Origin of the sequence: Dictyobacter alpinus, assembly GCF_003967575.1 — a bacterium.
Taxonomy (GTDB): Bacteria; Chloroflexota; Ktedonobacteria; order Ktedonobacterales; family Ktedonobacteraceae; genus Dictyobacter; species Dictyobacter alpinus.
In genome coordinates this window covers 519043-576713 of record NZ_BIFT01000001.1, presented here as the reverse complement: position 1 = coordinate 576713, position 57671 = coordinate 519043, and the positions used below count along the sequence as shown (strand labels likewise).

General features: G+C 48.0%; 51 protein-coding genes, 1 tRNA gene and 1 other RNA gene (2 of these 53 only partly in view). 33 read left to right on the top strand and 20 right to left on the bottom strand.

All coding sequences use genetic code 11. The features are described 5' to 3' along the window. Both EL633_RS02240 and EL633_RS02235 read left to right on the top strand, forming a co-directional pair. Positions 1-74, top strand: the 3' end of a protein-coding gene (locus tag EL633_RS02240) for a hydroxymethylglutaryl-CoA lyase (protein WP_126625637.1). Its footprint begins 856 nt before the window's first position; 74 of the gene's 930 nt are visible here — the last part of the coding sequence; its start codon lies off the left edge, out of view; its stop codon occupies positions 72-74. Continuing rightward, positions 71-907, top strand: a complete 837-nt coding sequence (locus EL633_RS02235; protein ID WP_126625636.1) for an AAC(3) family N-acetyltransferase — start codon at positions 71-73, stop codon at positions 905-907. Before EL633_RS02240 ends, EL633_RS02235 begins: the two co-directional genes overlap by 4 nt. Before the next feature lie 45 nt (positions 908-952). On the opposite strand, the gene EL633_RS02230 is transcribed toward EL633_RS02235, so the two are convergent. Both EL633_RS02230 and infC read right to left on the bottom strand, forming a co-directional pair. Further along, positions 953-2389, bottom strand: a complete 1437-nt coding sequence (locus tag EL633_RS02230; RefSeq protein WP_161981875.1) for a S41 family peptidase — start codon at positions 2387-2389, stop codon at positions 953-955. Between the two features lie 252 nt (positions 2390-2641). Continuing rightward, positions 2642-3301: a translation initiation factor IF-3 gene (infC, locus tag EL633_RS02225; RefSeq protein WP_246039196.1), complete on the bottom strand. Its 660-nt coding sequence runs from the start codon at positions 3299-3301 to the stop codon at positions 2642-2644. Between the two features lie 472 nt (positions 3302-3773). Between infC and EL633_RS02220 the strand changes: the two genes are divergently transcribed. After that, positions 3774-5375: a DUF255 domain-containing protein gene (locus EL633_RS02220; RefSeq protein WP_126625633.1), complete on the top strand. Its 1602-nt coding sequence runs from the start codon at positions 3774-3776 to the stop codon at positions 5373-5375. 58 nt (positions 5376-5433) lie between these two features. Here the strand turns inward: EL633_RS02220 and EL633_RS02215 are convergent, their stop codons facing one another. After that, entirely contained in the window at positions 5434-5874 is a 441-nt protein-coding gene (locus EL633_RS02215; protein ID WP_161981874.1) for an Hsp20/alpha crystallin family protein, read from the bottom strand. 488 nt (positions 5875-6362) lie between these two features. Here EL633_RS02215 and tyrS point away from each other — a divergent pair, with 488 nt between their 5' ends. From tyrS to recA, 7 genes are all read left to right on the top strand, one after another. After that, entirely contained in the window at positions 6363-7592 is a 1230-nt protein-coding gene (tyrS, locus tag EL633_RS02210) for a tyrosine--tRNA ligase (protein WP_371865552.1), read from the top strand. 37 nt (positions 7593-7629) lie between these two features. Continuing rightward, entirely contained in the window at positions 7630-8505 is an 876-nt protein-coding gene (mtnP, locus tag EL633_RS02205) for an S-methyl-5'-thioadenosine phosphorylase (protein WP_126625631.1), read from the top strand. Positions 8506-8607: 102 nt separating this feature from the next. After that, positions 8608-8707, top strand: an RNA gene (gene ffs / locus EL633_RS02200) — signal recognition particle sRNA small type. Between the two features lie 109 nt (positions 8708-8816). Then, a complete protein-coding gene (gene dnaX / locus EL633_RS02195; protein ID WP_126625630.1) occupies positions 8817-10964 on the top strand; it encodes a DNA polymerase III subunit gamma/tau in 2148 nt (715 codons plus the stop codon). 13 nt (positions 10965-10977) lie between these two features. Beyond that, positions 10978-11274, top strand: a complete 297-nt coding sequence (locus EL633_RS02190; protein WP_126625629.1) for a YbaB/EbfC family nucleoid-associated protein — start codon at positions 10978-10980, stop codon at positions 11272-11274. A 2-nt stretch (positions 11275-11276) separates the two neighbouring features. Continuing rightward, positions 11277-11888 (top strand): recombination mediator RecR, encoded by a 612-nt coding sequence (recR, locus tag EL633_RS02185; protein WP_126625628.1) that lies wholly within the window; start codon positions 11277-11279, stop codon positions 11886-11888. 511 nt (positions 11889-12399) lie between these two features. Continuing rightward, positions 12400-13470, top strand: a complete 1071-nt coding sequence (gene recA / locus EL633_RS02180) for a recombinase RecA (protein WP_126629312.1) — start codon at positions 12400-12402, stop codon at positions 13468-13470. 140 nt (positions 13471-13610) lie between these two features. Here the strand turns inward: recA and EL633_RS02175 are convergent, their stop codons facing one another. Then, the gene (locus tag EL633_RS02175; protein ID WP_126625627.1) at positions 13611-15029 is read right to left on the bottom strand and encodes a DUF4032 domain-containing protein; all 1419 of its coding nucleotides are present in this window, start codon (positions 15027-15029) and stop codon (positions 13611-13613) included. Positions 15030-15226: 197 nt separating this feature from the next. Between EL633_RS02175 and EL633_RS02170 the strand changes: the two genes are divergently transcribed. From EL633_RS02170 to EL633_RS02160, 3 genes are all read left to right on the top strand, one after another. Continuing rightward, the gene (locus EL633_RS02170; protein WP_126625626.1) at positions 15227-16003 is read left to right on the top strand and encodes an SDR family oxidoreductase; all 777 of its coding nucleotides are present in this window, start codon (positions 15227-15229) and stop codon (positions 16001-16003) included. 198 nt (positions 16004-16201) lie between these two features. Continuing rightward, positions 16202-17578, top strand: coding sequence for a cytochrome P450 (locus tag EL633_RS02165; RefSeq protein ID WP_126625625.1), 1377 nt, complete (start codon positions 16202-16204; stop codon positions 17576-17578). Between the two features lie 100 nt (positions 17579-17678). After that, positions 17679-18158, top strand: coding sequence for a GNAT family N-acetyltransferase (locus EL633_RS02160; protein WP_161981873.1), 480 nt, complete (start codon positions 17679-17681; stop codon positions 18156-18158). A 230-nt stretch (positions 18159-18388) separates the two neighbouring features. Here EL633_RS02160 and EL633_RS36440 read toward each other — a convergent pair whose 3' ends face one another. Beyond that, on the bottom strand, positions 18389-18562 hold the full coding sequence (locus EL633_RS36440) for a hypothetical protein (protein ID WP_161981872.1): 174 nt from the start codon (positions 18560-18562) through the stop codon (positions 18389-18391). Between the two features lie 301 nt (positions 18563-18863). Here EL633_RS36440 and EL633_RS02155 point away from each other — a divergent pair, with 301 nt between their 5' ends. Both EL633_RS02155 and EL633_RS02150 read left to right on the top strand, forming a co-directional pair. After that, positions 18864-19172, top strand: coding sequence for a hypothetical protein (locus EL633_RS02155; protein WP_126625623.1), 309 nt, complete (start codon positions 18864-18866; stop codon positions 19170-19172). Positions 19173-19704: 532 nt separating this feature from the next. Further along, positions 19705-19929: a hypothetical protein gene (locus tag EL633_RS02150; protein WP_126625622.1), complete on the top strand. Its 225-nt coding sequence runs from the start codon at positions 19705-19707 to the stop codon at positions 19927-19929. Positions 19930-20048: 119 nt separating this feature from the next. Here EL633_RS02150 and EL633_RS02145 read toward each other — a convergent pair whose 3' ends face one another. From EL633_RS02145 to EL633_RS02135, 3 genes are all read right to left on the bottom strand, one after another. Then, positions 20049-20894, bottom strand: a complete 846-nt coding sequence (locus tag EL633_RS02145; protein WP_126625621.1) for a 2-oxoacid:ferredoxin oxidoreductase subunit beta — start codon at positions 20892-20894, stop codon at positions 20049-20051. A 2-nt stretch (positions 20895-20896) separates the two neighbouring features. Beyond that, positions 20897-22678 (bottom strand): 2-oxoacid:acceptor oxidoreductase subunit alpha, encoded by a 1782-nt coding sequence (locus EL633_RS02140; protein ID WP_126625620.1) that lies wholly within the window; start codon positions 22676-22678, stop codon positions 20897-20899. 441 nt (positions 22679-23119) lie between these two features. Further along, on the bottom strand, positions 23120-24406 hold the full coding sequence (locus EL633_RS02135; RefSeq protein ID WP_126625619.1) for a phosphodiester glycosidase family protein: 1287 nt from the start codon (positions 24404-24406) through the stop codon (positions 23120-23122). A gap of 149 nt (positions 24407-24555) precedes the next feature. Here EL633_RS02135 and EL633_RS02130 point away from each other — a divergent pair. The 3 genes from EL633_RS02130 to EL633_RS02120 all read left to right on the top strand — a co-directional run bounded on the left by EL633_RS02130 (position 24556) and on the right by EL633_RS02120 (position 26611). Continuing rightward, positions 24556-24628, top strand: a tRNA-Ile gene (locus EL633_RS02130). Between the two features lie 625 nt (positions 24629-25253). Next, the gene (locus EL633_RS02125) at positions 25254-25931 is read left to right on the top strand and encodes a helix-turn-helix domain-containing protein (RefSeq protein ID WP_126625618.1); all 678 of its coding nucleotides are present in this window, start codon (positions 25254-25256) and stop codon (positions 25929-25931) included. A gap of 107 nt (positions 25932-26038) precedes the next feature. Then, positions 26039-26611, top strand: a complete 573-nt coding sequence (locus tag EL633_RS02120; RefSeq protein ID WP_126625617.1) for a dihydrofolate reductase family protein — start codon at positions 26039-26041, stop codon at positions 26609-26611. 213 nt (positions 26612-26824) lie between these two features. Here the strand turns inward: EL633_RS02120 and EL633_RS02115 are convergent, their stop codons facing one another. The 3 genes from EL633_RS02115 to EL633_RS02105 form a co-directional block, all read right to left on the bottom strand. Further along, a complete protein-coding gene (locus EL633_RS02115; RefSeq protein WP_126625616.1) occupies positions 26825-27064 on the bottom strand; it encodes a hypothetical protein in 240 nt (79 codons plus the stop codon). 61 nt (positions 27065-27125) lie between these two features. Beyond that, a complete protein-coding gene (locus tag EL633_RS02110; protein WP_126625615.1) occupies positions 27126-27881 on the bottom strand; it encodes an ABC transporter permease subunit in 756 nt (251 codons plus the stop codon). A 63-nt stretch (positions 27882-27944) separates the two neighbouring features. After that, complete coding sequence (locus EL633_RS02105) at positions 27945-28898, bottom strand: ABC transporter ATP-binding protein (protein WP_126625614.1); 954 nt, start codon at positions 28896-28898, stop codon at positions 27945-27947. Between the two features lie 250 nt (positions 28899-29148). Here EL633_RS02105 and EL633_RS02100 point away from each other — a divergent pair, with 250 nt between their 5' ends. Together EL633_RS02100 and EL633_RS02095 are read left to right on the top strand one after the other, a co-directional pair. Then, positions 29149-30606 (top strand): sensor histidine kinase, encoded by a 1458-nt coding sequence (locus EL633_RS02100; RefSeq protein WP_126625613.1) that lies wholly within the window; start codon positions 29149-29151, stop codon positions 30604-30606. After that, positions 30607-31278 carry a response regulator gene (locus EL633_RS02095; RefSeq protein ID WP_246039069.1) on the top strand — a complete coding sequence of 224 codons (672 nt, stop codon included), beginning with the start codon at positions 30607-30609 and terminating at the stop codon, positions 31276-31278. Between the two features lie 225 nt (positions 31279-31503). On the opposite strand, the gene EL633_RS02090 is transcribed toward EL633_RS02095, so the two are convergent. Continuing rightward, complete coding sequence (locus EL633_RS02090; RefSeq protein WP_126625612.1) at positions 31504-33102, bottom strand: FAD-dependent oxidoreductase; 1599 nt, start codon at positions 33100-33102, stop codon at positions 31504-31506. 134 nt (positions 33103-33236) lie between these two features. Between EL633_RS02090 and EL633_RS02085 the strand changes: the two genes are divergently transcribed. Further along, positions 33237-33878: a TetR family transcriptional regulator gene (locus EL633_RS02085; protein ID WP_126625611.1), complete on the top strand. Its 642-nt coding sequence runs from the start codon at positions 33237-33239 to the stop codon at positions 33876-33878. Positions 33879-33916: 38 nt separating this feature from the next. Beyond that, positions 33917-34285: an MFS transporter gene (locus tag EL633_RS02080; protein WP_126625610.1), complete on the top strand. Its 369-nt coding sequence runs from the start codon at positions 33917-33919 to the stop codon at positions 34283-34285. Positions 34286-34406: 121 nt separating this feature from the next. On the opposite strand, the gene EL633_RS02075 is transcribed toward EL633_RS02080, so the two are convergent. Next, complete coding sequence (locus EL633_RS02075; RefSeq protein ID WP_126625609.1) at positions 34407-34946, bottom strand: GNAT family N-acetyltransferase; 540 nt, start codon at positions 34944-34946, stop codon at positions 34407-34409. A gap of 172 nt (positions 34947-35118) precedes the next feature. Between EL633_RS02075 and EL633_RS02070 the strand changes: the two genes are divergently transcribed. From EL633_RS02070 to EL633_RS02045, 7 genes are all read left to right on the top strand, one after another. Further along, the gene (locus EL633_RS02070) at positions 35119-35709 is read left to right on the top strand and encodes a DUF4291 domain-containing protein (protein ID WP_126625608.1); all 591 of its coding nucleotides are present in this window, start codon (positions 35119-35121) and stop codon (positions 35707-35709) included. A gap of 53 nt (positions 35710-35762) precedes the next feature. Beyond that, positions 35763-36278, top strand: a complete 516-nt coding sequence (locus tag EL633_RS02065; protein WP_126625607.1) for a hypothetical protein — start codon at positions 35763-35765, stop codon at positions 36276-36278. A 38-nt stretch (positions 36279-36316) separates the two neighbouring features. Further along, on the top strand, positions 36317-36442 hold the full coding sequence (locus EL633_RS37755; protein ID WP_281275835.1) for a hypothetical protein: 126 nt from the start codon (positions 36317-36319) through the stop codon (positions 36440-36442). A gap of 96 nt (positions 36443-36538) precedes the next feature. Further along, positions 36539-37966, top strand: a complete 1428-nt coding sequence (locus tag EL633_RS02060) for a hypothetical protein (RefSeq protein ID WP_126625606.1) — start codon at positions 36539-36541, stop codon at positions 37964-37966. Positions 37967-38033: 67 nt separating this feature from the next. Beyond that, the gene (locus tag EL633_RS02055; RefSeq protein ID WP_126625605.1) at positions 38034-38831 is read left to right on the top strand and encodes a hypothetical protein; all 798 of its coding nucleotides are present in this window, start codon (positions 38034-38036) and stop codon (positions 38829-38831) included. A 1213-nt stretch (positions 38832-40044) separates the two neighbouring features. Further along, positions 40045-41028: a helix-turn-helix transcriptional regulator gene (locus tag EL633_RS02050; RefSeq protein WP_126625604.1), complete on the top strand. Its 984-nt coding sequence runs from the start codon at positions 40045-40047 to the stop codon at positions 41026-41028. Between the two features lie 302 nt (positions 41029-41330). Then, a complete protein-coding gene (locus tag EL633_RS02045) occupies positions 41331-43364 on the top strand; it encodes an ABC transporter ATP-binding protein/permease (RefSeq protein WP_126625603.1) in 2034 nt (677 codons plus the stop codon). Between the two features lie 149 nt (positions 43365-43513). Here the strand turns inward: EL633_RS02045 and EL633_RS02040 are convergent, their stop codons facing one another. Then, the gene (locus EL633_RS02040) at positions 43514-44650 is read right to left on the bottom strand and encodes an MFS transporter (RefSeq protein ID WP_161981871.1); all 1137 of its coding nucleotides are present in this window, start codon (positions 44648-44650) and stop codon (positions 43514-43516) included. A 246-nt stretch (positions 44651-44896) separates the two neighbouring features. On the opposite strand from EL633_RS02040, the gene EL633_RS02035 reads away from it, so the two are divergent. Then, positions 44897-45295: a hypothetical protein gene (locus EL633_RS02035; RefSeq protein ID WP_126625601.1), complete on the top strand. Its 399-nt coding sequence runs from the start codon at positions 44897-44899 to the stop codon at positions 45293-45295. 463 nt (positions 45296-45758) lie between these two features. Further along, complete coding sequence (locus EL633_RS02030) at positions 45759-47033, top strand: hypothetical protein (RefSeq protein WP_126625600.1); 1275 nt, start codon at positions 45759-45761, stop codon at positions 47031-47033. 76 nt (positions 47034-47109) lie between these two features. Here the strand turns inward: EL633_RS02030 and EL633_RS02025 are convergent, their stop codons facing one another. The 4 genes from EL633_RS02025 to EL633_RS02010 all read right to left on the bottom strand — a co-directional run bounded on the left by EL633_RS02025 (position 47110) and on the right by EL633_RS02010 (position 50893). Further along, positions 47110-47928: an SDR family NAD(P)-dependent oxidoreductase gene (locus tag EL633_RS02025; RefSeq protein WP_126625599.1), complete on the bottom strand. Its 819-nt coding sequence runs from the start codon at positions 47926-47928 to the stop codon at positions 47110-47112. A 218-nt stretch (positions 47929-48146) separates the two neighbouring features. Further along, positions 48147-49292, bottom strand: coding sequence for a V4R domain-containing protein (locus EL633_RS02020; protein ID WP_161981870.1), 1146 nt, complete (start codon positions 49290-49292; stop codon positions 48147-48149). A 228-nt stretch (positions 49293-49520) separates the two neighbouring features. Beyond that, complete coding sequence (locus tag EL633_RS02015) at positions 49521-50225, bottom strand: hypothetical protein (protein WP_126625597.1); 705 nt, start codon at positions 50223-50225, stop codon at positions 49521-49523. A 332-nt stretch (positions 50226-50557) separates the two neighbouring features. Beyond that, positions 50558-50893 (bottom strand): zinc-ribbon domain containing protein, encoded by a 336-nt coding sequence (locus EL633_RS02010; RefSeq protein WP_126625596.1) that lies wholly within the window; start codon positions 50891-50893, stop codon positions 50558-50560. Positions 50894-51368: 475 nt separating this feature from the next. On the opposite strand from EL633_RS02010, the gene EL633_RS02005 reads away from it, so the two are divergent. Continuing rightward, positions 51369-52322: a L,D-transpeptidase family protein gene (locus tag EL633_RS02005; RefSeq protein WP_126625595.1), complete on the top strand. Its 954-nt coding sequence runs from the start codon at positions 51369-51371 to the stop codon at positions 52320-52322. Positions 52323-52407: 85 nt separating this feature from the next. Here EL633_RS02005 and EL633_RS02000 read toward each other — a convergent pair whose 3' ends face one another. Next, positions 52408-53202: a class I SAM-dependent methyltransferase gene (locus tag EL633_RS02000; RefSeq protein WP_126625594.1), complete on the bottom strand. Its 795-nt coding sequence runs from the start codon at positions 53200-53202 to the stop codon at positions 52408-52410. Positions 53203-53473: 271 nt separating this feature from the next. Between EL633_RS02000 and EL633_RS01995 the strand changes: the two genes are divergently transcribed. Continuing rightward, positions 53474-55345, top strand: a complete 1872-nt coding sequence (locus EL633_RS01995) for an alpha-amylase family glycosyl hydrolase (RefSeq protein ID WP_126625593.1) — start codon at positions 53474-53476, stop codon at positions 55343-55345. Between the two features lie 80 nt (positions 55346-55425). On the opposite strand, the gene EL633_RS01990 is transcribed toward EL633_RS01995, so the two are convergent. After that, positions 55426-57671, bottom strand: partial view of a WD40 repeat domain-containing protein gene (locus EL633_RS01990; RefSeq protein ID WP_126625592.1) — the 3' portion only. It continues 1282 nt past the right edge of the window; 2246 of the gene's 3528 nt are visible here — the last part of the coding sequence; its start codon lies off the right edge, out of view; its stop codon occupies positions 55426-55428.

The following is a 57671-nucleotide window of genomic DNA, read 5'->3' as shown; positions in this document are numbered from 1 at the left end:
TTGCGCCATTTTTAGGACATGCTCCAGCCAGCAAATATTACCAGGCAGCTATGGCAGCCGCAGGAAATGTATGATGACTGTTACTATCAATGATATTCGGCAGGCGATTAAGCTGTTGGAATTATCTGGCATGCCTGTCTGCATTCACTCCTCATTACGCTCTTTTGGTCTGGTTGAACACGGCGCTGAAACGATTGTTGCGGGCTTCCTGGCTGAAGGCTGTACTGTTCTGGTACCTGCCTTCTCCGATGCTGCCTATGCCATTGCCCTACCAGATCTACCCCATATGCGTCCTGCTCGTAATGGCATACACTATGAGCGCCTGGCCGAGCGGTTCTATATGGGAGGAAATCAGGTTTACACTCCCAAATCGCGTGAAATCAATCTGACTATGGGATTGATCCCTAAATATATTGTTGAACATCCCCAAAGTGTGCGCGGGAATCATCCCCTGACTTCATTCGCGGCCCTCGGTCCCCTGGCCCAAACCTTAGTGGAAGGTCAGGAGGCGCAGGATGTTTATGCGCCCTTGCATACGCTCACATTGATGCATGGCTCGATTATCTTAATGGGAGTTGGATTAGAGCGTATGACGTTTCTGCACTATGCCGAACAGGTCGCGGGCCGCTCGCTGTTTGTGCGTTGTGCCAATGGACCTGATCATCGCCCGATGCTGGTCTCGCTGGGGGGGTGTTCTGAGGGCTTTGGTCACCTTGCCACGACCCTGGCACCTATGCGTCAAACGTTGATGGTAGGTCAGAGTTCCTGGCAAGCCTTTGCTGCTGGCGAAACCTTGCAGGCAGCATCCCAGGCTATAAAAGCACAACCATCCATCACACATTGTGCTGATCCAGATTGCGAGCGCTGCAATGATGCTATAAAGGGAGGACCGCTGCTCATCATGTGAGTAGCGGTCCTCCCTGGCCTCGCGTGATCTAATGTGGCCGACGCGCTATTTCTTACCCTGTAAAAACTCCAATGCGCGAATAAGTTGATTATCTTTACTCTGCATAATTTGCTGTGCACTAAAGTTGCCCTCATTGGCATCATTGGGTGTAACAATAACGCCATTCGCAGGCAATTTCACCTCAATATTAGGTGCAATACCGCCATCATGTTTGTCGCCCTGATTGCGGATGAAATGACCTTGCGGAGTTAACCATTCCTGTGTGCCGATCAGCAATTGTGAACCATCGGATAGATTAAACGGCTGTAGAACAGTGCCAGTACCATATGTGCGTTCACCAATGATAGTTGCACGGCCATTTTCTTTTAACGAACCAGCTACAATTTCTGCAGCACTGGCCGAATTACCATTGACTAGCACAACCATCTGTGAGGTTGTATCGATCGGATTGCCAGTCACATCTACCGGGGTGCGTTTGCCCGAACTATCCTGTTGTAGTAAGACATGTCCACTCTTGACGAACAGGCTGGTCATATTGACCGCCTCGTTAAGGAAGCCACCTGGATTATCGCGTAAATCTAGAATGATATGCGTCGCACCCATGCTTTTTGCCTTCGTAACATCATCCTTTACCTGTCCCGACACTCCATCGGCGAATTGGACCACCTGGATATGCGCGGTATGATTTTCCGCTATATAGTGCATCAGTACATTCGGAACCTTGATCTCTGAACGAGTCAACTTGAATGTGCGCGTTTGCGTCTCGCCAGCACGTTGGACAGTAATGTTGACGTCGGTGCCTTCTTTACCTTGTATCATTGCGCTTACACCGGTTGTATCTTTGCCAGCGGCACTTTTGCCATCAACCGCGACAATCACATCACCATGCTTAATGCCAGCTTTTTCTGCTGGCGAACCTGGGATAGGCGAAGTGATGACCAGCTTACCCGTATCTTTATCCTGCCGTAGATAAATACCTACGCCAGTAAACTTACCACTGAGCTGCTGATTTTCGGCCGAGGCAGTTTTAGGATCCATAAAGCGCGTATGCCCTTTATCCCCTAAGGTCGCAATCATGGCATTGATCGCCGCGTATGACATCTTCTGATAATCGATAGATTTGCGATCTACATAATTTTGATCAACTTTATTCCAGGCTTGTTGAAACAGCGCAGCGTATGCCTGAGAAGGATTATTTTGATTAAAGTACGTTTGACCAAAGTATTGATGGCCAAACCAGCCTCCGAGAAAGGCGATAACAACGAGCGCAATCAACGTTAACATGCGTCCAATGGTACGCTGTAAACGCTGGGGTGCCCCTAATGGAGGATAGGCTACAGGTCCCTGTGAATGGGATGGTGTTGTATCTTGCGCGGGAAGGAAAGGATAATGATCAAAATCAGCATGATGTGCTTGTGAGGACGAATCTTGATCATTTTTTTGTGGCTGTTCATACCAGCTAGGATCGTCGTATCTACTCACCAATGGCCTCCTAAGGCACCGTTGCATTGAGTGCGCTTCTGTTTTTTTTTATGTTCCCTATATACCTGGATATTTAATACTATCTTAGTGGTCGTTTATGTAAAAGTCAAATGCAGGTAGCCTGAAACAGGTAAAAAAAGACGGCATGGTCCATTTGAACCATACCATCTTTTTTTTATGCTTTTGGGGTATTTCACTGTTGGGTCAACGTACGAGCCTTGGGCATAAAAAGTCGTGTCATGAGGTGAATAACTACTGCTGCTGTGGCTCTTGTGTTTGTGCTGCTGGCTCTTGCGTCTGCGCTACTGGCTCTTGCGTCTGCGCGACCGTTGCGTTCGCTGTTTGAGGCTCATCAGCGGTGTCTGTGGCTTCCTCGGCTACCTGGGCACTTTTATTTTTGCCGACAGAGACGGTTTTCTTTTGTGGTTCCCAACCGGGAGCACGGGAGACGATCATCGACATCAAACGACCTTCCATAGCTGGAGAACGTTCAATGGTCGCAATGCCTTTCAACTCTTCCGCAATGCCATCGAGCAACTTACGCCCAATATCAGGATGGCGCATATCTGGTCCACGGAACTGTACACTGACCTTTACTTTATCGCCGTCAGCTAAAAACTCTTGAATCTTACGTGTCTTTACTTCTACGTCATGATCATCGGTACGTGGACGCATGCGAATCTCTTTGAGCGTGACAGTCTTCTGGTTTTTGCGGGCCTCATTTTCTTTTTTAGCCTGCTCATACTTGTACCGACCGTAATCCATCAGTTTACAGACTGGTGGCATGGCATGTGGTGATACCTCAACCAGGTCCAGATTCCTGTCGCGAGCGATGTCTAGTGCCCGCATAGGAGGCATTACCCCCATCATTTCGCCATTTTCATCGATCAAGCGTACTTCGCGTGTGCGAATGCGCTCGTTGATACGTGTCTCTCGTGAACGGTCGTTCCCCCGAAAATCCTTATTAATAGAGCTATTCTCCTCTTCTTGCTTGAATTACTAGTTTAGTAGTTGCCATCAACAATGATGTACGCGATCATGGTTTGATATAATGCGTTGGCTATTTTTGCACAGCACAAAATGTCTGCCAATCAACGGACTATACAAGTATACTACGTGTAAAGCCAGTTTGCAAGTGAGCAATAGGGAAAGAAAGTATGGGTTCGAGCATACTTAATCGGCACACGGGATCTAGTCCTGAAATGCTGTCATTGCAGGCTCCATCCTTCTGGTTTCGTGTGGTATTTCATGTTTTTATATAGTGGAAACGTAGATTTTATGGTATACTTGTAGTCGAGCATAATTTTGTTGGATAGATGGAAAAAGTTTTCTCCTGATAAAGACCCACGCTGCGAGACCGGCTTGACACGAAGGAGGTCCTTGTATGAGCGGCAATGCGATCGCCGACAGTTCGTGGTCATACGCTCCCATACCCCCGGTATTCCGTTTTTCTTCCCGTCCCAATCAAGCCCATAAAATTCAATGGCGCGCCTGGGGAAAGTCCGCGTTTGATGAAGCTATCCTCTTGGATAAGCCCATTTTCCTTCTCCTTTCTTCTCTATGGTGTCAGGAATGTCATCTGATGGATGAGACGACCCTGTCAGAACCCCGTGTAATTGACGTGCTTAATGCAGATTATGTTTCTATTCGTGTCGATAGTGATCTACGGCCAGATATCAATCAGCGCTATAATCAAAATGGTTGGCCCAGCGTGCTTCTACTCTCATCGGAAGGGGAGATACTCTGGGGCGGAATCTATGTACCTGTTACCAAACTTTTATATTACCTTGGCTATGTTAGGCGCTACTATGTTGCTCATCGCGAGGAAATCTCCTGGCAGGTACGATTACTACAGACTCAGCGTCAGACCCGTGCTTTAACCCGGCTTCTTCCTGGTACTAATTTCCATACACTATTGCCGGAAGAAGAACGAAATCTGTTGGATCTACCTGCTGCGGCCGCCAAAGTGCTGCGAGAACTTTATGATCCTGAGCAGGGTGGCTTTGCTATTCATTCTTACCTTAAATTTCCCCATCCAGATGCGTTGGAACTGCTTCTGTTGCTGAATGGATCTGATGATATCGAGCGCGTCCGTTATTCATTAACCCAGATGCGCGATGGAGGGCTCTGGGATACCGAAGAGGGAGGTTTTTTTCGCTACTCAACCGCCGGTGATTGGAGTATGCCTCAAACGGAGAAGATGCTGGATGAAAATGCTGCCATGCTGCGTCTGGTGCTGCTCACCGCCCAAACTACGGGAGATCAGCAGTGGACCGAGCTGGCCCAGCAACTAATCGCCTATATTGATACGAACCTCTGGCAGCCCGCTACAGGCGCATTTAGTGGCAGTCAATGTGCGGATGAAGAGTATTATGAGCCTGGCCTCTACTCGCGTGCCTCGCGAATTGCTCCTCAAGTTGATCAAACCATCTATGCTGGCTGGAATGCCCGCATGATCTCTGCCTATCTGTTAGCGGCCCAGGTACTGCATGAGCCTGCTCTACAGACGCGTGCATTGCAAGCACTCGACTATCTTTGCCTGCATATGATCCACCGCGATGGGAGTATCTTCCATTATGCACTGAGTGGAGAAGCCTTTCTACCGGGTCAGCTAGCCGATCAGGTCTGGACGATTCAGGCCTTACTTGACGCTTATGCGCTGGATCACACAAAATCGCATTTAGAGACAGCTATAGCCTTGATGCATTTTGCCTTCCAGGAGCTGCAGGATAGCCAGAATGCACTCTTTTATGACTATCCCGAGGATCCCCAGGCCATTGGACGCCAGGTGCTGCGTGAGCAACCCCTGTCCGAGAACGCTTTGATTGCCTGGTGTCTGTTACGCATGTCTGCTTATAGCCATAGGAAAAGTCTGCACGATACCGCCTTACGCGTTCTCTCGAGTTGTCAGGATAAATACTATCGTTCGGGCATTCAAGGCGCGCTCTACGCTTGTATTGTTGCTCGCGCCAACGAGTTACTATAAGTAGAAAAAAAACCGACCGGGAGAACTATGTGTCTCCCGGTCGGTAGTTGCTGCTGGTTTAGCGAGCATTGATTTTAATATTGCGTGCTTTTGCATGTTCAGCTTTTGGCAACTGGAGGGTCAGGATCCCATCAGCATAGTTAGCTTCGACGCGCTCGGCGTTGATTGGAGCTGGCAAGGTGATGGACTGCTGATAGCGACCAGACTGGAAACCATTCCAGTGGACGTTGGCACCTTCAGGAACCTGCACTTTTGTTTCCCATTTCAAGCTGATAACATCTTGCTGGACAGTGATATCAACGCTGTCTACATTGACACCAGGCATTGGCAATTGCAGCACAAAGCCTTCGGCTGTCTCATAGAGGTTAGCGGCTAATCCACGGTTGCTGACAGTGCTGGCAACCCGTGGCGAGATAAAGCTGTCCTCAAACAAACGATCCATGGCATCGCGCAATGAAACTGCTTCGTTGAATGGATTGTAACGTGTGATATTAGCCATTTTCATAACTCCTTTTTTTATCGATTAGTAAGTGCTATCAGGATTGAATAGTCTGGTTACAGGTCCGATTGGGACCCTGAATTATATAGAGACATGAGTGCTTTGAACGGAATGTTACCTCTGCATTTGTCCCACCCACTCTCGACTCTCATGTCTTTGTTCGTTCGCTCTGTCAATACTATACTCCACGTAGTGTTAGAGGAACGTAAGCATAGTGTAAGAAATGTGTTAGAAAACTTGATAGCAACACTATCAAGTTTCTTGCTAGAGACGCACTCTCGACGATATTCTCATATTCTGCTACAATGCGGCTAACAAACGCTTCCAAGGATAGAGACAAGGAGCTGAATGCTGAGGGTTGGTAATGGTGCCTTGTGGTTTACTCCTTATGCAGGATGATCCATTGCCAGATAGGCTACGGTAAATCGTGGGGAGCGATTTTGCTGTGGCTTTTTAAAGCTAAATAGCGGGAGGAAAGAAGATTGGTGTTGAAACAGTCTCCGACAAAAAAAGAGATCGACCATCTTTTGACGCGTGGTGTGTCGCTGGTCGAGAAAGAAGCGGATCTACGACGCTTATTGTTAGAAGGTAATAAGGGCGAGCCCTTGCGTGTCAAGCTGGGCGTGGATCCGACGCACTATGATTTGACCATAGGGCATGCGGTCGTGTTTCGCAAGTTACGGCAATTCCAGCGCCTGGGTCATAAGACGGTGGTTGTAATTGGTGACTGGACCGCACGCCTGGGAGATCCCAGTGGCCGCCTGGAGGCGCGTAAAGCGTTAACGGCTGAACAGGTCAACGAGAATGCGAAAACGTATCTGGATCAGTTTTTCCGCATTGTAGATAAAGATCAGACCGAGGTCCATCGCCAGACAGAGTGGTTTGATACCTTTAATCTTGGCGATGCCATCAAGTTGCTCGGTTTTAAAACGGTGGCTCAGATGCTTGAGCGCGATGATTTCTCCAAGCGCTATAAAAGTGGGATTGAGATTTCGCTCTCAGAGTTTATGTACCCCCTGCTTCAGGGCTATGATTCAGTCGCGTTACGCTCGGATGTTGAGATTGGTGGTACCGACCAGACCTTTAATTTGCTGGTTGGTCGTGACCTGCAGCCAATCTTTGGTCAGCCCGCCCAACAGATCCTGACGATGAATTTGATTGTCGGCCTGGATGGTGTGAAGAAGATGGGTAAGTCGCTGGATAATTATATTGCCATGACTGCTCCCGCCAGAGATATGTTTGGTAAATTGATGTCCTTACCCGATCCGACTATGCGCTCCTACTTTGAGGCATTGACTGAGGTTGATAACGAGGAATTGGATGAGTTTGATTGCAAGATGGCGGACGGCTCTTTAAATCCACGCGATGTAAAATTGCGCATGGCGCGTGAGATTGTGACAGAGTTCCATAATTCCGCCGAGGCGGAAGAGGCCCAGGAAGCTTTTATTCGTCAATTCTCTGAGCGTAAACTGCCTACAGATATTCCCGACTTTCAGCTTGGTTCTGCCAAAAATGTTGTAGAACTGATCATCGATGCTGGATTAGCTGCCAGTAATAATAAGGCACGCGAACTCATCAAGCAGGGTGGCGTTGCTTTCTTCCCGAAAGGCGCTTCCGGTGATTCCGAGCGTATCTCGGATCCTACCTATATGGTCGATGCCATTGATGGCGCGATCCTGAAAGTAGGGAAGCGCAACTACATTCGGATTAAAGCATAGTGATACCGTTCTGGCATAGGACAAGGAGGATTTCTTTATGCCACAGGCAAAAATCGGGGTGATTGGGGGTAGCGGTCTCTATCAGATGGAGAACATGACGGATGTGGAAGAGGTTCGGATCCACACGCCGTTTGGGGATCCAAGTGACGTGATTACAATTGGGAAAGTTTCAGGCGTTGAGATGGCGTTCCTGCCACGTCATGGCCGTGGACATCGTCTGAATCCTTCTGAAGTACCATCACGCGCTAATATCTGGGCCCTTAAAAGCCTGGGGGTTGAGTGGGTAATCTCAGTAAGTGCGGTGGGCAGCTTGCGCGAGCATATTGCCCCGCGTGATCTCGTCATTCCTGACCAGCTTTTTGATCGCACCAAAAGCCGCGTTAATAGTTTCTATGAAGGTGGTGTGGTCGTCCATTGCGGTTTTGCCGAGCCCTTTTGTCCCACACTGGGCTCGCTCCTGGTGGAGTCCGCGGGCGAACTGGGGGACGTCAAAGTGCATCAGGGTGGAACCTACGTTTGCATGGAAGGTCCTCTCTTCTCCACAAAAGCTGAATCCAATGTCTATCGCCAGCTGGGTATGGACATTATTGGTATGACCGCTCTGCCAGAGGCCAAACTGGCTCGTGAAGCTGAAATGTGCTATGCGGTCATCGCCTGCGCGACAGACTATGATTGCTGGTATGAAGAAGAAGAGCCTGTCTCTGTGGAGATGGTGGTAGGCAACTTGAGCGCCAACATCGGCAACGCCAAGCGTATCTTGCAGAAGATCGCGCAGAAGCTGCCAGCTGACCGTAGCGCCCAGACCTGTGCCTGCGATCACGCACTGGCCTCAGCCATCATGACCGACCCCGCCTTGATTCCAGCCGAGGCGAAAGAAAAATATAGCTTATTAATTGGCCGCTATATCTCTTGACAACTGTTCCAAATAGGTATAAAATGGGTTCATCCCACGAGGGAAAAGAAAAACCCTTCAAATGGGATGGACCGATTTTCTTCCGGTCCTGTCGGTTGGCGTGATCGGGTCCTACGCGGCAGAAGTTTATGAACTCCGCTAGGTCCGTGAGGAAGCAACGGTAAATGGACCTCTCTGGGTGACGTGGGGGTTCCTGATTGCGCTAACCGGCAGGACCGGGTGAAAATCGGTTTTCTATGTTAAGAACGTCTTCAACTCTTCCAATGCAGCGGGTGGGCTCGTCATGAGGACACATAGGCGGGAGTAATAATATGGCCTCTCAATCACTCTACCGTAAATGGCGCTCTCAGACCTTTGGTGATCTTGTTGGTCAAGAGCCTGTTATTCGTACCCTTAAGAATGCACTGAGCAGTGGTAATCTGGCTCATGCCTATCTCTTTACAGGCCCCAGAGGTACCGGTAAAACGAGTATGGCTCGTCTCCTCGCAAAGACCATCAACTGTCAGAATCCACAAAATGGAGAGCCTTGCAATCATTGTGAACAATGCCGAGAAATTACTATTGGCAGTTCATTTAATGTGCTTGAGATCGATGCAGCCTCTAATCGTGGTATTGATAGCATCCGTGAGTTACGCGAAAAAGTTATGATGCCACCAACCACGGGTAAATATAAGGTCTATATCCTCGACGAGGCGCATATGCTGACGACCGAAGCTTTTAACGCCTTGTTGAAAACTCTGGAAGAACCACCCCCACATGCTATTTTTGTGATGGCTACCACTGACGTGCATAAAATGTTGCCTACCGTGCTTTCACGCTGTCAGCGCTTCGATTTTAAGCGCTTCAACTTGCGCCAGCTGGTAGAACGCCTCAATTTTGTGGCGCAGCAGGAAAACGTTGAGTTACAAAATGGAGCCGCCGAACTGATTGCGCGCGCTGCCGCTGGTGGTATGCGTGATGCTTTAAGTTTGTTGGATCAAGCTATCGCTTATTGTGGGAATATCATTAGCCTTGAACAGATTCAGGCGATGTTAGGTGTGGCGGATCCGCGTGCCATTCAAAAATTTATCTCATACATCGCCGAACTGGATAGTGCTGCTGGCTTACATCTCATCAATGAACTTTCGGAAGCAGGTGCCGATCTACGCCAGATTAATACCCAGGTTGCTGAATTCTGGCGTGCTATGATGCTGTCCAGGGCAGGTGCGAATATTGCTGAAATTCTAGACAATACTGAAGATGAGCTGAAAGAGATTCAGCAGACGGCCAGACTTTTTCGCCTGGACGAATTGACCGAGTGTGCACGCATTTTTGCGCAGAATGACCTGATGCAAAAAGGGCAGGGGACACCACAGCTGGGTTTAGAACTGGCTTTTTTGGCATGCCTTGATTTACATTGGCGGGCCCAGGATGGTACCGGTAGCGCTGTCCCGGCTAATCCAGCACAACCTTCGCCTTCTGCACCGAGTGAGGCACGTCCACGTGTCGCAGCGCCAGCACCATCCTATGCGGCAGCGCCGGCGGCCGAGGTGCGCAAGCCAATGGCGAAAGTGGAAGAGGTAAAAGAGGAGACAGTTAACGTTTCGCCTCCCGAGATCGATTCCGAGCCACAAGAAGATTTTGATGTAAGTGAGTTGGAGGAGCAGGTTATGCCTGCCGCGATCGAGCCTGTTTTCAGTTCTCCGGCAGCTCCACCAGCTGATCCTATCCTGGTGAGCCCAACAGAAACTCTAATCCAACCTGAGCCCATAATGTCAGAAGTTGAAGAACTGGTTGTGGAAGCAGTAGAAGAGGTTGATGATCCTCCCACTCTGACATTGTTGGATGTGAAAGAGAAGTGGGAGCAGATTCGGTTGCGCGTAAAAACGCGTAAGGATGGTCCCAAAGTTGCGGCTTTGCTGGGCGGCTATAGCATCCTGGGCGTTGAAGGTACCAGTAAGATGCCGATTATTGTGTGCAAGGCCAATGCAGACTTCCATTATAAGACACTACAGAATGATAGCTATTATGATGCTATTCGCTGGTCACTCAAGGTGGAATTAAAAACGGAATGTAATATTCGTTTATTGCCACCAAACGCAAATGTTTCTATCTCAACTATTCCACGGCCTACTATTCAAGCTTCAAATAGTATGCTCGCGCCCGCGCCACAGCAGTCTGCTAGGGTTGAGAAACCCACGGCTCCTGTGGCTCCCCCCAAACCACAGGCCCAGCCTCCGAAGACGCCAGCGCGCCCGATTGAGCCTCCTACACCTCAGGCTTCGGCCAGCATGGAGCCACTCGCACCAGCGAGTCCACCACTTGCCAGAAGTGAGGTTGTGAGAGAGAATGTTAGCATAACGCCTGTGAATAGTGGAACGCGTTTGCAAAGTATGAGAGAGCATGCGGAAAGTAACCCGGTTGTAGCGGAACTTATTCGCACCTTTAAAGCACAAGTCAAAGATATTCATCCAAAATAAGGAGTTTTGCCCCATGAATATGCGTGAAATCCAAAAGATGCAGCAGAAGTTGATGAAAATGCAGGAAGACCTTGAGTCTAATCTATTCACCGGAACAGCTGGTGGTGGTGCCGTAACCCTCACCATGACCGGTAAATATGAAATTACCGAAGTCAAAATTGATCCTGAGGCCTTTAGTGCGGAAGATATCGAAGAGCTAGAGGTAATGGTGAAAGCTGCTGCAAAAGATGCTCACGACCGCGTGACTGATGCTCAGCAGAAGCTTGTCAGCAGTGCCACTGGTGGAATGAAGATTCCTGGACTGTTTTAAACATGAGTGATATCGCAGCTCCTGTGGCGGCGCTAGTCGAAGAACTATCCAAGCTGCCTGGGGTCGGCGTAAAGACGGCGCAACGCCTGACCTTTTTCATTTTACGTAGCCCTGAGGATCAGGCCCGTCGCCTGGCCGAGGCTATTTTACGCGTCAAAGAGAGTATCATCTACTGCTCACGTTGCTATAATATTACTGAGACCGACCCGTGTCCTATTTGTAGCAATCCGAGTCGTGACCAGGATGCCATCTGTGTGGTAGAAGAACCTCTGGATGTGCTGGCTTTAGAAAAGACAGGCGTCTACAAAGGTCTGTATCATGTACTGCATGGTGCACTCTCACCACTTAATGGGATTGGACGTAAAGATATTCGTATCGATGAACTACTGAAGCGTCTTGCTACTGGTGAGGTGCATGAAGTTATTCTGGCGACCAATCCTGGTTTTGAAGGTGACTATACCGCCGGCGTCATTAAAGATGATATTAAGAACGAGCCTATTGTCTCAGTTCCACGTGTGACCTCGCTGGCGCGTGGTCTTCCACTGGGCAGCGATCTTGAATATGCCGACGAAGGCACGCTCAGTCGAGCTCTCGAAGGCCGTCGTGAAATATAGCAAGAAAGGGATGTCTTTACTGGCATCCTTTTCTTTTTTTTCTACATAAATAAACCTTGTCGTTCAATTGTGTAAGCTGCGCTAACCGCGAATGAGCGGCATTCACAATTGCATCTTAATCGCAATGCTGTCAGTCCTAGTACAACTTGACACATGTATAGCCTCATGGTACACTTGTTCTACTTTGCACGGAAAACAAAGAACAGCAAAAATATTTCCGGTTTTTATCCCTTATCAAAGAATATAGACTTGTAGGAGTTATCTCAGAAGCGCTGAAGCCATAGTTATAGTTATGTGCTCGCGCACTCTTAAACATACGATTGAACGAAAAAAAAGCAGAACTTTGAGTGGATTGTAAAGAAGGAGGAAGGCAGGGTGTGTCGCTGGGAGTCAATAAGCTGAATACTCACACCCATATCCTGCTAAAGTGAAAATGGCAGTAAGTAAGAAGGACAAAAGCGCCGCCGCAGCGGCAGCAGCAGCAGCAAGTAATAGCGCGAATACTGCGGGTATGAGTGATCGTGAGAAGGCGATCGACCTGGCGCTGAATCAGATTGAGCGACGCTTTGGTAAAGGTTCCATTATGAAACTTGGCGACGCAGCAAAGATTCAGGTTGAGGTAATTCCTTCTGGCTCAATCGCTCTTGATCTGGCATTGGGTATCGGTGGTGTTCCTCGTGGTCGTATCACAGAGATCTATGGCCCAGAGTCTTCTGGTAAAACCACGCTCTGTCTGCATATTATTGCAAATGCCCAGCGCGCCGGCGGTTTTGCCGCGTTTGTCGATGCTGAGCATGCTTTGGACCCCTCATATGCAGCAAAATTGGGTGTTGACACCAAGAATCTACTGGTCTCACAGCCAGATACTGGTGAGCAGGCGCTGGAAATCGTAGACTCACTGGTGCGCAGTAATGCTATTGATGTGGTTGTGATTGACTCGGTTGCGGCTCTGACACCACGTGCTGAAATCGAAGGTGAGATGGGTGACTCACACGTTGGTTTGCAGGCTCGTCTGATGAGTCATGCCCTACGTAAATTAACTGGAGCCATTAATAATTCCCATACCACCGTAATCTTTACCAATCAGTTACGTGAAAAGATCGGCGTAATGTTTGGTAATCCAGAGACAACTGCTGGTGGTAAGGCATTGAAGTTCTACGCCTCGGTACGTCTGGATATCCGCCGTACAGATTCGATCAAACAAGGTCAGGATGTTGTAGGTAACCGTACCCGTGTACGTGTGGTGAAAAATAAAGTCGCTCCACCTTTCCGAACGGCCGAGTTTGATATCATGTACAGCGAAGGTATTTCCCGTGAGGGTGGCTTGATCGACCTGGGTCTGGAAATGGGCCTGGTGAAAAAGAGTGGTGCCTGGTTTACGGTAGGAGATATTCGTCTGGGTCAGGGTCGTGAAAACGCTAAAGAGTTTTTGCGCCAGAACAGCGATGTCGCCATGGCAATCGACGACCAGATCCGTGGTAATATGCTTGCCTTTAAGACAGCTGAAGAAGAAGGGGTGGAGGAAGAAGAGGATGAGGCCGAACTCGAGCTGCCTGAAGCTGTAGCTGAGGAAGAGGTCTAAGCTTCCTTTCGAAGCCAGGTAAGCTAAATACTGCAGCAGAATAACGCGTAACAGGAGAGACGGTGGTGACCGGATATATTTTATTTCCGGTTGCCCATATACCAGATCTCTCTCGTTACGCGTTTTACGTGGGACGGAAACTACTCCTCATCTTGCTGCTCTTTATGCAGAATCTCAGGTAGTTTTTGTTCCAATGCAGGTGCATCCAGGTGAATCAAGGGTCGTTCGGCGGTTGAGAGTAAAGGATCCAGTTCATCGATCTCAATCATTTCAGGTTCAAGAGCCGTTGTGACTGGTTGCCGTTGTCGCCACCAGGTCGCAATCGTCGCAGGATCAACTGGTCCTAGTTTACCTACTTGTGCCGTGTGGAGTTCCCAGTCCAAGATGGCTTCCTCTAGTGGAACTTCGTAGCCAACCTTCATGCTCATGTCCCACTTATGCTGCATAATAGCAAAGTAGACCTGCATCGGCTCCTGTTCGCTGGTCAGCCGCTGGCGCAACATCAGGATGGTCGGTAAATGGTAGCGCTCATACCAATCATGGGCAGCTTCTTCGAGGCTGACTACGCGCTGCTCATTTTTATTCATGATGGCTTGATGGCCCACAATCAAGTTATAAAAACGCCGTGCATACGCTCGTGGGATAGTAACATGCAGCATTTCATAGATACGTTCTTGATACCAGCCTGGTAAGATCGGTGTAATCTGATGCATTGCGCTACTGGCTTTCTCGGTGAAGACACTTCTCCAGTCTCCCATTGCGCGTATCAGGCGCTGCGTATGGTAGATAGTATTCAGGTCATGTGAACCAGTGACACGTGCATGCTCACGACGTACCGTACGATAGCGCTGACGAAAGTAGTCATAGTCTGCCTCATCCAGCACCTGAACGTCCTCAGGGAGTCCTTTAGCTTGCCGTAGGTCTTCAGCTTGCCAGGCCAGTGACTCACCAAACTGTGCCAGATCTTGTTCACGTAAACCCTCGCTAATGGGACCTGGAAACAGCTCAACGGTCTCCGCATCGGCCATAATCGAGAGAATCTGCTTACCATCGATGCGGATCAATGCATTGGCCAGCGAAGGATCTCCCCAATAAACACCATGTTCATGTAGCTCAACCATCAGCACTGCAACGGCTGAGAGCATACGCTGTTTGGTGCGTTTGGTTAATGGTAGGCGATAGAGCAATACATGCGGGACCACACGTGGCGCAAGGCGTGTTACAGTATAGCCTCGATCTCCACTGATATATTGTCGCATCCCTCTTAAGCCAGGAACCTCAATGGCAATTGCTGGGGCAGAGACCATTACTGTTCCAATAGGGCTCAGTGCGGGAATGCCGCGTTGTTCGATCACATGCAGATTGCGAATCTCGCGTTCAGCCATGCGTGGTGTGGTCTCTTTGATGGCGTAACGAGCGCCTTGACGTTCAACAAAGATGACCGGATGTCGTGAGTCACCACGGCGCACGACCAGGAGCCGAATACCCTGTTTATCCCATTCTTCTAACTGGAAATCCCAGGGTAAACCTTCTAATCGATGGCGCTCGTCGTCCGACATCGTAAATTGTATTTTAGCTTGATTTGTATTGATAGCAAGCTCCTTCTATCTATGATCGCTTAACAACAAATCTATACATGTGTTAAAGTGATGATAGCATGCTTGAATCACTGATCGCAAACTGAAGAACAAAGGAGTTTTTATGGATACACTGTTGAATTCTCAGTTTCAGTTATTTGGGTTATAGGAGGTGCGCAATGTCTACATTAGATCTCTTTCAATTACATGGTAAGACTGCCATTATTACTGGTGGAGGACGCGGCTTGGGACAATATTTCGCGCAGGGTCTCTCAGACGCTGGCGCCAATGTGGTACTCTGTTCGCGTAAATTGGCGGCCTGCGAAGAAGTTCAGCGCGAGATTGAGGCCGCTGGTGGGCAGGCCCTGGCAATGGCGTGTGACGTTACTAAGACCGAGGATGTTGAGCGTGTCGTGGCCGCCACGCAAGAGCGCTTTGGCGCTATTGATATCCTCATCAATAATAGCGGCGCAACCTGGGGGGCTCGTCCGGAAGATATGCCACTGGAAAAGTTTGAGCAGGTAATGGATGTTAATATCAAGGGAACCTTCCTGATGAGCCAGCACGTTGGCCGAACCATGATTGCTCGCGGCCAGGGTGGGAAAATTATCAATATTGCCTCTGTGGCTGGTCTGGTTGGAGGGAATCCCAAATATATACAAGTTGTGGGATATCACTCCAGTAAAGCTGCTGTCATCAATATGACACGTGATCTGGCCACCAGTTGGGCTCACTATGGCATTACCGTCAATGCTATTGCCCCTGGCTGGTTCCCTACACGTATGTCTGGGGCCTTGCTTGAACGCTATGGTAAAGAGATGCTTGCAGATATTCCGCTGGCCCGCTTTGGCACAGCTGATGATCTCAAAGGTGTCATCATCTTCCTGGCCTCACCAGCTGCAGCCTATATAACCGGCCAGACTATCGTAGTAGACGGTGGCTCTACCGCCTGGTAATACCTCTGTCATGTGCATGGCTTTTCACAAATAAAGCAGGAGGGTCTCGCCGACCTTCCTGCCCCTTCCCGAATTTTCTGGCTCTACGGTGCTATAATATGGATGTGTAAATACATTCGTAATGAAAAATTTGAGCTGACAATGCAGTACCTTGCATACCTTAGGATTACAAAGGTATATGTCAGAAGGTAGTTGAACATGGCTACAGAAATTAAAGAAACTTCCGGTACAAAAACCATTCCAGGCATTTCAGAGGCTCCATTTGTGGGCAGTTTGTTCAGGCATAACAATGATCGCTTGAACCTCTACCAGCAGGTAGCGCAGGATTGTGGAGATATTGCTCTGTTCCACTATGGCCCTTTTCGCTTTATCCAGATTAACTCTGCTGAACTAGCGCGTAGCCTCCTGGTTGAGCATACCGCTGATTTTGATAAGGGTGATGGCATGCGTAGTGCCTTTCAGCCAGTTATTGGCAACGGCCTATTTATCAGTGATGGCGCGCTCCATCGACAGCAGCGTAAATTGATGGCGCCATCATTTCAGCCCCGACATATTATTAGTTATGCTAATACGATGGTGCATTATAGCGAGCAGATACAAGAGGGCTGGCGTGATGGTCAGGTGATAGATATTGGGCATGAGCTGACCCAATTGACCATGAGCATTGTAGGGAAAGTTCTTTTTGACGCAGAGGTTTTTACGGAAGCTGATGAACTTGGCTCTGCGATGACGACTGTTCTCTCGTTTATCAACTATTCGCTTTCGAATCTGTTTTCCATTCCGCTGAGCTGGCCGGTGCCACGTAGCAAAAAGGCACAGCAGGCTCTGGCAGTGCTGGATCGGCGCATTAATCAGATGATTGCAGATCGCCATGCCAGTAAAGATGAGGCTAATGACTTTCTTTCTGTCCTGCTCCGCTCTAAAGAAGATGACGGCAGCAGTATGAGCGATAAGCAAGTGCGCGACGAAGCTCTGACCTTGTTTGGGGCGGGACACGAAACGACCGCCACCGCCTTAACCTGGGCCTGGTATCTTCTGGCGCAGAATCCTGAGATATTCAAGAAGATGCAGCATGAGATCGACACAGTCCTGCAAGGGCGCGCTCCAACATATGCCGATCTGCAAAAGTTGCCCTATACCCTGCAGGTCTTTAAAGAAGCCATGCGCCTCTATCCGCCAGCCTATGCCGTCTCACGTGTGGCCCTCCATGACTGTGACCTTAACGGCTATCCTATCAAAAAGCAAGATGTAGTGATAATGGCCATATATGCCATGCACCGTCGTCCAGAATACTTTCCTGATCCGGACGCGTTTGATCCTGAGCGCTTTACAGCAGAGAACGAAAAACGCTTGCCGCGCCATGCCTACCTGCCCTTTGGCGCTGGTCCGCGCATCTGTATCGGCAATCATTTTGCGCTGATGGAAGGGCAACTATTGTTGGCAACTCTGGCTCAGCGTGTCTCGCTGGAACTGGTACCGGGACAGCATGTCCATCCTGATCCCAACAAAACGATAACTATTCGACCTGATGTACCGATCAAAATGGTGGTACATCGTCGCCCTAAAAACGATTGAACTCAAACGCACTGTAGAGAGAAAGTACCTCTGGCGTCGATATATCAGGGATACCAGGCTACTTTCTCTTTTTTTGTGTAGAACAGAAAGTACATCGCATATGCAAATTACCAGGTGGAGTCTGGCAACTCCGAATGATTATACGCAACTTTTCCTCTTATTACATGATGCTGACGAAGATGATGAGCGCATTCGTAGGCTAGTCACAGATGGTCTCCATACCTCGTATATAGCCTGGAGGCATGAGCAGATGGTTGGTGCAGTGGTGATGCGCTGGCAAGGAGACGCCAGCGAAATCGAATATATTGCCGTAGCCGCTGATGTTCGTGGAAAAGGCTGTGGTAAAGCTATGCTTGCACACATCATAGAGGAAGCACGTGTTCGGCGCGTCAGTTCAATCCTGGTAGGGACAGACAATACCGCCTTTGGGAACATTGCCTTTTATCAGAAATGTGGTTTCCGTATGGACCATATTCGCAGTGATTTCTTTTCGTATATACAACCAACTTTAATTGTCAATGGCATTCCCATGCGAGATATGTTAGTGCTACGTTATACTCTTGATCGCTTTGCTAACTAACGCCATGTGCAAGTTTTCACATACCCACTCTTTGTCTTGAGGAGGAACATGGCGAGGCGATCGCGACCGCCTCGCCATGTTCCTCCTCAAGACAAGCGAGAGCCGTAGGCGCAAGGTGTGAGGGATAAAACTTGCACATGGCGTTGAATAAGTGAGCTGATGGAATTGCTCTATATATGGGAGATAGATGCGCGACCGTGCATCTATCTCCCATATATAGAGCAACAAAGCTAATCTTCTTCGCGAGAGCGACGCTGAAACAGGAAAAAGACAGCCAACAACGTAAGTCCAAGTATAATTGAAAGCGAGAAACGAAATGTACGCTTACTATCCTCTTGCTGCTCTTCTGGTTGATCTACAATTTCGATTTTTGGTGTAGCTATTTCTGGTGTTGCGGAAGCCATAAGAAATATCCTTTCGAAGCTGAAGCAAATAATTTCGCCCTTCATTGAAGCGAAATCTTCTTTAATATCAGATGTATGACGCTTCCCTATCTAGCACTATTATTATACGGCTGAAGTTGTCCCAAACGTTTCTTACATAAAAACAATCCTATATTACTCAGACTCTTTTAGCTGGCAGCTATCAATTTATCTATGCCCGGCGTGAAAATACACAGGAGCTAAAAAATCCCTTGACGCACCTGAGTCCTCGCGCTATTATCCTAAGAGTAACCAAATTTTTACAAAGGTATCTTTTTTCATCATGATGAATCGATTAGAAGGGCGTAACCTCGCCCATCCTGGTTGCCTGATTGGCATCACCCTTGGTTTAATCGTAGGTATCGTTCTGGCTGGCATCCTGGCGGCTGGCTTTAACGTGCCTTTTAGAACTGTCTCATTGATCTGGCTGGCCGTTACCCTGGTATTGGGTTTGATTGGCTGGTTATGGGGAGCATACCTGACCACCAAAAAACAGCTGGCAGCCATGAGAGCAAATCCCGCTGGAACTTCTGAAGAAAAAGAAATTACCGGTATAAGCAAACAGGAACCTGAACTGCCTGCGGAGCAATAAAGACTATATACCGTTCATCCGCCTGTATTGCTGATAGAGCAGGCACACGGTATAATGTGACAACGCTGGATTCCGATAGTCATCTCGGCCTTAACTAAGCTAGATGGATGATGGTTTTTCTGTCGAGCTTCTTAGCTTTGTTAGTGGGAGATCTAGTAAGTTGTACCAATTTGTGTTATAGTATCTCTTACTCAGTTCCCTTGTTTTTCTACTTTAAGTGGAGCGGAGAGAGAGCAAAGAAGCTCGCGGGCAAAGACGCAGTGGATATGCGTATCATCGTGGCTGTATTCAACGACGCGTGCTTACCACTGGATACGATAAGTCCCCTTTTTGTGTGCTGTTTATCTCCAACATGCTATTGAAAAGCAATCGTGAATACCGCTTAATCGCGGCTAGTGAAATCGCCACAACTTAGCAATGGCACGCTAATCAGTTGTGAAGAATGGTAGCGGCCTGTCAGGCGACTACACTCGCACGATTGAATGGCATAGTATGAACAGTAACACTATCAGCACAGTAGAGGAGGCTCCTGATGTCCAATGAATTTCAGCGACCCGTCTCGGTAGATTTTGCCCCCCGAAATAGTGTTTGTGAGTGGTGCGGAAAACCCGCCGAACGACAGCTCACAGCGATTGGTGGCAGCTATCATAATGAAAGTGGCGTTTTTTGTCGTACCTGCGGTGAGTTGTTTACCCAGGGTGTGGCAAACGCTCTTAGCGCCGCATTACTCGCACAAGCGCCTCAGCAGCAACAGTAGTAGATACGTCCACTTGCGCAAATGCTTGAGGGTAAGACAGACAATTTTATCCTCATAAAAAAAGAGGAGCTGGTAACATATACCGGCTCCTCTTCTGTTCTGTTATTGGTGCATACAATTTATGCGTAGCGCTGCATATATTGTCCAATTTCAAATGGTTTAGATTGCTGCACCAGCTGATGGGCTGCCTGATCCATGGTTGTCCGTTCTTCTTTAAAGAAGATGCCTGTATATTGGCGTTCCGTTTCCAATGCAAGCGCAATCGCTTTGGCTTTATCATGGGTATCGTGGGTATCTTCAATAGATGTTACCGCAGCATCCCATGCGTCAAAGGTATGATAGAAGGTTGGACATGGACTGAGGGCATGGATAAAGGAAAATCCTTTATGTTGCACGCCCTGTTGAATTAATGCTGCCAGTTCTTTTGGTTTGGCAGAGTATCCACGCGCCACAAAGCTGACATTGAGTGAGAGTGCAGTCGCAATCGGATTAAACTGGGAGGCCAGCAATCCATATGGAGTAGACTTGGTAACATGCCCCTGTGGGGAGGTAGGTGAGGTCTGGCCTTTCGTCAGGCCATAAATCTCATTATCCATCACGACCACAGTGATATCAATATTGCGTAGTGCCGCATGGATCAAGTGGCCTGCGCCAATACTAAAGAAGTCGCCATCCCCACCGACGGTAATCACATTGAGGTCTGGCCGTGCCATCTTCAGACCTTGAGCAACCGGTAATGCGCGACCATGCACGCTATGGAAACCAAAGGTTTTCATAAAGTGTGGAAAGCGGCTGGAACAGCCAATTCCGGAGACGACGACTGTTTGATCGGTTGGTAATTTCAGTTCGGCCAGGCCGCGAAAGGCGGCGTTGAGAACACCAAAGTCTCCACAACCGGGACACCAGGTAGGCTTTACTTCACTCTTATAGTCCTTTGGAGTTGGATTAATAATTGTTTGAGTCATGATTAGCAAACCTCCTCAATCGCACGTAGGATTTCGCCGGCCGTGAATGGAATTCCTCCGAATTTGTTAACACGAATCGCCTTCAGCCCATATTTAGCCCCTAGTAGATTTGCGAGCTGGCCTGAATAATTATTCTCGGGAACAATAACTTTATCTACTGAGTCAATAAATCCCTGGATTGCCTTATCGGGAAGAGGTGAAAGAATTTTTGGATGGAGGGCCGCTACCTTATGACCTTTCGCCCGTGCACGATCAACTGCTTCCTGGATGGTTCCTTCTGTTGATCCCCAGCCAATTACGCCAATAGTGGCGTCAGCATCACCATAGCGTTCCGGTTGTGGCATTTCTTCCGCCGCTGTAACCAGTTTGCGGAAGCGCTTCTCCATCATAGCTACATGATCTTCAGGTTCATAATTTGGATGACCTGCCTCATCATGTTCGAGTCCGGTGGCTACATAAGCTGGTGAGCCTGTACCTGGGGTACTCATAGGTGAGATACCGCTTGAGGTATAGGCATAGCGCTCATATGCATGCGCCTGTGTTCCGGCCCCGACCAGGATCTGCTCATTTGCATGGACCCCATTATGTCCATTGCTGGTCGCCCCATCATTAAACTGAATGCGTGCGTGAAGCTCAGGTGTCTGAAAGGCGTTACGATCAACGCTTTCCACACGGGCAGTCAGGGATTGATCGGTCAAGAAGAGTACCGGCATCTGATAGCGTTCGGCCATCTCGAAAGCCTGAATAATTAATTCATAGCAATTTGCTACGCTTGATGGTGCGATCACGATACGCGGGGTATCGCCATGACCGGCATAGAGCGCGAAACTGAGATCAGACTGCTCCATTTTGGTTGGCATACCTGTGCTCGGACCAGCACGTTGAGCATCAACAATGACCGCAGGCAACTCTGACATCGAACTGAGACCGATCAACTCGGTCATCAATGAGAAACCAGGACCCGAGGTAGCGGTCATGGCGCGCATACCGCCATATGATGCGCCGAGGACTGAAGCCAGGGCCGCAATCTCATCCTCAGCCTGCAGGAAGGTTCCTCCCACGAGAGGAAGCTCCTTTGCCATACCTTCCATGATATCGCTGGCAGGGGTAATCGGATAACCAGAAAAGTAGCGGCATTGCGCGGCTAGTGCGCCAGCGACAATGGCCTGATTACCATTAAGGACCACCCGATCAGCCTTCTCTACAGCTCCAAGCATATAAGGATCGCTCTTGGTAATTTTTTCGGTAACGTATTTCTTCGCCACGTCGAGTGCCAGCAAGTTTTTTTCCATTAATGTGGCATTGGCCTTACGTGAACGAGAAAGTTTTGACTGCACTACTTGAATAATTGCTTCTAGTGGAGGTCCAAATAAGCCGCAGATCGCTCCCAGCATCACCATATTTTTGGTCTGGAAGAGTTGGACCTCTTTACGAGCAATCTCATTAAAGGGAACAGCATACGTTATACAATCACTCTGGTCGGGCGTAAAGTCTGAGGGATCATAGATCAGCACGCCACCATGACGTAGTTCACCAATGTTGCGATCATATGCTTCTCTATTTAAGCAGATCAACACATCAGCGTAATCGCCCATTGACTTGACCGGGTGATCGCTAATACGAACCTGAAACATACAAGGGCCGCCGAGAATTTCGGCCGGAAAGGTTCTGAAGGTATAGACATGATACCCCCAGCGAGCGGATGCCAGGGCGAGAATATCACCACCTGAGATGGTGCCCTCACCGGACTCACCGCCAATACGTATCGTTACTTCATTCTCCATTGAATGCCCCCTGAAAAAATGTTGACCGCGCCACTCGTTAGAGCATAGCGCGGTAAAGACAAAGTCGGGCTGTGCTTTAGGATGGGGATTTTATTCACAGGAATAGCCTTATATCCCTTGACAAGCGTAAGAGGGATACTTATTCTGTGAAAACGTATTCTTCTTCCACATACCAGCCAGCTTTGAACGGCGATTATCAGCAAGTGCATAATACCGAACTCGTTTCTAGCTGACTGAGCAGATACTTCCTCAATCTAACTGTCCGTTCCTATTGACTCTTATAGGGTTGAACGTAGCACTTGGCTAATGATATTATAGCACACGGAATGGATGAGTGTGCGTGAAAAATGATGAAATTTCGGTCATGTGCAAGTATTCGCGTCCATATTCAATCGCTAAAAAACCTGTTTGTATGCATCGTAAGTCGCACAATTCTATCTGTTATCCTGCCAGAAGCGCTTCAGACCCGGATTGTGTCTCAGTACTATAGACGAATAAACTATTTGCTACCAGACGCTCATGACCATCTGAAGGTGTATTGAGAACCGATACTTTTTCCCGCCCTGGCAGACGTGCCACCATTTCAGTCGAACCACCGCCATCGAACACCATCGCCTGATAAGCCCCGAGGGATAACAGGTAGCCCGCCATCTGGGGACGGGTCAAGCCACGGCTTTGTGTGATGCCAGCTTTACGGCCATCAAAAGTTACGAAGATGGCCTGTTTGCCATCCTGCATAATCCCTACAGCGGTCAGTGGATTCTGCACATTCGTATCACCTGGATTGGGAGCTTGAGGATCAGTATAGAACCGCCCATCCTTCAGCAAAATAGGACCTCCACCGATTGCCTGTACCAGATCATTATCGGGTGAGATCTGTTGCGTAAGCGTGATCGTATCACCCACATGGAGGTTTGTGCTGAGCCAGATTGCAGCCGTGCCACCACCAACAAGTGCCTGGGTATCTTTTGTCAGCTTATTTAATTTTGTCAGATCAGTTTTGATTGCCTGTACCATGTAGTGTGGTTGTGCGCTTGTACTGTCCTGTGCAGGTTGAAGTAGCACCACTGTATCATTGGTGACGGTCATATCACCCAGCATCGGTGTAATCAGGGTCAGGCCATCATGTCGGGCCCCATCATAACGATTAATTGAGGTTAGCACATGATTAGCACTGCCGGTCGTGATCATGCCCGAAAACGTTTCATGGTTCATCGTCACCTGACCATTTTTCTTTACACCCAGGATCGCATAATCACCCGGACTCTGTATTAACTGGCCATTGATCATTTCCATATTAATGGGATCACCCGAGCCCTTCATTTCAAAGAAATCACCATTGATGCCCGCTAATGCATGGGTACGATTGGCCATTGAGCTAACCGCCTCACCGGGGTTCAGCAACTGCTCATTGGCTTGAACTACGCCCAGGCGTATATTCTTACTACTTAGATCTACATCGAGCATGCTGGCATACTCAGGACCTTCAACAGTATTAAACGTCTCACTATATGTTTCCACGCCGTGAGCCACAACTTGTCGGGATGTTTTTTGAGTTTGCAACACCACCGGCCAGTGGGGAGGAGTGGACGGAAGCCAGTCATGAGCAGCTAGCGGTGCGGCCTGCGTTTGTAGATCGACCCGTGCGGTCATCATGCCGAGTAACAGTAAAATAATCGTCACGCTACTGACAACTCGCACACGCATAAAATACGATGAGAAAAACAAAGCCAATCCATCCTTATGTAAAATAGTCTTTTGCTAGTAAGATATGACGCATTAGATTTTGTCAGACGAAGAGAAAATGCGGACCAACAAAAAAAACCTTAAAGCCTCTTCACAAACGGTTAGAGGTGTGTTACAATCTATATGAATGAGGGCCCATAGCTCAGCGGTTAGAGCAGTCGGCTCATAACTGATTGGTCGCTGGTTCGAATCCAGCTGGGCCCACCCTTATTGCTCAGGAAGCCAGTTCTCAAGCGTGTTCACGCCAGACTGGCTGTTTCTGTTTTTGGGCGGGAATTGGTTGAAAAAGCTTTGATTAACCAATCAGCTCAAAAACATATGGACAATCAGGTACCTGTGAGCGCGTCATGGAAAGGAAGGTTTCCTGATGCCTGCTCGAAAAGCTGACAATACTACGAAAAAAACAAAATACACACTTTTTCCCTCTTCCCGAGCATCGTCGCGCCGTGTCAAAACAATACAGATTGCTATCGATGATTTTATCATGGATCACCATAGCCCTCACCTTTGAGAATCAGGCGGAAAAGGCACCCCAGCCAGAAAAAAAATGAGACAATGACTGATATGGAGCTGAAAAAGTAAACGCTTGATGTGAAAGGGCTGCGCATGGTGTGGAGCTAATCTTCCAGAAATGTCTCCTCTTTTTACTCTGAGCAAGAATTTGCTACTTTTATCACACGTTGTATTCTTTGGTAAAAAACACCAGAGCCTCTATACTCAATAACCGGAATACTCAGCTTTAAGAAGAATGCCAACAATGAGCAGGTATGGTTTAGGGTGCCTGCAATAATGTACTTGTGATATCTGGAGCATTGGAGGCAAAAGATAGATGGCATCAACCTTTGAGAGCCGGGGATCGGACTCTGCGTATATAGAAGCGGTCTGGCGCGACCACGCCGGCAGGAACTACGCCCCTATCTGTCCGGCCTCGAACCATTGGCATCTGCTGTTCATGAAGCGGGATGGCAAGCCTATTGTTTCCATTGAGGGTCCCTTGACCAGGTCGAAGTCCGTCAGGCAGGATGAGGGGGTTGAATGGTTTGGTGTCACATTTAAGCTTGGTACCTTTCTAACTGTCGTGCCTGCCAGCGATCTGCGGGATGTGCAGACCATTTTGCCTCTGAACATAAAAACAACCTTTGAACTGGCCGGATCGCGCTGGCAACTCCCTGACTATGACAATGTCGAGACGTTTGTGCATCAGCTGGTACGTGAGCATCTGCTGATCGTCGATCCGCTCGTCAAAGCGGTCCTGGCTGGTCAGCAGCCGGAGGTGTCAGAGCGTACTGTACGGCGTCGCTTTCTCCATGCCACTGGACTGGCTCCCAAAACCATCGAGCAGATCAATCGCGCCAACCAGGCGGCCGTGTTGCTGGCGCAGGGGGTCTCGCTTCTTGAGGCAACCTATCAGGCTGGCTATGCCGATCAACCACATATGACTCGCTCACTCAAGCACTTCATCGGCTACACACCTGCCCAGATCGCGCAGACCAGAACGGTGGAATAGTGCGGCGTTGTCCGTTTTATGCAAGACGTCATTCTTTTGTTGAGCTATGATGGGGTTGTTGAAGACACCGAACAATCGCACGTTTGTCGATAAAAGGAGAAGTTCAGATGAGAAACGTTATTGCATTCATGCATATCTCACTCGATGGATTTACGGCTGGACCAAATGGAGAGCTGGAGTGGGCGATCGTAGATGACGAAGTGAATCCCTATGTTGATGCATTGATCAGAAGAGTGGATACAGCCCTTTATGGACGCAATACTTACCTTATGATGTACAACTACTGGCCAACGATGCTGACTGATCCCAACGCCGACCCACGTGAGCTCGCGCATGCGCGCTGGGTCGATAACGTCTCCAAAGTCGCGTTTTCAAGGACGCTCACCCATACAGACTGGAAGAATACGCGCATCGTGCAAGATCAGGTTGTAGAAGAAGTGAGCGCGCTCAAACGGCAATCCGGTGGTGACATCATGATCTTTGGCAGCCCCGGCCTGACGCATTCATTCATGCAGCTCGACCTGATCGATGACTATTGGCTCTTCCTCAATCCGATCGTCTTAGGTGGTGGCATCCCGCTCTTCCAGGATATGGCCGCCTGGACCAAACTGAAGCTGGCTGAGATAAAGGCATTCCAGAATGGGGTGGTTGGATTGCACTACCAGACGATCAGAAACTAGCCCACCGGTACACGTCTGTTTCATTTCAGCTTATAGGCTCAGAGAGCCTTGTAGTGCAATAGGCCACGTTCCTGTTTTGACGGAAATTTGGTGTGGTGTCTTAAGAGATGAGACGTTCATCACAGCATTTGTGTTCAGTGGAACTTTCCTATTTTGAGCACGAATCTCTCAATGTTCTTTCTCATCTCTTTTGCTATAGTCTCTTGCTCTCAACTAGTGATGACCACCACCGCCGCCATTATGGAAGCCACCGCCGTGATGCCCTCCCATGGTATTGTGATGATGTCCGCTCCAGGTGCCGTTATGGTGATTATGATGAGATTGGGAGAAAGTATCGTAAATGCTACTATCCGAGCGATAGCTGTTGCCGTTTCGCGCCCGATGAAACACCAGGGTCAGGACGATGAATAAAATTGCCATCACTGAAATTACTACTATTGCGTGGTTGCCCATCTTATAGGTTCTCCTTCAAGCTATATATGTATAAATCACATTATGCTGGTGATGATGGTGTTTAGATTCGTGCCATTACTTCCTCGCGTTTCCAGGTCGTTGCCGCGAGCACGACCAGTACGATATCGAGCAGGATAAGTGCGGCGTCGGCTGCTGGATACGCCCAACTGCCCAGCGTGTTTAATCGCAGGGAGCCGAAGAGGACACCAACAAAGATGATTGAAGAGATCATACTCGAGATGGCCTGAGCGGTCTGAAACTTTTTGGTGCGGGATGAGATGATGCTGGTCAAGACTGCACCCAGAAGCATCATTCCCAGTGCCAGGATTAGGACAAACGTGGCAATCCCCCATGGAATTGAGCGTAGGATGTTGGCGCTATATGTGAAGATCACGAAGCCAAAGTAGAAGATGGCTCCGATCAAAGCATATACACAGGCCGGGATGATTGAGCCTAGAATCTTGCCGGCAAAGATGGCGAGATTCGAAGCTGGGGTCGCGAGTAGTGGCAGCAGCGAGCCGCGCTCTTTATCCCCTGCGAACGCATTCACCGAGGCAAGAATGGCCGCAGCCGCGTTGAGGATAACCGCCCAGGATAACCAGATCGCCACCAGCAGTCCCTTCTCTCTTTGTGAGGCTGATCCGGAAAGCGATGCAGCCAGACCAGTATTCACTTCCATAACGATGAAAAGCAGTGATAATCCCAGTGTATAGAGTGAGCGACGCGCGAAGATCGTCTCTTTTGTCTGACGCATGGCAATGATCCAGGCTGAGCGTAGCGTGCCGGCGGGTCGATATTGTGTTGATATGTTGTGCATAGTTTTTTCCTCATCTCTTGGAATGTGAAAAGTGTATGAATAGCTTTTTATTGTGCCATGGACTTATGGATGAATGGCCTCGACTGGAGCGATCTCATTTTGCATAGCGGACGTATAGACATCTTCAAGCGAGGCACGCTCGGTTGTGATTGACACAATGCTGGCACCTATCCGCGCGAGCTGTTGCTGAACGAGCGGATTGACCGCTTTGGGATCGGTGGTAAGATAGTGTATGTGCAGACCGTTTTCAGACTCTTCCAGTTTATGTATGCTATTGGGTAGGTCCAGGTGCGTGATGCCCTGGGGCAGCGGATCGGCCAGCTCGATATGTACTTGTACCTCGGTTGTCGCGCCAGCGCGTAGCTCCGTGGGCGTACCCCGTAAGACAATTTTTCCCTGCCGGATAATGATAATGTTATCGGCCAGTTTTTCAGCTTCATCCAGATCGTGGGTACACAGCACAATGCTCCGTTGCGACCGCTTCAAGCTGCGAATTAAATCGCGCACATGGCGAGCAGCCACTGGATCGAGTCCTGAGGTGGGTTCATCCAGGAACAGCACCTGGGGCTCATGGAGCAGGGCGCGGGCTAAGGCGACCTTCTGTTTCATACCTTTAGAGAAACCCGCCATGGAACTGTGTTGATCTTCAGTCAGTTCAAACAGGGTCAATAACTCCGAAATTTTTTGTTGTCGCACCTGAGGGGGCATGCCGTACAGGTTCCCAAAAAAATCCAGGTAGTTGGTAGGCGTCATGTCTTCAAAGAGTCCGGGTACATCCGTAACCAGACCAACGCTGGCCCGTACGGCCGCTGTCTGCCGGTGAATGTCATATCCATTTACCAGGGCGGTTCCAGAACTGGGGGCGAGCAGGCCCGCGAGCATACGTACGGTTGTCGTCTTGCCCGCTCCATTTTGTCCCAGGAGAGCAAGCACCGTGCCATCGGGAACTTGAAAAGAAAGGCCAGAAACGGCCAGCAATGAACCAAAGCGACGAGTAATATTTTGTACATCAATCATGTTTCTATTTCCTTATGTATGAGCAGTAACCAGTTCTCAATTGGTGTGCTATGCTGTAGTAAGATCTGATGAATAAAGCATACACGCGGGGAGAGATTTTGTGATACGTCGAGAGGTGTAATATGGGTACGCCTGAAGATCTAATTCATCGATATGTGTAGCTTTATGCTGGTATAAGCAAGGACGCTTGCTTTACGACCAAACCAGAGCTTGCTTGACTATCAAACATTAAATCAGATAAGGAAGAAGAATGCCATCCATTGCCAGATTTAGCTCAACATTTTACCGTCTACGCTGGAAGCCCACATTTTCCTACACAATTGTGACGGTGCTCAGCCTGTTGGTGACATTTGTCTTGCTGCTCGCGCTGACTATCTGGTTATTTTTCAATGTGCTTAGCAATGCAACTGTGCTTGCTCCTCAATTGGCACAGCAGGCACCGGTAGCCGCCCTCTTTTTTGATCATGGTCAGGCCAATGGTAAACAGGTGACGCGCTGGGTGCACACCGTCTATCCCCAGTCGTATCGCGTGTATCATGGTTTTCTGGCCGTGGTTGACCTGAAGGGGCAGGTCGTGGCGGCAGATAGTACAGAGACGGCACCAACAACGGCAACGCTTACGCATCAACTTGGCTCTCAGGCGTATGGTAGATTGCATCAGGTATTAGAGAGCAGCAACACGACTGATACATCCACTACTACATTGAACTTGTCTGGTCAGTCAGTGATCCTGGTACCGATTCGCCAGCCAGATGATCATACGCTGCAGGGCGTGCTGGTCTGGAATATCACGCAAAATCCATTGGCGATGAATAACATGCTCTATCTCTCTCTGGCTATTGAAATTAGCCTGATAGCACTTATATTCTGTGTCATCTTTACGATTATTGGTACCTTCTTTGGCTTCTTCACCGCGCGCGGTTTTACACGGCGGCTCGAACGACTGTCGGCGGTTGTTGAGCGCTGGAGCCAGGGCAATTTTCAGCATGAGATCCTCGATACATCTCGCGATGAGCTTGGACAGGTGGCCCGGCAACTCAATCAGATGGCACAACAATTACAGAGTGTCTTCTTTACACAACGCAAGCTGGCCGTACTGGAGGAGCGCAATCGCCTTGCTCGCGAGCTCCATGATAGTGTCAAGCAGCAGGTGTTCTCGGCCTCGATGCAACTGAGCACCGCCGATAGCGTTATAGAGCAAGACACGACGTCCGCCCAGAAGCATATTCAGCTCGCGGAATCGCTGATTGATCATGTGCAACAAGAGCTTGCCAGCGTCATTCATGCCCTACGACCGGTGGATCTGGAACGCAAGAGTCTGGAACTGGCATTAACCGAGTATGTACGTGGTTGGGAGCAGCAAACAGGCATTCGCACAGCGCTCAGCATAGATCCTTTGCCTGCTATCTCTCCCGAGCTTGAGACTGCCTGCTATCGCGTCACGCAGGAGGCGCTCTCTAATGTGGCGCGCCATAGTGGCGCGCGCGTTGTCACGGTCCGACTGCAGAGCGTTCGTAATCTGGTGACCTTGAATATCCATGATAACGGGCATGGTTTTCAAGTAGACAACAAGCAGGAAAGTGGGATAGGGCTACAGTCTATGAGCGAGCGCGTTGAAAAATTGCATGGTTCGTTAGAGATTAGTAGCGATAAACGCAATGGTACCACGATAAGCGTTACATATCCATTGAATGAGGAACAAAGCTAGATGGAAAATACTATGGTGGAAAAAATCACGATCATACTGGTGGACGATCATGAACTGGTACGGCAGGGGATACGAGCTTTTTTAGATATTCAGCCCGATCTGCAGGTGATCGCCGAAGCTGGTTCTGGTGAGGAAGCGGTGCGTATCGCGACCGAGCTGCAACCGGATGTTGCGCTGATGGATCTCACGATGCCCGGTATGGACGGTGTGGAGGCGACTCGCCAACTGAAGCAGGTTAGTTCCCATACCCAGGTTATTGTACTGACCTCCTATCACGAGGACGAATATATTTTCCCCGCCTTACGGGCTGGTGCCCTCTCGTATGTATTGAAGGATATCAAGGCCAAAGAACTGGTCGATGCGATCAAGAAAGCGGCCCGAGGTGAGAGTGTTCTCAATTCGCGTGTTGCCTCACGTGTCGTCAAGGATCTGCGTAATGAGCGACAGGAGGCGCCCAATCTTTTTTCTATCTTGAGCGAGCGCGAGCTTGAAACTCTGCGACTGATTGCCGCCGGGCAAAGCAACGCTGAAATCGCACAACAGCTCGTTCTCAGCGAGAAGACCGTGAAGGTTCATGTCAGCAATATTCTTAGCAAGCTCAACCTGACTGACCGCACGCAAGCCGCCGTCTTTGCCTGGCAGCAAGGATTAGTGCGCCGCTCTGAGGCTTAACGCGACCAGCTACCTGGTCGCGTTAAGCTTTAGAGCGACGCTGTGTAGTTTCGGAGAATTGCTCGTGCTCCTGCGCACGCTTGCCCACACCCTGGCAGAAGGTCTCGCTGTCCTCCTGACTGGCGCAAAGCAGGATATCCAGGTTGCCCAGATTCCTATTTTCCAGGAACACCAGCCCATGCCCGCATATGCTATTTTTAGCGAACTATGGATTCGCTACGCGAGCTACATGCTCAAACACACATGCAACGCCGAAAGTATCTCCATCAGCTGCCGAACCCGATCCTCGTCAGGAACGCTCACACGGGCAGCCACAAAGCCATCAGGTCGGACCAGGAGCATCCCATGTTCGGGCAATCCGGTTGCCTGTTGCCAGTTATCCTTGCTTGCTACGAGCTCTCCTTCAGGGCCAATACAATAGGTCGTCAGTTTAATGCCCGCGTGAGTAGCGCATTCCTGCGCCGCCCTGTGCCAGCCTTCTCCATCCAGGCCTGTCAGTAGGACGAAATGACGACCAGTCATATCAAGTGTCGAGATGCGTCGGCCCTGATACTCCACCCACATGTGAGGCACACGTGAGCCGGGCTGCCCTCTCAACTCTGTATAGTCTGGTGTGTTTTCTTCTTTACCTGAGAGCACCGCTGACGAGGTATAGAAACCGAAGCGCGCCTGTAGCTCGTTGTCCGTCGTTTTTTCTCGATCGGTGATCTCTTCCTGCTCGGCGGCAAAGCTCGCCACGTGACGCCTTTCCGTCTCGTAGGTCGAGAGCAAGGTGGAATCAGCGTGACCCTGGAGAACGGCGGCCAGCTTCCAGGCAAGGTTCTGTCCATCCTGGATACCCAGATTCGCACCCACGCCGCCAGTGGGTAGGATAACGTGTGCCGCGTCGCCAGCCAGGAAGACTCGCCCAACCTGGTAGCGCTTAGCCAGCCTCTCCTGCGGCATCCAGGGGAGAATACCCATGATTTCTACCGCGAGATCAGGGATCCCGATAGCCTTGCGAACGAGATCCTGACTACGCTCGACAGATGGGATCTTCACCTCTCCATTTTCGCGATAGCCGGGCATCTGAAAAAGCCAGCGATCACTATTATTGATCGCCATGAGCAGACCCGAAGCTTCAGGGGTCTCTATCGTACAGAGGATAAACTCGTGGCCTCGTACCAGTTCGCTCAGGTCCGCACGAAAATCGATGGCGAGTGTATGCATCTTTGACAACGTAAAGCTCTTCGTGGGGATGGCAAGCGTGCGCAGTGCAAGGCTATTGGCCCCATCCGCAGCAACCAGGTAGTCGGCACGGATACGCTGCTGCATTCCCGTCGTGCGATCCACCACGAGAGCCGTCACGCCCGTCTCATCTTGCTCAAACGACAGCAATTCAGTTTGAAGGCGCAGATCTCCACCTCGTTGCCGCGCCGCCTCAAACAACACGGGCTCCAGAGCGGCCTGATTACACAGACAGCCTGGGGCTGGACTGAGAGCCTGCTCTGCTTCTTTCATCTGGTCGAACGTCTCAATATCTTTCCCATCCAGGTTTAGACGTGTGACCTGTGCCATGTCGGCAGAGGCAAGCGTCTCGACAAAGATCTCCCCCCTGCTCCTGCTGAGCGGCTCGGCGGCCGTCCGGACGCGCTCTTCAAGCCCCAGCGTACGCAAGACCTCCATTGTTCGCGCTCCCAGGCCAACCGGGCGGGGATGAATCGCGGTACCTGGATGTCGTTCAATGAGGAGATACGGAACCTGCTGCTGCGCCAGAAAGAGCGCGGTCGAGAGGCCAGTTGGTCCGGCACCAACGATCAAAACCGGAACAGAGACATCTGCCATGATAGTTTTCCTTTTTATATCCCGTTTATAATTGGTGTGACTTAAAAATTTAAGTCACACCAATTATAAACGGGATATAAAAAGAAAGTCAACCCAATCTTGCAGTCTATTGCAAAAAGAGCTACAATGCCCCTATGACACAAATACCAGGACGACGTGAACGAAAAAAGCAGCAAACGCGGGAGAAGATCGCCAGAGTTGCAATGGAGCTCTTTATTGAGCGTGGCTTTGAGCAGGTGATCGTGACCGAAGTGGCTGAAGCGGCTGATGTATCGGTCAATACGGTCTATAATTATTTTCCGACGAAAGAGGACCTCTTTTTTGGACTCCATCAACCTATGGAGGCTTCCCTGGCAGGAATGGTTCGTCAGCGCGAGAAGGGAGAACCATTGCTCGCCTTTCTGCGTCATTTGTTGCTTGGCAGCCTTGAACATATGAAAGCGATGCCGCCTCCAGAGCAGGATGTTACGCGGCAGCAGGTTTTCCGCGTGATGCGGGAAAGTCCTACCCTGCAAGCTCGGGGCCGACAAATGACCGAGTCTGTTGAAGAAGATCTCGCCCATGCTTTTGCGGAAGATATGGGGACGCAATTAGATGCTATCGTACCCCGCCTCGTGGCGCAGCTGATCCTGACTCTGTACGCGAGGATCTTTGCGGAATACCAGAGGCGACGAGTCAAAGGCGAATCGTCTGAGGAGATCCATGCCGGCCTCTCAGCTATGGTTATGTCTGGTCTTGCCCTATTGGAGCATGGAATCGATGCTTCCGGGGGATAAGGAGTGCGTCAGCTCACCCCACATCACTGTGGAATGTCTTGACGGAACTGCGTGAGGGGTTGCGCTTCATCGGGGGCCAGCTCCAGCTCCGCACTCTTCTGCTTACCGAGAGCTTGTTTGCCTTTGGATGGGGCATTGTGAGCGTCCTGGCCTTCTTCTACATCACCCAGAATATCCACGTGCCTATAAGCCTGTTTGGCCTCTTCAGTGCTGTGCCATCCATTGGGGGCATCGTGGGGACCTTGCTCGTTGATCGTGCGGCGGCCAAAAGAGGAGTAACCAGCGTCTATGCGCGCGCCCTCCTTTTTGCCGGGGTAATGGTCATCGTCTCAACCGTCCCGAATCAGGCGATCATCGACCTGGTGGGTTTCACGCTGATTGGTATCGCCACGATGCAGGCCGAGTAAGCGTTCTACTCAGGCTTGCAAGGAGGCAGGAACATTTGCTTGTACAATGCGTACATAACGTAATCTCATGATGAAAATGTATCAGGAAGGCTGGTTGATGTCAAGAAAGAAGCAAGGAGATTTATCCTAACTCTGGCTGTTCCTGACGTAAAATGCTATATAATACCATGTCATGCCAGGCGCCTTTACGCCATTGAGACTGGCGCATTATTCCTTCACGTGTGAAGTTGCTCTTTTCTAATGTCCTCTGCTCTGCTTTATTCTCACTATCTGTAAGCGTCTCTATACGCACAATCGGGTAGGTCGCGAAAAGATAGCGCACTAAGAGTTTATGGGCCTCGGTTCCATAACCCAGCCCACGATGCTCCTTTGCTAACTCAATGCCAAAAAAGTAAGCTATATTCCCTTGACCTGGACCATGCCTTACTGGTCGATAATCGACCATTCCTACGATTTGCTCACTGTGTGTTACAACCGCAAGTCGCGTATATGTGTCACTTATAAAACCATTTTTATTAAATTCTTGTTCAATCCCCTCGGAACCATGGAAACCAAAGAAGTTAAACTCACTCATTACTTCAGGATTTTCAAAATACTTCTGGAGATATGCGACATCAATACGTTTTAAAGGGCGTAAATAGATTTTTTCTCCTCGTATCATTTTCACACTTTCCTTTTACAATTTAGTTCCCGCTCAATTTTTGCCTTAAAACCTGCTTCGCTGCTATAATTTACTATCTTCATAATTCACTACCTTCATAACTATCTCAATTGTATCCCTTGCATCTCAATAAATGATATGCAATCAGGGACGCTTCGTGTAAGATGTGGACATGAATATTAACGAAATTCGCGCTGTTTATGACAGTAGGTCAATCACAGTCTATCAGGCCTATGCGAAGGCGATCGCCTTGCCCGCGATACAGCACAATCGTTTTGTTCCCCCGTTTTCAATGCATCGCATGACCTGGATCAAGCCCTCTTTTTTATGGCTCATGGAGCGTAGCAACTGGGGACTCAAATCTGGTCAGGAAATGATCCTGGCCATTCGCATGACACGACAGGGTTGGGAGGAGGCACTCTCTCAGGCTGTGTTGACCGTGTATGATCCATCGATCTATCGCACTTATGACGAGTGGGCCACGCAATTTGAGCAGGCACGTGTCCACGTGCAATGGGATCCCGAACGAACGCTCCGGGGCAAAAGCCTTCCTCTCAACAGCATTCAAGTGGGGCTGAGCCGCCATATTATTGAACAGTACGTTAATGAATGGACTATGGAGATTCGAGATGCTACCCCAGTGGTGAGAAAGATCTATACTCTTTTGCAAGAGGGCAAGGAAGCGAAAGCGAGGGACTTGCTGCCTGGCGAGCGCGTTTATCCATTGCCACAAACCCTTGCCCGGCGCATTGGTATGGGATAGCACGTATAATGATGCCGAATGATTAAGGTTTTAGAAAGGTTGCTGCGTAAGAGATGTATACTTGCCGCTTTGCACAAACTATTGAAGGTGCCGCCTTGAGGCTAGATGCGCTGCCTCTCGGGGATGTTCCACGCGGGCTTGGAACTCCATCACAATATTGTCTGGTGGAGGAGAACGGAGATCCCGTGATGAGGATTGATGTATATGCAAACACGGGAGGATTCGCTGATGTCCAGATCTGGCACAACTGGTTGGTCATCGGTTTTGCGGATATGGTCCATTTTGTCTCTCTTGAGACGCGACAGCACTCTTCTCATGCCTTGTGGGGATACTTTGGGCATCTCTATCCGCTTCCAGATGCGCTTCTTGTCGCATCGGCCTCGGATTTGCTGTGCTTTGATGCGCAGGCCCGATTGCAATGGATCACGGAACAGCTAGGGATTGATGGAGTCGTCATCATTCGTGTTGCAGGCAACATCATCTATGGTGAAGGCGAGTGGGATCCACCAGGTGGATGGCAGCCATTTAAACTTGCGCTGTGCACTGGACATGTTGTTACAGAACAATAATTTCTCAGACGCGTGTTTATTGGGAGAGATCAATTTTTATGAGAATTCAATCAGAAGATAATTTGCACTTCATTCAGTTGACCCTCCAAGAAGTGAATATGCTCTACTATCCAGGTGTGCGTGTCCAGATCGAAGCCAGTGTCCATTTTATGAGTCATCCCTAATTTTTCAAAAGAAGGACTAGGCAAAATGGATCTCGTCATTTAGACTGTTGAATATGAAAAGCAAACAATCACTAAATGAGGAGATCCATCGTTATTATGTCAGAATTGTCAGAAACCTTCAAACGCTTGGAACAAGATCCGCAGGGGGGATCACAGCATCTGCTTCAGTTGCTTGAACAGTTTTTGCAGCCTTTTTTGCTCAGGCTCGATGATGTCTTAGACAAACGGTTGGTGCGCACCTTACTGCAATGCCTGGTTGCCATCATCCGCCTGCGTCAAAATCCACAAGCTTTGTGGCTGAGTGAGCTTGGTTCCTATCTGCAAGGCTATGATGGGTACTCAACGAGTGCCACCGCAGGCACCAAGCGGGTTGGAAAGCTGTTGCGATCCGTGAAGTGGACCGTGGGGCTCATTGATGACTATCTGCTGGAAAAAGCAGATGAGGAGGTACGCACCCTCAAAGAGCAATGCAAGCGGATCCTCTGCATCTGGGATGGAAGTGTGCTGGAGAAAGCCGAAAGCGAAAAGTTGGAAGGACTCTGCCCGGTTCTCTCGAGTAAAGCCAAGAGGCGGCAGCGGACAAAGCGGGGCTTCGTGTTCAATTGGCCTGCTGCTCGTCCGGTCAGGGTCATGGGAATGCAGTGGAATGCTGCACTCATTGTCGGAATGCAAGGGCTTCCCCATCTGGCAGTCACGAAGTGGTGGTCAACCAAAGGCGTCTTTGCCACCAGGCTCCGAGATGCGGAAGAAGAGGGATTGCGGATCTGTGTCAGAAAATGGGGTTCTTTGCTGGTTCATGTCTTTGATCGCGGCTATGCCTCAGGATATTGGCTGCGCGTGCTCGCCAAGTATCGAGCCCGTTTCATTATCCGCTGGGTCAAACATCACGTGTTTCTGACACTGGCCGGAGAGGAAAAGAAGCTGTGGCAAATTGGCCAGGGGAAGAAGTATCGCGCGCACAAAGAGATCTGGGATGGCAGAACGGGAGAAAAGATGGCCTGTGATTTGTGGTGGACAGCCCTTCGCCATCCTCAGACGCATGAACCATTGTTTCTCGTGAAAGCGCGGGTCAAAAAAGGCATCATGTATTTGATCACCAATGAGCCAGTCCACACCGAAGAGCAAGCATGGGATGTATTCTTCAGTTATCGTCGGAGATGGCAAATTGAGGTGAGTTTTCGCTATGCGAAATGTGAATTGGCCTTGGAATGTCCTCGGTTGTGGTCGTTAGAAGCTCGACTCAAGTTGCTTGGTATGGTCATGCTCGTCTATGCCTTCCTGCTTTCCTTGCTTGATCCGAGGCATCACGAACTCGTGCAAGCGCTCTTGCGCTTCCGATGTCACCGAACCGGAAAGCGGTGCCTGCACGTGCAGGCACCACTCTATCGGATCCGATGGGCACTCAGTCGCTTGTGGGACGATTACCGTCCCCGCTTCGGTTGTTTCCTCCCACCTTCTGATGATCCCCTCACGGTTTGCTCACTCATCCGAGACCTTGAGCGATTTCAGAAAAATTGGGGATGACTCATGAGCTTTGCACGAAACTCCACATTGAATGGTCTCATTGACCGATAGAAGGTGAACACTCCATATGTCACATCAAAATTATTGTGTCACGTGTAGCAAACCACTCAAAAAAGATGAAGAGCTCTTTCATGTTGCGGCAGTGCGCCGTGGCGAAGATAACCTCAAAGCTTTGTATGTTTGTGGCCAATGTGCACCACACTATGAAAAGCTCACCTATCCTTATACAGTTTTAGACGGTCGTGTTGAAAAGCTCACCCATCTTTGTGAATTTTTAGACGGTCGTACTTATACAGATGAAGATGCGCCTTCACGCTGGGATAGTGGCCAAACCATTGTTCACTATAAAAAAACTTTAATAACTTACGCTGATCGTCGTTTTTTACAGAGCCCAGAGAGTAGAGGGCGCTTTAACCAGGAACAGGTTGAGCAAATCCTCGCAGAGTGTGCCATTGATACGAGCCAATTACCTCCCCTTACTGACTTTCCTTTGATTGAAGATTTTGATATTGTTCTCGTAAGATCCAAACGTCAAAATAGACCAGATGATCGATTTGGCTCCTATGATCTTCTCTTTTTTAGCCCCTCACGTGGTTACCTCGCCAGTACTCTGTACTCACCAGTCAAATCAACCTATAGTATCAGTTTTGATGGTGCATTTGGCACCTTGCAACTGCCATACTATGATTTCGATCTAGGATATAAGCTTCTGCTCTTTGAAGATGATCAGTTTGTCTATGTGTTACAGGGTGGTGATTGGCAGAATGATGAATATGATACATGGTTTAAAGTAGACAAGCCACGCTATTATGAGCGCTGGAAAAATATTGTTCAATTGGCGAGGGATGTTCCTGCTGAGGATTAGTCATCAGGCAAGATGACCAATCTCTATAGATGTCGTGTTCTTCCGTAGCGAAAAGTTAAGAGGATTCCGATGGTATCATCGGAATCCTCTTATGAAATTATGAGAAGTCAGACTTACAAATTGCCCGTCCTTTTTTGATATTCCCGGTACTGCCGATTTTTACGCCTTTTATGTAGATGTTTGCTTTTCTTTTTGCTTTCGATGATTGTTTTACGCACTCGACTATAACGATCAACCTTGATATATGAGAATGGCAGATCTTCCCACGAACCTCCGAAAAGAATATAATCTGGATGCCGTAGTAGTGGGGGTGGCGGATACATCTCCTCATTCCAGGTTAATCGATCTGCCTTTGCTGCATACCACTCACGGATTCTTCCAACACTTCGAAATCTCCTAAAACTTCGAAATCTCCTGAAAAAGGAATACATTTGATCCTCCAATCTTGCACGAAACTCTCGTGCTTAAGGAGGGTGCCAACTTTTACATATGCCATCTAAATTCATTATCTCTTCACCCTGCGAAATAAGATCAATTGGCATGGCTGACCATGAGAAGCATTCGTGGATGCTAACATCACGAATATTATAGCTTTGATATTAATTGTTCTAGCTCACTTGCACATTATCTTTGATATACTTGTTGAACGCTTGATTTACTGCATCTATCTGTCCTGGAGAAGATTGAGAACAACGCCATGCAATCCCCATCTGTTTACAGCTGTGGCAAAGCGACTATTAGGAGAAAGAAGCAGTTTTTCTATAGTTTACCACCGCTGAGTTTTTATTTAGCTACCAGCTATTTTCGTGGGAATTGTATTATGCTATACTGCTCTACGGATTTTCAGGCGCTCTCACGCCAGGCTGGCTGTTTTTATTTCAGTTTATTTACATTAAAATAGAAGCATAGCTGTTCCCGTACTATTTATGAGATCTGGATTGGCCGATCAGCAATTCCAGATAATAATAGGCGAATAGAAATTACGAATAGACACTTTGAAACGCGATAATAATGGGTATACCAAGAATCGCTCTAGAAGCTTGCAAGGGCAGAATTGGTCAGTTTTTCTCTCCCTAATGATAAATGAAGAGCTCATTTGGTGCAAGCAGAGCAACCAGGGTCATACGCATACCCATACGATCTAAAAATTCGTTTGGAGCTTGAGTAAGGATTGTGATTGACAAGCATAAAGGGTTTGGAAGAGATAGAAGCTATGAATAAAACTGATCGCTTATTAGCTATTGTGCTGGAATTGCAGCGCAAGGGGCGACAGCGCGCTGAGGATCTGGCTGAGACGTTTGAGACCAGTAAGCGTACTATTTATCGCGATATTCTGGCTTTGTGCGAGGCGGGCGTGCCGATTATTTCGGTACCAGGTCAGGGCTACTCGTTGATGAAGGGTTATTTTTTGCCGCCGCTCAGTTTGACGATTGAAGAGGCGACGATGTTACTGCTGGGCGGTAATTTTATGGCGAAGAACTTCGATGCACAGTATCGCGCTGCCGCTGAGTCTGCGATCCATAAAATTGAGGGGGTATTGCCTGAGACTTTACGCAGTGATGTGCAGTATCTGCAGCAAAATATTCGTTTTATCGGGTCAATTACTGCCTTTGATGCCAGGGAACAAGCTACTTTACAGCAATTACGGCGAGCCCTGCTTGATCGCAATACGATCCGCTTTTGTTATTATACACGTCATCGTAGTGATGGGCAGAACACCCCTCAAATACGCGAGGCTGATCCTTATGGCCTGACATATATCCTCAATAGCTGGCACCTGGTCGCATATTGTCATTTGCGCCAGGATATTCGCAATTTTCGCCTGGATCGGATGGAGGAATTGGAATTATTGCCGCGCACGTTTATCCGGCCCGTTAATTTTCAGTATCGTCAGAGTGAAAGGGAGCAGGAGCGAAATCTGACGGTACGCGTACTGTTTGATAGCGAGATAGCTCGTTGGGTACATGAGGGAAGTTCTTACTATGTCACTTGTGAAGAAGAAACCGCTGCTGGGCTGCTGGTAACTTTGAAGGTACGTCACGAGCGTGAGATTCTCCAATGGCTACTAAGCTGGGGCCGGCGTGTAAAGATATTGGAACCAGCCTCATTACAAGAGCTCCTGGTGGAAGAATCACAGGCTATGTTACAGAATTACCAGAATGTGGATAATTTGATACAGGTCAAAAATAGCTTGTAATGGACTCTGCTTTATGTACCTTAAAAGTTAAAAAAGCACGTAAAGCAGAGTCCGTAAATTTCATTACCTTTCCTACATAACCACTTCGATTTTTCTCCATATATATTTAGCGCCACCGCTTGAGAGGTTTTCCCTATTTAAACGTTACCTGCCAGCGTGATGGTGATTCTTTTTGCGTTTTTTCAAGATTTTCTCTGCTCCATGAGCTGTCTACTAGCCTGCATCTATGGCGTTATACCTTCAGGAAGCTCGAAGATATGCTAGAGTTCTGCTCCTCTGGGTGATAAGTTCAACGTATTCTGGTGGATATTATTATTGAAGAGGGTAAGATCATCGCTAAACAAGATTTAACTATGCTGCCTGATTCCACCGGCAGACAGGATGATGCTGGTGAAGGTATCCAGATAGATGCGTTCCATCTTACCAGTGTGAGTAAGAATAATATTGTATTATTGAACGACATCTCTTTGTCTATTCCACCGGGTGCTCTGGTCGGGCTGGTAGGGAGCTCTGGAGCAGGTAAATCTACACTGATGAATGCCTTGAGCGGCTTTCGTTTTGCTCAGCGTGGAAATGTCCTTTACAATCAGTTGGAACTTTATCAGCATACCTCTTGTCTGCGCGAGCAAATAGGGTGTGTGCCGCAGGATACGATCGTCCATTATAACCTCACAGTTGATCAGGCCCTCTATTATACGGCTAAGATGCGTTTACCTGTTACCCATACAAACCGGCACATTCGCAAGCGCATCAATGAAGTCCTCGTGGCCGTTGGCCTGGTAGAGCGGCGTAATGTGCTGATTAGTAAGTTGTCGGGTGGGCAGAGGAAGCGGGTCTCGATTGCATTGGAACTGCTTGAGAAGCCTGCGGTCTTTTTTCTTGATGAGCCAACATCAGGTTTGGATGCTGGCCTGGATTATAAAATGATGCACCTTATGCGTAGGTTAGCAGATAAAGGGCAAGCGGTAATTATTGCCACGCATAGTATCACGCATATTAATCTTTGTGACTATGTCTGCTTTCTTGCTCCGGGCGGTCGGCTTGCTTATTTTGGGCCTCCTGAGGAAGCACTGGCTTATTTCGGGGTAAGCGAATTTGCCGCTATTTATACGTTGTTGGAACCCGATGAGCATCATCGTCAAAATCCCCAGGAGGCAGAATCCCGTTTCAAGGCGTCGGAGGATTATCAACGCTATGTGCTTGATCCCCTCAGCAAGCCAAAAGGTGATATTGAGCAACGAGCTCGGCGTTATGTCAAAAAACGCACTTCACGAAGATGTGGCGCATGGCGACAATTCTGGTTGCTTTCTGCGCGTTATCTGAAATTACTGAAACATGATACTGGCAATATGCTTCTCCTCCTGTTTCAAGCCCCGGTGATTGCCTTGCTGCTCCTGGTCTTGGTCAAGTATGAAGTAGGTATCAATGTACTTCAGAACGACCATCTCGTGAAATGTCCTGTTGGTACAAGTGTGTTTACCGCTACTGGTTTGCCGAATATTCCAGCTCAGGGTGCTAGTTTTGAAACAGTTGATTGTCAGCATGTACAGCATATTCTGCGGTATGACGGGCAAGGAAAAGCGTATGCGACAAAGCGAGGAGGCGTTGATAAGGCCTTACAGGATTTTATCGCACCTGGTTCAGGAACTGATGCCCAAAAGATTTTATTTATTACGAGTTTTAGTTCATTTCTCTTCGGGTGTGTCAATGCGGTACGTGAATTTGTCAAGGAGCGATCAATCTATCAACGTGAACGTACCTTGTATCTGAATATCTTTCCATACATGTTTTCGAAGATCGCCGTCCTGGGTCTGCTTTGCCTGCTGCAAGTTGCAATCCTGGTCCTGGCCCTTTCGGTTGTTCTACCCTTCTCACGACCGGGTATCCTGACCTTTCAAATTCTGGAAGTATATATCACGCTAGTGCTTACCTCACTTGCAGGTTTAATGACAGGACTGGCCATTTCAGCTCTGGCCCCCACAGTTGATCGGGCCGTAAGTTTTATCCCGCTCCTGTTGATACCGCAAATCATTTTCTCAGGTACTGTTTTTCCTATGAAAGGTGAATTAAGTCAGTTCCTGGCAACGCTCGTAGCGGTACGCTGGTCCATAGGGGCGCTGGGCTCAATTATCGGGTTGCACAGTGACAAACTAGGTGAAGATACCCTTATTGGCACGATGAGTACCTATTGTGGGAGGTTATTCTCTACCTGTACTGCCACCGAGGCTTCCAGCCATCTTCTGTACCTCTGGGCTGCCCTGGCACTCATGATCTGTCTTCTTGCCGGACTTGTGGGATTATTTCTCCGCTTTGTGACCAGACCACACAGTTTCTAGCCAGTTCTCTTGTTAAAGCAACTTTGTTGTTGCCACCGCAAGCAAAAAAGCCTGATGCTCGCTATCTTCAATATCACAAGACTGAAATTTTTCAAGGATAAAGTTTTCAACCCTGGATAAGAGTGGGAAGGACAATAACTTGTGCTGACTTACAGATCCGCGCGTGCGGGTTTGCGTGGTATGAGCAAGAGTAGTCCGACGATAGAGGCGGTACATAGTGCTGCTCCAACGAAATACATGCCACTCCCATGTAGCCGTTCGTAGAGCACGCCAAACAGGTTAGTACTTGCCCAGGTACCAAGCCCGAAGCTTGTGCCATAAAATAGCGTTTGCCCGGTGGTGCGCATATGTATTGGCACGCGTTGATCGATAAAGGTGATCGCAGCAACATAAAAGCTGGCGAATGAGATACCATGGAGTAGCGTGAAAGCAAATAATATGGGATAGGTTGTAAAGGTTGCATAGGCCAGCCAGCGCACAACAGCCACACTTAATCCAATGATTAATAGCCACCTGGCTCCCAGGCGTTTCATCAAGATTCCTGATAGCATCATAACTGGCAGTTCGCTCAGACTGGCCAGTCCTGAGGCCAGTCCTATAGCGCTGGTGCTAACTCCTAGACTCTTCAGGTAGAGGCCAAAGAAAGTATTGTAGGCTGCAAAGGTTCCATAGCCGATCATGCACAGAACAATAAAGAGCAGAAGGGTGCGGTCGCGTAGCAGTACGACTAGTTCATGGCCTTTTATGCGTGCCATACTTACTTTATTCTGCCCAGGAACAAAAAAGCTGGTCAGCAATGGACCACAAAAGACGATTGCTAGCAGCAGGAATAGTGAGGTCACACCGATCACATTCAAGATACTTCCCGCCACAATTGCCGCAATCAGGAAACCAAGTGATCCATAGACACGTATCGATCCATAGCTGCCACCATGCTCACCAACCCATTGCAACGTAATAGCATCAGCCAGTGGAATTGTCGGACTGATAGCGATTGCCAGTACGATAATAAAGATGAATAATGCTACAAATATATGGGTTATCTGCCATATGAGCAGGGAGGTGATGACTGCAGCGAGCAGGGCGGCTATCAATAGCTGTTTGCGCCAGCCAAAATGATCGCTGAGTACCCCCCATAACGGTGGCATGAGCATACTTGCCAGTGGAAACATAGAAGCAATCAAACCTATCTGCGTACCTGGAAGTCCAACGGCGCCTAGATAAAGTCCCAGATAGGGGAGATACACTCCCATTGCTGAAAAATAACCGAGGTAGAATAATTTCATACTCCAGGGTCTGGAGAATACATTCCTTGATAGAGTGAGTTTACCAGCCATGTGCTATATACTTTCTAGAAGAACTACTGCGGTAAGTTATAAGTAGAAGCTATCCGTGATAGAGTACGTTATTGATCCCCAAAAGACAAGCATTACTTGTGGCAAAAGTTTTTCTCCTGGCTTTTGTAAAAGGATGTTACAATGGGTCAAGATCGTTGAAATTTTCGTATATACGAGAGGAAATTATAAGAATATATGACTGAACGTTACTTGCCTGTTCCCGTATGGAATAATTTTATTGGAAAATGGGAGCCGGTCGATTTTCGTCGTGGTCAACGTGTCGTCAACTGGCCTACGGATTTTGATACCACGTTATTGCCTGTTCCAGAATATAGCGATGGTGATCGCGTGCAATTTGTGCGTGATGAAACCTGCGCACGTGAAGGTGTCGTGCGGCGTGTGCTTTTAGCGGGTGGTGAGTACAGACCTCTAGAGAGTAGAGAAACTGCCATCAAACGGCTCTATCTGGACCCCGAAAACATGCTCTATATTGTCACGGCCCGTGGTCATGATCATCGCATCAAAGCCTGGAATATCCTTGGACGCTTTGTCTCGCTTGAGCGCATCTCAAGCGTACTTCCCATGCGTGAATAACGTTATCGCATATGGTAGATGGCCTTAAAATGTATCACTAAATAATACGTAGCAAGCAGTCATATCGAGAGGTTTATCTTATAATGAAGGATTTTGATGAACATCCACGTCCGGTAAATGACAATATATCCACCGGACGTTTTCTCAGGCTCATTCTAATTGTCTTAATAATTATACTTGCATGTCTGCTTTATTTTGTCTGGCCCTATATTGCCAACTTGCCGCTTTTTGACGGATAGGAGCATCAATGCCAGATTCATATAGTCAAAAATTAACCGGCACAAGTACTTCATGTATATTTAAAGAGCACTATACGTATTTAGGTCTCATTCTATGTTATACTAGCTACATATTTCGTTATGGCACCAATCATGTGATATGAGCTAGATACGATCGGGAAACTTCACGATTGTATGTCAATACCATGTGATAACAGTTAATGAGAAGGGCTTTGTACGTATTGATGTATCGATTCAAGTTATTTGCTCTGGTGCTTTTGCTCATCGGAGCAGCTATTTTTGGCGGTATACAGTTGACAAATAGTTGGGCTGGGAAGGGGGTGCAGCAGCATTCGTTCAAAATGAGTGCTACTCCGACGCCGACTAGCAGCCAGATTGTTTTGAATATTAATCGCCACCAGGTCACTCCAACCACAAATCCGCTGGCACATCCAACCGTAGTGCCAACGATGTTACCAAAACCCAAAACGAATCAGGTGCAAAATGTGGAAAATATGCCAGCTGTACGTAATCCTCTTGACTGGCCATTTGCCCGCGATAGTATTTGGAATATGCCCCTGGGTTCGAATGCTATGTATGTAGATGCAACGATTGGTTCTCGTGGGTTTGGTACTGATATTGATTGGTTTATACCCACTAGTTCGAGTGATCCTTTAGTTCCAACTTATATGCCTAATGGATTTGGGCAGGGGCGATGTGCAGGGAATACTGTTCAGCAGCAGGCTCAATGGCATCCTGAGGCTGGACAGCCTTTGCATGTACCCGCTAATCTGGTGATACCAGATGCAATCACATCGGGAGGTATCTATTCGACTCCTAATAGCACGTCAGCTTTTCTTGAGCCTGATGGCAAAACACTGGTGAATTTCAATGTGACTGCACGTTGTCAGCCAGGAGGTCCTCTCTATGGAACCTGGTTTGGTCAATCAGATCTGTATGGTGATGGCATTGCTGGAGGGCATGGTGGTTCAGCATTATCCAGTATCGGAGGCAGTATTCGTACAGGCGAATTGTTGAATAATGAGCCAATTCATCATGCGTTGAAAGTTGACCTGTGGGGAAATTGGTTACATTATAATGCTACCTCGGATCAGGGACATCGCTGGCCCGCTCCTCTCGCTGATGGTGGGGCACCACAACAATATAAAGGGACAAATCCGGCATTGGTGATGGGCTCTTTGTTGGCATTACCACCCAATGTCACCCCTGAGAGTCTTGGAGTGACAAGTCAAATTGGCAAGAAAGTTTTCCAGGCATTGCAGAATTATGGAGCATATGTTGTAGATGATACAGGTGGAGACTACAATGCCCTTTGTGTAGAGCAGAAGGCCGATGTTGAGTTTAAAAATACCACTGGCCATACTATAAGTCAGGATCAGGCACTTAGCACGGATTTCAATAAAATGATAGCTATGATCAAAGTGATCAATAATAATGCTCCGACTTCTATCGGGGGAGGGGGAACGCCACGCGTGCCGTTGGCACCTCCATTCGCTTGATGAATGTTTGGGTTATTGTGTGAACATAAAATCAGCAGCCTTTCGCAATTCTAGATCGTGAAAGGCTGTTGTGGCGTTAGCGGATAAAGCGTTGCAATAATTTCATGGTGCGTGGATAGTTAACGGGGGTAACGCGTTGGATGATGTCCATTATCTGGGCATCGCGTCCAACCAGAATACGTGGAGAATTGCGCTCTATACCACGCACAATAATAGCAGCGGCCTCTTCAGGAGGTAGTGTGAGTACGCGTTCAAAATAGATACGCCCACGATCCATCTCTTTTTCGGTCATTGTGCCAAAGCGAGCATTGCGGGCGATATTCGTTTTGATGCCACCGGGATGGACACTGCTGACTTTAACCGTTGTGCCTGCCAGTTCTTGTCGTAGGGTTTCAGTAAAGCCGCGTACCGCGAACTTACTGGCTGAATATGCTGCCTGGCCAGGAACAGCGAAAAGGCCAAAGACACTGGAGAGATTGACGATATGCGCGTCAGGCTGCTGTTTCAAAATGGGGAGAAAGGCTTTTACTCCATAGACCATGCCCCAGAAGTTAATCTGGAAGAGCCATTCAATCTGTTCGAGCGTAACTTGCTCAACCGTGCCACCCAGTGCCACGCCAGCGTTGTTGATTAACAACGCTACTTTGCCATATTGCTGTACAACATCTGCGGCAAATTGTTCGATGGCACTATTATCTCCAACATCGAGTACATACGTCGTACAGGTGCTCGCTGTGGTAGAACTCAGCATCTGTTCCGTCTCTTCCAGTCCCCGTGCATTTTTATCGGCCAGTGCTAATATACAGCCTCTGGCGGCCAGATTGAGGGCCAGGGCACGTCCGATACCACTGCCTGCCCCGGTAATTACTGCGACATTGCCAGAATGAAGCTTCATACTTTTTGCACTCCTGAACATCACCAATTGACCTGTTCGTGCCTCTGCAAGATAGTGTCCGCTGCAAAGCGCACGACGAGGAGAACAACATAGCAAACAAATAAGCTAGCGAATGAGATTTATGGGTACGCCTGCACTCTTTTTATCCACAAGTGCTTTTATCATATCACAAATTATAAATCCATATATATGCGTTGTTAGTAGCTTATAAATTGTATCTATGAAGCAGTGTTGGGTGTAAAAAGAAAGACACAATGACCGGTATGGGTCTGGCAACTGCATTCGATCTCGCGCACCTGCCAGTGATTTTGAATTTTACCCAATTCAAGCATTTTATCAAAGGAAGCTTGCCAGACATAGCATGAGGGTCCACTAGCTCCCATAAAACCATAGGCGAACATGTTACTATAAAAGACAAAAACGAAAGATCCATTATCCAGACGCTTCCATTCTGTGAGTTTTTCCCCACGGGTCGTATTGGCTTCATTCATAAAGGCAGTGAGCAGAGTACGCATATTCCAATCTTGCCCGATGATCTTTGGCGCTTGCTGCATCAGGAAGATCAAAGCCACCTTTTGCAGGATATCTGAATCGACCCGTCCGGCCCATTTATAGGCTTGCCTGGCTGGTTGTTCTGGATTGGAGAAGAGTACTGCTCGATTAAGGCAGGTTGTATATTCAGGTGGAATGCAATATTGGTTAGTGAGAGGGGGCCAATGCTCTTCTTTGCGAAACTGTGCCAATCCTACATCTGAGATCAAATTATCCCATTGATCATAGCCGATCACCTGTCTGGCCGCCTTCAATTGATGATGAAAGTGTGACGCCATAGAGCGTTTGGTCCTGGTCACATGCGGTGTAAGGCCAATCTTTGGTAGTGCCTCCAGCGCTACTGTGTGTTCCTCAGTCGAAAACGAACATTCAGCCCCAGGTAGTATTTCCCAGATCCTTTTTAAGAATGAGCCATTAGAGTGAGAGACACGATGTGTTGTGCGCGAGAGGGTTTCATAAGCCGCCAGCAGATCCCCGTTAGATATTTTAATATTGGTTAGTGGCATAATCGGAACCTCACGCTGCAACTCTTGCGTTAGCCGCTGGAAAAAGCGTCCGAAAAGTTGCTTTGTCTGTTCTTCTTGTTGACCAAGTAATATCAAACTGGGGGTAAATCGCTCTTGAAGGAAGCGCTCAAATGCTTGATAGATGGTTGTTACAACAATGGCTCTCATTCCCGCCAGTGTCAGCACACAGGCTATGCGTTGGGACCGAATCTCATCTGCATCGATAAGCAAAAGAACATACTTCCGGGCTTTTTCAAGCGGATCATGAGGTGTGTCAAATGTAGTATGGTCGGCTGAAATTGTCATAAAAAGAGACCCTCTCTTCATTGAGGAAAGATAGAATTCAGTGGTAGGCACGCGTATATTGGTGCTCCAACCTGCCTGAGGTTAAGAACCAGTAAAATATGCACAAATAGAGTGTATGTTCTCTTTATTAAAATGTCAAATCGGTCAATAGTGTGTATAGGATTGTTCTTTGATGACATAGCGCTGATTAAGATAAAAAAACAGGCAAGCTAGAAGCCTGCCTGCACATTATTGTTTGGCGATTTGAGATTGATTTACTATGTGAGGAAAGCCATCATGGCAATCAACGACATAGCGAGAGGCGGCATCATTCGTGTAGGCCTTGCCTGCAATAGTATGATAACCACGCGATGAGTTTGTGCGACTGGTAAGTTTTTTACCTGGAGGAATGATATACACGATTTCCCCTGACCCCTGATGGTCGCGCTCCTCAATGGTTACGGTTTCTCCTACTTGATATTCACCTTCACACAGGGGTCCAAAGAGTTTCGCCAGATCCTCTTGTTTGTTGCCCTGGTGTTGATATGGCTCGTAAATACGCTTGCCATTTTTGAGGGACTCAGTAACCGGGATACGCTCACCTGTCTCAAGGGTAATGACCCACAGGCTTAAAAATGATTGTGGTTGTTGTATATCAACAGGACTCCACATGGAAGCCGTCAGCCCTGGTCTGGCTTTGACGCTAGCGAGAGCTACCTGTTCAAAAAGCTTGAGTTGGATACGACGAAGGATATAATCACTATCACGTTGACCAAGATCTGTCAGGTCCGATATCTCAATACCGTTTACTTTTATCGGTGCACGCATTCCATACTCTTGCCAATCGATAGGATCCAGAGTAATGTGTAGTTGTTCGCAGAGAGTGGTAAGCTGTTTCGCTTTCAGGCTTGCCTCTTGTTGTTCCGCTGCAATGTTTCGGCGTGAGTAAGTCATGGCATAGAACTCCCTCTTGAGGCAGACCATAAGCCCGCCCTTTGCTTGTAAAAACGTTTTCCAGGGAAATATAGAAATTACTTCTATGTAGTCATCATCTTATTTGGATCCGCCTGACACTCGTCATCGGATAGTATTAGTGTTTGAGGGACCCCTCTTAAATATAGGTCTTATCTACTGAGAGGAAATAAAATGTGGTACGTGTACGGAAGAGTAACCGCTTGCCATAAAAGGCCTGCGTGCTACTCTTCTATACTGAATCAGTTTATTTCTTCACGCATACAGACACCATTACTGAATGGCGCTGTAGCTGTGAAATGATGTTGTCGAAATTACCAGCGGGAACTGCGCTCCTGGGGCTGGTAACAATCTTTACAGTAAACTGGGCGATCTTCGCGAGGCTGGAATGGGACCTGAGCCTCGTTGCCACAGCTTGCGCAGGTGGCGGTATACATCTGGCGTGGCTCGCGTTCGCGATATCCGCCACCAAAGCCGCTTGAGGAGTTGCGGCGTCCACCACCGGCCTGCTTGCGTGCAGCGCGGCATGATGGACAACGGGTTGGGGCGTTCGTCAAACCACGACTAGCAAAAAACTCTTGCTCGCCAGCAGTGAAGGTAAACTCTTGATTGCAATCGCGACAATACAGGGTCTGATCGGTCATTGACATTCTTTTCTCTCGCTTCTTGGGAATTGATCCCTTATGATATTCTCTGTATCGCGCAGCTTACAATAGACAATCTACTCCGAGCAACAATGCACTATACAGCATGATTTCATTGTATCACAACTGTCTATTACTCTCAAGTAGATAACCATAGAAATTCAGGACTTTTTGCTAATTGGTCTGTATATGTAATGGTTGAGGAGGAATAAAAAATTCTAGTGTGACGGGGACAGGCATAGACCAGACCTCAATAGTTACAAGATATATGCCTATAAAGATCTGTAACAGAAAACTATAATTATGTCAAAAATATAGTAACATCACTTTTTATCCCAAAACTATGCGAGATTTTATCCCTTCTTATCATCAGCAGACATTACTATTATCCCTATATTCTTCTTTTACTAGCTTTATATGTTTTGGCCATTGTATAATTTCATTAAGCACAGCTATATATTGGCTTGATTAGAGGATATGTATGCAAAAAAGCTTTTCTAGTCCACACATTTTTTCTTTTGTTCTATCTTTAATTTTACTATCTCTATTTGTGGTTAGTTGTGGCTACCCGCAAGAAACGCCCGTACAAGTAAATCAGGTTCAACAGCCCCAGGGGAAGCATCTCATTCAAAAATTCAACAATGTTGATCATGTTATTTCGACTCCCACCCCCACTGAGGTTACGTCGACACCTACTGTACTTGTACAGGCTACACCAACGCCGACACCAAGCCCTACTCCGCCGCCAGTTGTAACCGTAAACTGGAAACCAACGCCTTCAGCGGTGTATACGGCTGGCCAGGCCAATGTACGTAACGCTCCATTTACCAGTGGCGCAATCATGCGTACCGTGCCAGCTTCTCAATTACTCACTGTTTATGGTACGGTAGATGGCGAAATACTGGGCAATGGATCACTCTGGTATCGTGTCTCAGATCAAAATAGCATGCCGCAATATATCTATAGTGCTTTAGTTGTGGAGAGCAAACCTGCTCCCGTGCAACCTACCGCACCTGGAAAAATGATCAAAGTGAATCTAAGCACACAACATATTTATGCATATGAGAATGGCAGCGTTATTCATGATAGTGTGATCACGAGTGGGCAACCAAACTTATTAACGCCAACCGGCACCTTTAAGATTATTAGTAAGCTTCACCCGACAACCTTTTATTCACCATGGCCAAAGACTTCTCCTTACTACTACGCACCACTAAACATTAACTATGCTTTAGGCTTTCAAGGGACACTCCTGTTCCTACATGATGCCTATTGGCGCGGCAATGATTTTGGTCCTGGCACGAACGTTCCGCATAAGGCGGCAGACGGTACTCAGATGACCGGTTCACACGGTTGTGTTGAGATGCCCACTTCTGAGGCAGCATGGTTCTACAACTGGGCTGACATGGGTACTCCATTGAGTATTGCCTATTAAATAGTGATGTTCATCATGTTTGCTGGATTGTGCCAGCTTCCTGGCATTAAAAGCTGGGAGCTGGCACAATCTGTTGAAAAAAAACTTACCGTGCAGGTTTTTGTGGTTTGCCCCAGGTTACAATGCCAACAACCTGGAGGGGAAGTATACCGTCTGGATGGTAGCGTTGCAGGATTGTCCGGACCTGCTGATCAAAGCTTTGTGTCGCTTCATGTCCTATGCGCTCTTTTGCGCAGTTGCTGCGCGAATGCAATCCTTCGATAAATTCATCAACGGTTTGTGTAAAAGAAATTGGAGCGGTTTCTTTTTCTCCTGAGATATGGAATAAACCACGTTGCTCTAATTCCCGGCGTACATACTCAGAGCGATTTCCACGATGGGTAGTATACTGTGCCTGGAGTGTTGCCAGTTCATCTTGCCATGGCATGGGTAATGTTCTGCGATGCACTAATGTCAGCCAGCCATTGGGTGTCAATACATCGTGAAAGCGTGGAAATGCGACCTCCCAATTAGTCCAATGGATACTTGATCCTGCGGTAATCAGTGCATAGGGTGGTGAGAGCGGGACCTCTTCGATTGTGCCATAGATCCAGTGTAAGTGAGGATGGTCGCCATTGGGTAGCTTTTTGCCTTGTTCAATCATATTTTGTGAGACATCTACCGCGTCGATGCGATCAACTATGTCTACACATTGACGTGCTATATCACCTGAACCAGTTCCCACATCTAGCAATGTTCGTGGATGGTCAGTAATCAGAGCGGACAGAATCTCAAAAGTTTCGGCGGGATAAGGAGCGCGATAGCGATAGGCTTCCACCACCTGCAGATTTTTGAAGGCATCTGCATAGGACGTGCCAAAATGTTCTGGTTTTGGCTGCATCTTTTTTTTCCTTTCGATACTGTTTATTTCAACCTACAAGTCAACCTTTTCCTTATCGTACACTATAGCTATCAACCAATATCGTTGTTTGAGGTCTATACACAGACTACTATAAGGAAAAGCAGGCATACGTTGAAGCGTGAAAAAGCTCTACCACGTAGTAGTTATGGTAGGGTTTTATAGTGCTATTTGTGCACAGTTTCAGGACCCTCCAATGCATATACAGAGAGATTATGGCAAATATACTATTCATAATACATGAGGAGCTTCAATGATTAATTTGCGTGAAGTAGGCGCATATGCGAGTGTGGCGGATGAGAATGGTGTAGATATTACTTTCGGCATTTATTTACCTGGTATTACTTCTCATGATGGCTATGAGGTTCATGTCCAGGTCCTCCATAAAGCAGACCACTTTTATGAAAATATACAACCGCGTGATTTCCTCCTGAACTATCAAGAAGGATCAACCAATGAGCTCTGGACGGCGCAGGTTCATCTTTCCCCCGAGGATGGATCCCATTTTGGACTTCCTGGTAGCTACTTTTATCGCTATCAGTTGCTGCAGCAGGTGCCAGACAGTGATGAGAAGAAAATAATCACTCGTTGGTTCACTGATCCATTTGCGCTAGCCACCGATATTGGTTTGTTATCAGCGGTAGTCACTCCGGAAAGTTTTCCTGCTTTCGAGTGGACCGATGAGGAGTGGAAGACGCCCGAGCTAGCTGATCTGGTTGTGTATGAACTTCATGTCGAAGAGTTTAACAGTAATTTTGCAGGCGTGATGGAGCGTATCCCATTTCTCAAAAGCCTGGGAGTAAACTGTCTGGAACTGATGCCAATTACCAGCCTTAAACTCAATTTTAACTGGGGGTATGAACCACTTCACTATTTTGCTCCCTACGAGCGCTGGGGTGGTATCCAGGGTTTAAAGCAACTGGTCGATGCCTGCCATAGTGAAGGTATTGCAGTTATTTTAGACGTGGTCTATCAGCATGTCGATCCAAGCTTTCCATATAATGTGATCTATAAAGACACAGAATTGGAAAGTCCAATGATTGGTGGCGATGGTCCTTTTGGTCCTGAGATTGATTTCTCCAAGGATTTTGCCCGCGAGTATATTCAGACTGCAAACTATCACTGGCTGCATGAATATCATATTGACGGATTTCGTTATGATGAGGTGACGGATCTTTATGATGGTCCAATGGGTATTCAATATGCGCATATCGCCTATAATACCTACATCGAGTCGTTGAAGATTGGGCGTTTTACTCCTACAGGCAAGGCTGGTGAATATAGCCGTTTGATCCAATGTACGGAGGCCCAGAATCGTCCGCAGGAGATCTTAAAGGATACCTTCTCTACCAGTACCTGGCAAGATAGTTTTCGCTGTATGGCGGAAGGAATGGCTGAGACGGGCACTGTGGATGAACATTTTGTACATCAGGTGCTCCTGGATCAGAATTATACGGGCTATCCTTCTACAAAGACGGTACAGGATATCGAGGGACAGCCGGTTGATATGCCAGTGATGCCGTTTCAATATCTGGAGAATCATGATAATAGCCAGTTGATTTCTCATGTCGCTATTCTCCCTGATGATATTCCATATGGAGATCGTAGCCAGTTTTATAAGTTACAACCATTTGCGATCGCACTCTACACCTGCGAGGGCACGCCGATGCTCTGGCAAGGTCAGGAGTTTGCCCAGAACTATGTTCTGCCGACCAAAGGGCGCGCTCGCGTTGGCTATCAGCGTAATGTGAACTGGGAATACTTCTATGATGAATACGGCACACCTCTGGTTCATCTCTACCGCACACTCGGCTCATTACGTCGCACCTATGCAGCGCTACGCAGCCGTGAATCCTTCTATTATGTTGCGGAGTCGCGCATTGAGGACAAGGTGGTTGCCTATCGACGCCATCATGGTGAGTCTGGACAGGTTGCCATCATCTTCCTTAATTTTTCTGATGCTCACCAGAAGATCTCCGTACCTTTTCCATTTAGTGGCACCTATCGTGAGATGATCGATCATGATAAACGTCCCGAAGCCTATGACATCACGGTCAGCGAGGATAATCAATCCTTTGAGGTTGAAGTGCCAGGCCATTATGGGTTTGTCCTTATTAAAGAATAGATATACATGATTATATCTGTCTAGCGAAGGTCAAAAAGCTCAGCATTCTTTTATTACTGAGCTTTTTGACCCTCGCTAACTTATGGTAGTTGCCATATATACACTTTATGATCGAAATTGCCAGTGACCAGTCGTTTACTATCAGGCGACCATGAGATACCTGTCATATACGCTTTGGGCTTTCCTCCTGTATAGGAAGCAAGCAGCTGACCATTACTGCTATTAAAGACATGGACCGAAGTATCTTTAGAGGCCGTTGCCAGATAACTCCCGTTCGGCGACCATGCCAGCCCGTAGATACTATCTTGAAACGTATTATCAGGGGTGACAAAGCGTGTTTTGCCTGTGTGGATATTCCATACCCGCAATGTATTATCTGAACCACCAGATGCGATAGTCTGGTCATCAGGCGACCAGGCGACACTATAGACCGCTGTAGTGTGTTCTTTATAGGTAGTTATGATGCGTTTGGCTGATACATCCCAAACATCTACTGTGCGGTTTTCATTCCCAATTACTAGATAGCGATTATCACGTGACCATGCCAGGCCGTGTGAGCCGTTGGTATGCCCGGTTTGAGGTAAGGATATTACAGTTACCTTATGGAGATCAGAGACATTCCAGATCCGTAATGTGCCGCCGAGATCAGATGCCGCAATAGAATTGCTATCATAACTCCATGAGATGCCTTGTATCGCTTGTTTTCCCTGGTCGTCGCTAAATAGTTGAACCCCGGTCTGGGCATCCCATATGCGCATGGTTGCATCATCACTGCCAGAGGCAATTTTTGTGCTATCAGGTGACCAGGTGACTGCCCATACATCATCTGTGTGACCACGGCAAATGCTGACTATTCGTCTCGTATTGGCATCAAAAATATGAATCTCGCGATCGAAACTGGTGGCTGCAATATATTTGCCATTGGGGGACCAGGCGACGCCTTCAACAACATCGTTATGCCCGTTGTAAGTGGCAAGTAGCGCTAAATTATGATTAGAGAACAACTGGGGAAAGTAAAAAATGGTACCTATCAGACCTGTTATCAGGAACAGGATAATGGTGCCAACTATTATGACTGGAACAGTTCTTTTTTTGGGTTGCCAGTGAGGCCCCGGCCCAGGACCCGGCCCATAACCCTGGATAATAACTTTATAGCGATCACGCAATTTTTGTAAGCGATCCTTAATAATTTCGTTATCTGGATCAAGTTTTAATGTGTGCTCAAGGTCAGAGATCGCAAGTGCAAGATTTCCTTGTGCTTCATAGACACCGGCACGCTTACGATACGCCACCACATTTTTAGGATCCCGGTTGAGCGCCTGCGTAAAGTCCTCAATAGAATTCTTGAGATTATTTTGCGAGAGATATGCTGAGCCACGTTCGATATATGCGGCCACAGAATCTTTATTGAGTACAAGGGCCTCATTGAAGTATTTAATGGCTCGTTCAGGATCATTGTCCAAAACTGCTTCACGACCAAGTTGAAGATAATCATGCACAGTATGAGGAGCCGCCAGTGTATTCTTGATCTGTCTGGTATCCTCAAGGGCTTTCTTTACTTCTTTATCGCGCAGGCGTCTCTCTGCCTTCTCATAATAGAAAATGGCTTCATGGACATCAATGGTGCTATATGCTTCTGCCAGTCTCCACCAGAGTGCCGCTTCTAGCTCTTTATCAAAAGGGCGAGAGAGGGGAGGGGATACAAAAGAGATGTTTTTCTCACTGGCGAGCCTTACGAGATCTAATAAACTAGTGAACTCATCGCGGAGCGGGCGACGATTATTGTTAAATACCAGGCAGTTATCAGCATACTTCCAGATGCTATGATCCTTCTCTTTCATGATGTGTTCAAAAAACTGTCCCTGTAGACGTGCCTCCCGGTTGGCTTCACGCTGATAGACACTGGCTGCGCACATAAAGGAGAGTAAAAATTTGACACCATCACCAGGATTCAGCCAGAATGTGAGTTCGGTGAGATCAAAATAGCTTTGGATCCATTCTTTATCCTCCAGACGTTTGCGTAGATCGGTTGGAGCATAATTTTTATCTTTAAGCACAAATTGTGCGTAGAGGACGGCGTGTAAGCGTTTAATCGCGCCCATTACTTCGGGACTGGTGCGGTTTTGCAGGAGCCATAGACGCAAAAAGTGTCGTACTTCTTGATGCAGCGAAGGCTGACCACGCTTGGTAAAGATGAAGCCATAGCGCCGATGCATACGTACAAGTTCGTTTTCCTGTCCCTGTGTAACCCCTAATGCTGTAGCAATAAGTTCTGCATCCTCAATGCGTCGAAGTAAGGCAAGACCATATAAACGCACACGATCGT

What these genes read in the sequence shown, in the direction of transcription:
- EL633_RS02235 (WP_126625636.1), top strand. Translation starts at nt 71, where the DNA reads ATGATGACTGTTACTATCAATGATATTCGGCAGGCGATTAAGCTGTTG.
- EL633_RS02220 (WP_126625633.1), top strand. Translation starts at nt 3,774, where the DNA reads ATGAGCGGCAATGCGATCGCCGACAGTTCGTGGTCATACGCTCCCATA.
- EL633_RS02215 (WP_161981874.1), bottom strand. Translation starts at nt 5,874, where the DNA reads ATGGCTAATATCACACGTTACAATCCATTCAACGAAGCAGTTTCATTG.
- mtnP (WP_126625631.1), top strand. Translation starts at nt 7,630, where the DNA reads ATGCCACAGGCAAAAATCGGGGTGATTGGGGGTAGCGGTCTCTATCAG.
- dnaX (WP_126625630.1), top strand. Translation starts at nt 8,817, where the DNA reads ATGGCCTCTCAATCACTCTACCGTAAATGGCGCTCTCAGACCTTTGGT.
- EL633_RS02190 (WP_126625629.1), top strand. Translation starts at nt 10,978, where the DNA reads ATGAATATGCGTGAAATCCAAAAGATGCAGCAGAAGTTGATGAAAATG.
- recR (WP_126625628.1), top strand. Translation starts at nt 11,277, where the DNA reads ATGAGTGATATCGCAGCTCCTGTGGCGGCGCTAGTCGAAGAACTATCC.
- recA (WP_126629312.1), top strand. Translation starts at nt 12,400, where the DNA reads ATGAGTGATCGTGAGAAGGCGATCGACCTGGCGCTGAATCAGATTGAG.
- EL633_RS02175 (WP_126625627.1), bottom strand. Translation starts at nt 15,029, where the DNA reads ATGTCGGACGACGAGCGCCATCGATTAGAAGGTTTACCCTGGGATTTC.
- EL633_RS02170 (WP_126625626.1), top strand. Translation starts at nt 15,227, where the DNA reads ATGTCTACATTAGATCTCTTTCAATTACATGGTAAGACTGCCATTATT.
- EL633_RS02165 (WP_126625625.1), top strand. Translation starts at nt 16,202, where the DNA reads ATGGCTACAGAAATTAAAGAAACTTCCGGTACAAAAACCATTCCAGGC.
- EL633_RS02160 (WP_161981873.1), top strand. Translation starts at nt 17,679, where the DNA reads ATGCAAATTACCAGGTGGAGTCTGGCAACTCCGAATGATTATACGCAA.
- EL633_RS36440 (WP_161981872.1), bottom strand. Translation starts at nt 18,562, where the DNA reads ATGGCTTCCGCAACACCAGAAATAGCTACACCAAAAATCGAAATTGTA.
- EL633_RS02155 (WP_126625623.1), top strand. Translation starts at nt 18,864, where the DNA reads ATGATGAATCGATTAGAAGGGCGTAACCTCGCCCATCCTGGTTGCCTG.
- EL633_RS02150 (WP_126625622.1), top strand. Translation starts at nt 19,705, where the DNA reads ATGTCCAATGAATTTCAGCGACCCGTCTCGGTAGATTTTGCCCCCCGA.
- EL633_RS02145 (WP_126625621.1), bottom strand. Translation starts at nt 20,894, where the DNA reads ATGACTCAAACAATTATTAATCCAACTCCAAAGGACTATAAGAGTGAA.
- EL633_RS02140 (WP_126625620.1), bottom strand. Translation starts at nt 22,678, where the DNA reads ATGGAGAATGAAGTAACGATACGTATTGGCGGTGAGTCCGGTGAGGGC.
- EL633_RS02125 (WP_126625618.1), top strand. Translation starts at nt 25,254, where the DNA reads ATGGCATCAACCTTTGAGAGCCGGGGATCGGACTCTGCGTATATAGAA.
- EL633_RS02120 (WP_126625617.1), top strand. Translation starts at nt 26,039, where the DNA reads ATGAGAAACGTTATTGCATTCATGCATATCTCACTCGATGGATTTACG.
- EL633_RS02115 (WP_126625616.1), bottom strand. Translation starts at nt 27,064, where the DNA reads ATGGGCAACCACGCAATAGTAGTAATTTCAGTGATGGCAATTTTATTC.
- EL633_RS02110 (WP_126625615.1), bottom strand. Translation starts at nt 27,881, where the DNA reads ATGCACAACATATCAACACAATATCGACCCGCCGGCACGCTACGCTCA.
- EL633_RS02105 (WP_126625614.1), bottom strand. Translation starts at nt 28,898, where the DNA reads ATGATTGATGTACAAAATATTACTCGTCGCTTTGGTTCATTGCTGGCC.
- EL633_RS02100 (WP_126625613.1), top strand. Translation starts at nt 29,149, where the DNA reads ATGCCATCCATTGCCAGATTTAGCTCAACATTTTACCGTCTACGCTGG.
- EL633_RS02095 (WP_246039069.1), top strand. Translation starts at nt 30,607, where the DNA reads ATGGAAAATACTATGGTGGAAAAAATCACGATCATACTGGTGGACGAT.
- EL633_RS02090 (WP_126625612.1), bottom strand. Translation starts at nt 33,102, where the DNA reads ATGGCAGATGTCTCTGTTCCGGTTTTGATCGTTGGTGCCGGACCAACT.
- EL633_RS02085 (WP_126625611.1), top strand. Translation starts at nt 33,237, where the DNA reads ATGACACAAATACCAGGACGACGTGAACGAAAAAAGCAGCAAACGCGG.
- EL633_RS02075 (WP_126625609.1), bottom strand. Translation starts at nt 34,946, where the DNA reads ATGATACGAGGAGAAAAAATCTATTTACGCCCTTTAAAACGTATTGAT.
- EL633_RS02070 (WP_126625608.1), top strand. Translation starts at nt 35,119, where the DNA reads ATGAATATTAACGAAATTCGCGCTGTTTATGACAGTAGGTCAATCACA.
- EL633_RS02065 (WP_126625607.1), top strand. Translation starts at nt 35,763, where the DNA reads ATGTATACTTGCCGCTTTGCACAAACTATTGAAGGTGCCGCCTTGAGG.
- EL633_RS37755 (WP_281275835.1), top strand. Translation starts at nt 36,317, where the DNA reads ATGAGAATTCAATCAGAAGATAATTTGCACTTCATTCAGTTGACCCTC.
- EL633_RS02060 (WP_126625606.1), top strand. Translation starts at nt 36,539, where the DNA reads ATGTCAGAATTGTCAGAAACCTTCAAACGCTTGGAACAAGATCCGCAG.
- EL633_RS02055 (WP_126625605.1), top strand. Translation starts at nt 38,034, where the DNA reads ATGTCACATCAAAATTATTGTGTCACGTGTAGCAAACCACTCAAAAAA.
- EL633_RS02050 (WP_126625604.1), top strand. Translation starts at nt 40,045, where the DNA reads ATGAATAAAACTGATCGCTTATTAGCTATTGTGCTGGAATTGCAGCGC.
- EL633_RS02040 (WP_161981871.1), bottom strand. Translation starts at nt 44,650, where the DNA reads ATGAAATTATTCTACCTCGGTTATTTTTCAGCAATGGGAGTGTATCTC.
- EL633_RS02035 (WP_126625601.1), top strand. Translation starts at nt 44,897, where the DNA reads ATGACTGAACGTTACTTGCCTGTTCCCGTATGGAATAATTTTATTGGA.
- EL633_RS02030 (WP_126625600.1), top strand. Translation starts at nt 45,759, where the DNA reads ATGTATCGATTCAAGTTATTTGCTCTGGTGCTTTTGCTCATCGGAGCA.
- EL633_RS02025 (WP_126625599.1), bottom strand. Translation starts at nt 47,928, where the DNA reads ATGAAGCTTCATTCTGGCAATGTCGCAGTAATTACCGGGGCAGGCAGT.
- EL633_RS02020 (WP_161981870.1), bottom strand. Translation starts at nt 49,292, where the DNA reads ATGACAATTTCAGCCGACCATACTACATTTGACACACCTCATGATCCG.
- EL633_RS02015 (WP_126625597.1), bottom strand. Translation starts at nt 50,225, where the DNA reads ATGACTTACTCACGCCGAAACATTGCAGCGGAACAACAAGAGGCAAGC.
- EL633_RS02010 (WP_126625596.1), bottom strand. Translation starts at nt 50,893, where the DNA reads ATGTCAATGACCGATCAGACCCTGTATTGTCGCGATTGCAATCAAGAG.
- EL633_RS02005 (WP_126625595.1), top strand. Translation starts at nt 51,369, where the DNA reads ATGCAAAAAAGCTTTTCTAGTCCACACATTTTTTCTTTTGTTCTATCT.
- EL633_RS02000 (WP_126625594.1), bottom strand. Translation starts at nt 53,202, where the DNA reads ATGCAGCCAAAACCAGAACATTTTGGCACGTCCTATGCAGATGCCTTC.
- EL633_RS01995 (WP_126625593.1), top strand. Translation starts at nt 53,474, where the DNA reads ATGATTAATTTGCGTGAAGTAGGCGCATATGCGAGTGTGGCGGATGAG.